42 protein-coding genes, 3 tRNA genes and 1 other RNA gene are annotated in these 41,000 nt (G+C 68.7%); 25 read left to right on the forward strand and 21 right to left on the reverse strand.

The features are described 5' to 3' along the window. Nucleotides 1-97 precede the first annotated feature (97 nt). From recR to ffs, 4 genes are all read right to left on the reverse strand, one after another. On the reverse strand, nt 98-691 hold the full coding sequence (recR, locus tag AB0I21_RS49600) for a recombination mediator RecR (protein WP_344501310.1): 594 nt from the start codon (nt 689-691) through the stop codon (nt 98-100). Nucleotides 692-700: 9 nt separating this feature from the next. Next, on the reverse strand, nt 701-1,021 hold the full coding sequence (locus AB0I21_RS49605) for a YbaB/EbfC family nucleoid-associated protein (protein WP_344501458.1): 321 nt from the start codon (nt 1,019-1,021) through the stop codon (nt 701-703). Between the two features lie 355 nt (nt 1,022-1,376). Continuing rightward, entirely contained in the window at nt 1,377-4,436 is a 3,060-nt protein-coding gene (locus AB0I21_RS49610; protein ID WP_360571818.1) for a DNA polymerase III subunit gamma and tau, read from the reverse strand. 98 nt (nt 4,437-4,534) lie between these two features. Continuing rightward, an RNA gene (gene ffs, locus AB0I21_RS49615) (signal recognition particle sRNA small type) lies at nt 4,535-4,628 on the reverse strand. 55 nt (nt 4,629-4,683) lie between these two features. On the opposite strand from ffs, the gene AB0I21_RS49620 reads away from it, so the two are divergent. From AB0I21_RS49620 to AB0I21_RS49630, 3 genes are all read left to right on the forward strand, one after another. Further along, nucleotides 4,684-4,768: transfer RNA gene (locus AB0I21_RS49620), tRNA-Ser, on the forward strand. A gap of 1,022 nt (nt 4,769-5,790) precedes the next feature. Then, complete coding sequence (locus AB0I21_RS49625) at nt 5,791-6,711, forward strand: helix-turn-helix transcriptional regulator (protein ID WP_360571820.1); 921 nt, start codon at nt 5,791-5,793, stop codon at nt 6,709-6,711. Between the two features lie 63 nt (nt 6,712-6,774). Further along, nucleotides 6,775-6,966: a DUF397 domain-containing protein gene (locus tag AB0I21_RS49630; RefSeq protein ID WP_360571822.1), complete on the forward strand. Its 192-nt coding sequence runs from the start codon at nt 6,775-6,777 to the stop codon at nt 6,964-6,966. Nucleotides 6,967-7,031: 65 nt separating this feature from the next. On the opposite strand, the gene AB0I21_RS49635 is transcribed toward AB0I21_RS49630, so the two are convergent. From AB0I21_RS49635 to AB0I21_RS49645, 3 genes are all read right to left on the reverse strand, one after another. After that, on the reverse strand, nt 7,032-7,226 hold the full coding sequence (locus AB0I21_RS49635; RefSeq protein ID WP_344501306.1) for a DUF397 domain-containing protein: 195 nt from the start codon (nt 7,224-7,226) through the stop codon (nt 7,032-7,034). Between the two features lie 187 nt (nt 7,227-7,413). Beyond that, complete coding sequence (locus tag AB0I21_RS49640; protein WP_360571824.1) at nt 7,414-7,893, reverse strand: DUF6232 family protein; 480 nt, start codon at nt 7,891-7,893, stop codon at nt 7,414-7,416. A gap of 303 nt (nt 7,894-8,196) precedes the next feature. Further along, entirely contained in the window at nt 8,197-9,204 is a 1,008-nt protein-coding gene (locus tag AB0I21_RS49645) for a prephenate dehydrogenase/arogenate dehydrogenase family protein (protein WP_360571826.1), read from the reverse strand. 135 nt (nt 9,205-9,339) lie between these two features. Between AB0I21_RS49645 and AB0I21_RS49650 the strand changes: the two genes are divergently transcribed. From AB0I21_RS49650 to AB0I21_RS49680, 7 genes are all read left to right on the forward strand, one after another. Then, on the forward strand, nt 9,340-10,476 hold the full coding sequence (locus AB0I21_RS49650; RefSeq protein ID WP_360571828.1) for a hypothetical protein: 1,137 nt from the start codon (nt 9,340-9,342) through the stop codon (nt 10,474-10,476). 77 nt (nt 10,477-10,553) lie between these two features. Next, nucleotides 10,554-11,261, forward strand: a complete 708-nt coding sequence (locus tag AB0I21_RS49655; protein ID WP_360571830.1) for a hypothetical protein — start codon at nt 10,554-10,556, stop codon at nt 11,259-11,261. A 65-nt stretch (nt 11,262-11,326) separates the two neighbouring features. Beyond that, nucleotides 11,327-11,536: a hypothetical protein gene (locus tag AB0I21_RS49660; protein WP_360571832.1), complete on the forward strand. Its 210-nt coding sequence runs from the start codon at nt 11,327-11,329 to the stop codon at nt 11,534-11,536. A gap of 68 nt (nt 11,537-11,604) precedes the next feature. Further along, nucleotides 11,605-12,123: a tRNA adenosine deaminase-associated protein gene (locus AB0I21_RS49665; RefSeq protein ID WP_360571834.1), complete on the forward strand. Its 519-nt coding sequence runs from the start codon at nt 11,605-11,607 to the stop codon at nt 12,121-12,123. A 28-nt stretch (nt 12,124-12,151) separates the two neighbouring features. Continuing rightward, complete coding sequence (locus AB0I21_RS49670) at nt 12,152-12,577, forward strand: nucleoside deaminase (protein ID WP_354889755.1); 426 nt, start codon at nt 12,152-12,154, stop codon at nt 12,575-12,577. Nucleotides 12,578-12,738: 161 nt separating this feature from the next. Beyond that, nucleotides 12,739-13,329: a hypothetical protein gene (locus AB0I21_RS49675; RefSeq protein ID WP_360571835.1), complete on the forward strand. Its 591-nt coding sequence runs from the start codon at nt 12,739-12,741 to the stop codon at nt 13,327-13,329. After that, complete coding sequence (locus tag AB0I21_RS49680) at nt 13,302-13,577, forward strand: hypothetical protein (RefSeq protein ID WP_360571884.1); 276 nt, start codon at nt 13,302-13,304, stop codon at nt 13,575-13,577. Before AB0I21_RS49675 ends, AB0I21_RS49680 begins: the two co-directional genes overlap by 28 nt. 13 nt (nt 13,578-13,590) lie before the next feature. Here AB0I21_RS49680 and AB0I21_RS49685 read toward each other — a convergent pair. Next, nucleotides 13,591-13,698: transfer RNA gene (locus AB0I21_RS49685), tRNA-Ser, on the reverse strand. A gap of 81 nt (nt 13,699-13,779) precedes the next feature. After that, complete coding sequence (locus AB0I21_RS49690; RefSeq protein ID WP_360571837.1) at nt 13,780-14,301, reverse strand: hypothetical protein; 522 nt, start codon at nt 14,299-14,301, stop codon at nt 13,780-13,782. Between the two features lie 386 nt (nt 14,302-14,687). On the opposite strand from AB0I21_RS49690, the gene AB0I21_RS49695 reads away from it, so the two are divergent. After that, a complete protein-coding gene (locus tag AB0I21_RS49695) occupies nt 14,688-16,514 on the forward strand; it encodes a TOPRIM nucleotidyl transferase/hydrolase domain-containing protein (RefSeq protein ID WP_360571839.1) in 1,827 nt (608 codons plus the stop codon). Between the two features lie 489 nt (nt 16,515-17,003). Here the strand turns inward: AB0I21_RS49695 and AB0I21_RS49700 are convergent, their stop codons facing one another. The 5 genes from AB0I21_RS49700 to AB0I21_RS49720 form a co-directional block, all read right to left on the reverse strand. After that, nucleotides 17,004-17,294 (reverse strand): hypothetical protein, encoded by a 291-nt coding sequence (locus tag AB0I21_RS49700; protein ID WP_360571840.1) that lies wholly within the window; start codon nt 17,292-17,294, stop codon nt 17,004-17,006. Continuing rightward, on the reverse strand, nt 17,291-17,596 hold the full coding sequence (locus AB0I21_RS49705) for a hypothetical protein (RefSeq protein WP_360571842.1): 306 nt from the start codon (nt 17,594-17,596) through the stop codon (nt 17,291-17,293). The genes AB0I21_RS49700 and AB0I21_RS49705 overlap by 4 nt, the downstream gene beginning before the upstream one ends. Nucleotides 17,597-17,968: 372 nt before the next feature. After that, on the reverse strand, nt 17,969-18,847 hold the full coding sequence (locus tag AB0I21_RS49710) for a UTRA domain-containing protein (protein ID WP_360571844.1): 879 nt from the start codon (nt 18,845-18,847) through the stop codon (nt 17,969-17,971). A gap of 11 nt (nt 18,848-18,858) precedes the next feature. After that, nucleotides 18,859-19,776 (reverse strand): DMT family transporter, encoded by a 918-nt coding sequence (locus tag AB0I21_RS49715; RefSeq protein ID WP_360571846.1) that lies wholly within the window; start codon nt 19,774-19,776, stop codon nt 18,859-18,861. A gap of 12 nt (nt 19,777-19,788) precedes the next feature. Further along, the gene (locus AB0I21_RS49720; protein WP_360571848.1) at nt 19,789-20,559 is read right to left on the reverse strand and encodes a GntR family transcriptional regulator; all 771 of its coding nucleotides are present in this window, start codon (nt 20,557-20,559) and stop codon (nt 19,789-19,791) included. Between the two features lie 188 nt (nt 20,560-20,747). Between AB0I21_RS49720 and AB0I21_RS49725 the strand changes: the two genes are divergently transcribed. The 8 genes from AB0I21_RS49725 (at nt 20,748) to AB0I21_RS49760 (ending at nt 28,264) form a co-directional block, all read left to right on the forward strand. Further along, nucleotides 20,748-20,981: a DUF6284 family protein gene (locus tag AB0I21_RS49725; protein WP_360571882.1), complete on the forward strand. Its 234-nt coding sequence runs from the start codon at nt 20,748-20,750 to the stop codon at nt 20,979-20,981. Continuing rightward, complete coding sequence (locus AB0I21_RS49730) at nt 20,978-21,721, forward strand: hypothetical protein (RefSeq protein WP_360571850.1); 744 nt, start codon at nt 20,978-20,980, stop codon at nt 21,719-21,721. The genes AB0I21_RS49725 and AB0I21_RS49730 overlap by 4 nt, the downstream gene beginning before the upstream one ends. Nucleotides 21,722-22,042: 321 nt before the next feature. Beyond that, complete coding sequence (locus AB0I21_RS49735) at nt 22,043-23,980, forward strand: cell division protein FtsK (RefSeq protein WP_360571852.1); 1,938 nt, start codon at nt 22,043-22,045, stop codon at nt 23,978-23,980. Between the two features lie 135 nt (nt 23,981-24,115). After that, nucleotides 24,116-24,361, forward strand: a complete 246-nt coding sequence (locus tag AB0I21_RS49740) for a hypothetical protein (RefSeq protein WP_360571854.1) — start codon at nt 24,116-24,118, stop codon at nt 24,359-24,361. After that, nucleotides 24,358-24,633: a hypothetical protein gene (locus AB0I21_RS49745; protein WP_360571856.1), complete on the forward strand. Its 276-nt coding sequence runs from the start codon at nt 24,358-24,360 to the stop codon at nt 24,631-24,633. The genes AB0I21_RS49740 and AB0I21_RS49745 overlap by 4 nt, the downstream gene beginning before the upstream one ends. Before the next feature lie 17 nt (nt 24,634-24,650). Further along, on the forward strand, nt 24,651-26,603 hold the full coding sequence (locus AB0I21_RS49750; protein ID WP_360571858.1) for a DUF3987 domain-containing protein: 1,953 nt from the start codon (nt 24,651-24,653) through the stop codon (nt 26,601-26,603). 225 nt (nt 26,604-26,828) lie between these two features. Further along, nucleotides 26,829-27,038, forward strand: a complete 210-nt coding sequence (locus tag AB0I21_RS49755; protein WP_360571860.1) for a helix-turn-helix domain-containing protein — start codon at nt 26,829-26,831, stop codon at nt 27,036-27,038. A gap of 11 nt (nt 27,039-27,049) precedes the next feature. Then, a complete protein-coding gene (locus tag AB0I21_RS49760) occupies nt 27,050-28,264 on the forward strand; it encodes a site-specific integrase (protein WP_360571861.1) in 1,215 nt (404 codons plus the stop codon). On the opposite strand, the gene AB0I21_RS49765 is transcribed toward AB0I21_RS49760, so the two are convergent. Together AB0I21_RS49765 and AB0I21_RS49770 are read right to left on the reverse strand one after the other, a co-directional pair. After that, a complete protein-coding gene (locus tag AB0I21_RS49765; RefSeq protein WP_360571863.1) occupies nt 28,222-31,035 on the reverse strand; it encodes a hypothetical protein in 2,814 nt (937 codons plus the stop codon). The genes AB0I21_RS49760 and AB0I21_RS49765 overlap by 43 nt on opposite strands. Nucleotides 31,036-31,276: 241 nt before the next feature. Continuing rightward, nucleotides 31,277-31,363, reverse strand: a tRNA-Ser gene (locus AB0I21_RS49770). 67 nt (nt 31,364-31,430) lie between these two features. On the opposite strand from AB0I21_RS49770, the gene deoD reads away from it, so the two are divergent. Then, nucleotides 31,431-32,138 carry a purine-nucleoside phosphorylase gene (gene deoD, locus AB0I21_RS49775; RefSeq protein ID WP_344501289.1) on the forward strand — a complete coding sequence of 236 codons (708 nt, stop codon included), beginning with the start codon at nt 31,431-31,433 and terminating at the stop codon, nt 32,136-32,138. Here the strand turns inward: deoD and AB0I21_RS49780 are convergent. Genes AB0I21_RS49780 through AB0I21_RS49795 form a run of 4 tightly spaced genes read right to left on the reverse strand, consistent with a single transcriptional unit; the run spans nt 32,131 to nt 35,433 of the window. Further along, entirely contained in the window at nt 32,131-33,300 is a 1,170-nt protein-coding gene (locus AB0I21_RS49780; RefSeq protein ID WP_360571865.1) for an FtsX-like permease family protein, read from the reverse strand. The two genes, deoD and AB0I21_RS49780, sit on opposite strands and share 8 nt — an antisense overlap. Continuing rightward, the gene (locus tag AB0I21_RS49785) at nt 33,297-33,947 is read right to left on the reverse strand and encodes an ABC transporter ATP-binding protein (RefSeq protein ID WP_360571867.1); all 651 of its coding nucleotides are present in this window, start codon (nt 33,945-33,947) and stop codon (nt 33,297-33,299) included. The genes AB0I21_RS49780 and AB0I21_RS49785 overlap by 4 nt, the downstream gene beginning before the upstream one ends. Further along, complete coding sequence (locus tag AB0I21_RS49790; RefSeq protein ID WP_360571869.1) at nt 33,944-34,972, reverse strand: peptidoglycan-binding domain-containing protein; 1,029 nt, start codon at nt 34,970-34,972, stop codon at nt 33,944-33,946. Before AB0I21_RS49790 ends, AB0I21_RS49785 begins: the two co-directional genes overlap by 4 nt. Continuing rightward, on the reverse strand, nt 34,969-35,433 hold the full coding sequence (locus tag AB0I21_RS49795) for a hypothetical protein (protein ID WP_360571871.1): 465 nt from the start codon (nt 35,431-35,433) through the stop codon (nt 34,969-34,971). Before AB0I21_RS49795 ends, AB0I21_RS49790 begins: the two co-directional genes overlap by 4 nt. Before the next feature lie 88 nt (nt 35,434-35,521). Between AB0I21_RS49795 and AB0I21_RS49800 the strand changes: the two genes are divergently transcribed. Genes AB0I21_RS49800 through AB0I21_RS49820 form a run of 5 tightly spaced genes read left to right on the forward strand, consistent with a single transcriptional unit; the run spans nt 35,522 to nt 40,101 of the window. Further along, nucleotides 35,522-36,178 (forward strand): response regulator transcription factor, encoded by a 657-nt coding sequence (locus AB0I21_RS49800; RefSeq protein WP_344501294.1) that lies wholly within the window; start codon nt 35,522-35,524, stop codon nt 36,176-36,178. Further along, nucleotides 36,175-37,305: an ATP-binding protein gene (locus AB0I21_RS49805; protein ID WP_360571873.1), complete on the forward strand. Its 1,131-nt coding sequence runs from the start codon at nt 36,175-36,177 to the stop codon at nt 37,303-37,305. The genes AB0I21_RS49800 and AB0I21_RS49805 overlap by 4 nt, the downstream gene beginning before the upstream one ends. A 17-nt stretch (nt 37,306-37,322) precedes the next feature. Next, on the forward strand, nt 37,323-37,958 hold the full coding sequence (locus AB0I21_RS49810) for a TetR family transcriptional regulator (protein WP_344501296.1): 636 nt from the start codon (nt 37,323-37,325) through the stop codon (nt 37,956-37,958). Continuing rightward, complete coding sequence (locus AB0I21_RS49815) at nt 37,955-38,389, forward strand: thioesterase family protein (RefSeq protein WP_360571876.1); 435 nt, start codon at nt 37,955-37,957, stop codon at nt 38,387-38,389. The genes AB0I21_RS49810 and AB0I21_RS49815 overlap by 4 nt, the downstream gene beginning before the upstream one ends. 53 nt (nt 38,390-38,442) lie before the next feature. Further along, a complete protein-coding gene (locus tag AB0I21_RS49820; RefSeq protein ID WP_360571878.1) occupies nt 38,443-40,101 on the forward strand; it encodes a methyl-accepting chemotaxis protein in 1,659 nt (552 codons plus the stop codon). Nucleotides 40,102-40,572: 471 nt separating this feature from the next. On the opposite strand, the gene AB0I21_RS49825 is transcribed toward AB0I21_RS49820, so the two are convergent. Continuing rightward, nucleotides 40,573-40,863 carry a hypothetical protein gene (locus AB0I21_RS49825; RefSeq protein WP_360571880.1) on the reverse strand — a complete coding sequence of 97 codons (291 nt, stop codon included), beginning with the start codon at nt 40,861-40,863 and terminating at the stop codon, nt 40,573-40,575. Between the last annotated feature and the right edge of the window lie 137 nt (nt 40,864-41,000).

Consider the following 41,000-nt stretch of genomic DNA (forward strand, 5'->3'; position numbering starts at 1 on the left):
CTTAGAGTGACCACCCTCTATACCGGAGCTCCGCTGCTTCACGTCTCAGACACGCCCTTGACGAACCACCGAACCACCTAACTGAACGGCGTTGGGGCTAGACCGCCCGCCGTCCCTCGAACGCGCGGCCGAGCGTGATCTCGTCCGCGTACTCGAGGTCGCCGCCGACCGGCAGGCCGCTGGCGAGCCGGGTCACGGTGAGACCCATCGGCTTCACCAGCAGCGCCAGGTACGTCGCGGTGGCCTCACCCTCGGTGTTGGGGTCGGTCGCCAGGATCAGCTCCTTGCAGGTGCCGTCCGCCAGCCGCATCATCAGCTCGCGGACCTTCAGGTTGTCCGGCCCCACGCCCTCGAGCGGGTTGATCGCCCCGCCGAGCACGTGATACCTGCCCCTGAACTCGCCGGTGCGCTCGATCGCCACGACATCTTTCGGCTCTTCCACGACGCAGAACACCTCGTCGCTGCGGCGCGGGTCGCGGCAGATCCGGCACAGGTCCGACTCCGCGACGTTGAAGCAGCGGGTGCAGAAGCGCACGAGCTCCTTCACCCGCGTCAGCGCCTGGGCGAGCCGCTTCACGTCCGACGGGTCGGACGACAGCACGTGAAACGCGATCCGCTGCGCGCTCTTCGGACCGACGCCGGGCAGCCTGCCCAGCTCGTCGATCAGGTCCTGGATGGCACCTTCGTACATCTGCGGCGGTTAGAATCCGGGCAGCCCGAGGCCGCCACCCAACCCGCCGAGGCCCGCGGTCAGCGGTCCCATTTTCTGCTCCGTCAGATCCTTCGCGGCCTGCGCGGCGTTGTGCAGCGCCGCGACCACGAGGTCCTCGAGCGTCTCCACGTCCTCCGGGTCGACCGCCTTCGGGTCGATCTTGATGCTGACGACCTCCCCGGACCCGCGCACGACCGCCGTGACGAGACCGCCGCCGGCCGTGCCGGTCAGCTCGGCCTCGGCCAGCTCGGCCTGCGCGGCGACCATCTGCTGCTGCATCTTCTGCGCCTGCTTCATCATCTGCTGCAGGTTGGGCTGTCCACCGGGGCGCACGATCTGCTCCTCTTCGATATTCGGTCAATGCTCAGCTGGTCTTACCCTGGCACGCCCGGCCGGTATACCTCGGCCGCCGCGCCTGTCCTGCCGCCCGGCGGGTGACCCTCGGCCGCCGCACCATCCTGCCGTGCCGCTCGGCCGGTGATTCTCGGCCACCGCGCCGTCCTGCCATCCGGCGGGTGACCCTCGGCCGCCGCGCCGCGCCGTGCCGCGCTGCCGTGCCGCCCTGCCGGGCCGCCGCCGTGCCTGTCCTGCCACCCGGCCGGTGACCCTCGGTCGTGTCGTCCTGCGGGCCGGCCGGTCTCACTCGAAGCCCCCGCCCGCCGGCTCAGCTCGTGGTCTCGCCGATCTTCTCCGCCCCGAGCGCCTCGCTGAGCAGCCGTAACGCGGCTTCTTCGCTCGACTCGCGGACGGAGCTCGCATCGTCGAGCAGCTCATCCCCCGGGTCCAGCCCGGGAAACCGCGGATCGGCGACCGGCCTGTCGTACTCCGGGTCGTACGGCGGCTCGTCGGCCCCCGCACCCTCCCACGCCGACTCGGCCACCGGCGCCGAGGCCGCCCGTCGTGGTGCGTTCGCCGCCCTGCTCGCCGCCTCGCGCGCCTGCTCGATGGCGCTCCGCGGCCGTGCGCCGTTCTGCTGGCGGGAGCCCCCTTGGGTGCGCGCGCCGTTGGCCCCTTGACCGCTGGCTGTCCCGGACGGGCCACCACCGTTCGGCGACGCACCCGCCGCCTGCCCTGCGCCGGGCTGCCTGGTCGCCACCTGCGCCGATCCAGCCGCCGCGGAGCCCCCGGGCGTGGCCGCCGCGGGCCACTCGCTCGCCTGCCCCTGACCCCCCTGGGCCGCACCACCTGGCGTGGCGATCGCGGGCCAACCGCCGCCCTGGCCGCCGCCGCTGACGTGCATCTGGTCGCCGCCCGCCGACCCGCCGGACAGGCCGCGCGGATCTGCCAGCGCCCCACCCGACGGTGTGCGAACCACTCCACCAGGCACAGCCGTCGCCGGCCAGCCGTCCGGCTGCGCGGCCCCACCAGGAACCGCGGGCGTCGGCCAACCCGCCTGCCCACCGTCCTGAGGACCAGACGCACCACCATGCGCCGCCCCGCCGGCCTGTGCCGGGTGGCCGCCCCCGTGACCTGCGTGGGAAGCCTGGACAGTCGTCGTGGCGTGGGTCCCGTGGGAGCCGCCGGCGCCGGGCACGGCCGCCGGAGTGGGCCAGCCGTCGCCCGCCTGGGACGGACCACCCGGAGAGCCGAGCACCCCTGACGGACCACCCCCATGAACGAACGCCCCTGACGGACCACTCGCAGGGGTGAAGCCGCCTGACGGGCCACCCTGAGCGGAGTGCCCGGAGGGGCCACCCGCGTGCGCGTCGACGGGGACCGGGTCGCCCGCGGGGCGGGCGGGCGTCGGCCAAGCCTCCGCGGCCTGCTGCGGGACTGCCGCACCGCCGGAACCGCCGCCCGACGGCCCGCCGTGCCCCGGTGCGCCGCCGGGCGCTTGGCCACCCGGAGGGGCGCCGCCGGGGCCGGACGGCGTCGGGCGGGGTGGGGTGGGACGGGTGCCGCCGCCACCGCCGCCGGGCTGGCCGCCGACCTCGCACCTGACCTGCCACCTGCCGCCGAGCAGCTCGCTCAGCGCGGCGATGAGGACGTCGGGTGAGGCGTTGAGCATGTTGGCGTGGGCCGTGTGCTTGAACCCGAGCACGAGCGTGGTGCCTTCGACGTCCTGCACCGTGGCCTCGCGGACGATCGCGGCGGCCTTCTTCGACTTCCCGCTCACCAGGGACAGCACGTCGGTCCACACCCGCCGGACCGCGCCCGCGTCGAGCGCTCCGACGCCCTGCGAGGCCGGCTGCGGCGGCACAGGAGGCGCGGCGGGAGGTGCCGGGGGCGCGGTCGGATGGGCCGCAGGCTCAAACGCGACCGGAGCCCCACCACCCGCCGACTGCTGTGCCGCCCCGGCAGCGACCTGCTCGGAAGCGTGGGCAACCGGCGCCGGCGCGTGACCGGCCGCCGCGGGGGCGGCACCAGCCGCCGGCGCGGAGCCGTGATCGGCCGCGGAGGGGCGACCCTCCGCCTGAGCGGGAGCGTAACCGGCCGCGGAAGCAGGACCGGACCCGGCGGGAGCACCCGCCGCGGGTGCGTAACCCGCCGCGGCGGCAGGGCCAGGCCCCGGAGCGGGCGCGTATGCAGGCGCCGCCGTTGGACCGGGCACCGGGGCGCCGCCGGCGAGCAGGCGGCGCTCCATGCGCTCCAGCCGCTGCAGCAGCGCGCTGCTGGAGTCGTCGGCGCCGGGCAGCAGCATGCGGGCGGTGATCAGCTCCAGCAGCAGCCGCGGGGCGGTGGTGCCGCGCATCTCGGTCAGCCCGTCGTGGACGATGTCGGCGAACCGCGACAGCGTCGCCTGTCCCAGCTGGGTCGCCTGGGCGCCCATCCGCTCCAGCTGGTCGTGCGGCGCGTCGAGCAGCCCCTTGGCCACGGCGTCGGGCACCTGCTGCAGGACGATGAGGTCGCGGAGCCGCTCGAGGAGGTCGGAGGCGAAGCGCCGCGGGTCGTGGCCGGCCTCGACGACCCGGTCGATCACGCCATAGGCACCACGGCCGTCGTCGGCGGCCAGCGAGTCGCACATCTCGTCGATGAGGGCGACGTCGGTGACGCCGAGCAGCGAGACGGCCCGCTGGTAGGTGACGCCGTCGGGGCCGGCGCCGGAGATCAGCTGGTCGAGGACCGACAGCGAGTCACGGGCGCTGCCCGCGCCGGCGCGGACCACCAGCGGGAAGACGGCGGGCTCGACCTTGACGCCCTCGGATGCGGTCAGCTGCTCCAGGTAGGGCCGGAGCACCCCCGGCGGAATCAGCCGGAAGGGGTAGTGGTGGGTGCGGGACTTGATCGTCCCCAGCACCTTCTCGGGCTCGGTGGTCGCGAAGACGAACTTCACATACTCCGGCGGCTCCTCGACGAGCTTGAGCAGCGCGTTGAAGCCGGCGGACGAGACCATGTGGGCCTCGTCGATGACATAGACCTTGAACCTGCTGGAGACCGGCGCGAAGAAGGCCCGCTCCCGCAGGTCGCGCGCGTCGTCGACACCACCGTGGCTGGCGGCGTCGATCTCGATGACGTCGATCGAGCCGGCGCCGTCGGGCGCGAGCGCGCGGCACGAGTCGCACTCGCCGCACGGGTCGGGCGTCGGACCCTTCTCGCAGTTGAGCGAGCGGGCGAGGATGCGGGCGCTGCTGGTCTTGCCGCAGCCACGAGGGCCGGAGAACAGGTAGGCATGGTTGAGCCGCCCCGAACGCAGCGCCTGCGACAGCGGCTCGGTGACGTGCTCCTGCCCGATCACCTCGGCGAACGTGCGAGGCCGGTACTTGCGGTAGAGCGCGAGCGCCACCAGCGGTCCCTCCGTTCGCCTCGCTCAATCGGGCCGGCACCACGGTACCCCCAGGCACCGACAAAAAGCTGCGCCGCGACCGACCGGGGCCCGGACATGAAGGCGCCACCCGTGCACCCGTCAGAGCTCACTTATCCTTGCTGCCTTCCGGCCCTGGGGAGGTTCGTAAGATGACGCCGCACGAGTGGCTTGAGGAACACAATACCCCGTAGCGCGGAGCCCGTGAGGCATGGGTATCCTGGCGCACGGAGGATTCGCCTAGAGGCCTAGGGCGCACGCTTGGAAAGCGTGTTGGGATAAAACCCTCACGAGTTCGAATCTCGTATCCTCCGCCGGTCTGACCAGGCAAAACGCCGGGACGCCCCACCAGGGCGGCCCGGCGTTCGTCGTTCAGGACCCACCCGGAGGCGTTCAGGCCCCGCCCGGAGGCGTTCGGGACTCACCCCGGAGTCACCCCGGGAGCCCACCGAGAGGCGCCCAGGCTCATCCGAGGACGCTCGAGGACGGAACAGGACCCACCCGAACGGCGGACCATCCGAAGAGCCGACACCCGCGCGACAGGCAGTCTTCACGCTCAATCTGCCATATAGCTGGTTGGGACCTGGCGCCCTGTGACACCACATGCGACCATGAGTGCATGGCCAGCCGGCTAGGGGGCGAGAAAACACAACAGCACCCGGCGGCCACCGGGTGCTGTTTGTGATCGCTTCCACCTCTACGACTACGCGGAGGGTCAGCGGTGATACCCACAGCAATCCTTGCGCATCCTGCACCCCTCCGCAAGACCGAGAGGGAAAGGGAGATGCGCACCTTCTACCGGAGTCCGGACATCCTGGTCACAAGCGACCATTTTTCGGTCCTCCGCCCACGCCCTGTCCGCTTCCGGATCAGGGACCTCAGAGATGCCTACATCGTCCGGCACGGATCGCCCTCACTACGCCCGCAGCTGGAGATTCGCGCGGGTTACGGGGCAAACGACGTCCGGCTCTTCATCACCACCGACTCGCGGACCTTTGGACAGGTCCGCCGCGCACTCATCCGCGCCCTGGAGCAGAGCAAAGCAGCACGTAGTTAGGCCCCAAACGACCGCGCGCGAGCCAACGGACTCGCGCGCGGCATCTTGGGTTCATCAAGATGATGCAGAAGTGCAACTTGCAATATCGCTACCTGGTGGATGGCCTGTCGTTACCATCCCCGGGGCGGTGGACGGTGCGACCCACCCGCAGGCGACCTCCCCAGAGGTCGGTGCGCGGTATAGCCTGTATTTTGGCATTCACCACATCCGCCCAACCGTCTGCGCGTAGCGTCACGAAGTGGCTCCCTACCTGCAATGTCGCTGGTAGGCATACGTCCCTTGGAGGGGCTGGACATGGCACCGGGTGACACTCCCGCCGTGGCCCGCCGCGCCGTCCGCTTGGCTATCAAGGACGCGCGGACGGCGAAGGGGCTCACTCAGTCACAGGTAGCCGAGGCCATGGAATGGTCGCTGTCCAAGGTGATGCGCATCGAAAGCGGCGAGGTCACCATTTCACAGAATGACCTGCGCCCCCTGCTGAGCCACCTCGGAATTCGCGACAAAGCACGGGTCGACGAGCTCGTGCAGGCCGCCAAGGCATCAAAGCAGCGGCAGCAGTGGTGGGACCACAAGCGCTACGCCGGAATGCTGACTCCGGCGATGAAGCAGTGGTTCAGCTACGAGGCCGAAGCCAGCTCCATGAGGCTCTTCTACTCCGCGTATTTTCCGGGGTTCCTGCAGACCCCGGAATTCGCGCGTGTTCTACTTGAGTTCTTCGTCGACGACCTCACACAAGACGAGATCGCGGCGCGCATCGAGACGCGGACCCAGCGTCGACAGGTCCTTGAGCAGCGAAGAGGTCGACCCGCCGTCCATCTGCTGCTCGACGAGTCAGTGCTTCGCCGGACCCTCGGCCTTCCGGAAGTGCTGGGCCGCCAGTTGTCCGCCGTGCTCGACGTCATCAACGAGGGCTGGCTGACGATACGCGTCGCACCATTTACTGTCTTCAATATCGCTATCGGGAACTGGGATCTGTTCTATCTTGGTTCCGAGGATCTCGACCATGCGGTTCTCTACCGAGAGAACGCCACCCGGGACGAAATCATCGACGACGCCGTCAGTCTGCAGCGGCATCTTGTCCAATGGGACAAGATCTGGCACGCGTCGTATGACGAGACCCACAGCAAGGAAATGATCGAGAGTCGCGCCCACGAACTCCTCGCCATTCATAACTCCCCAGGACGCGAACCTGCGGGATAGGGCACCTCAAGCCTGAGGTGTCGACTCCTTTTCCGAGAGGAAAGAAGTATAGTGCAGCCTACTGTGGCGCCACTTGTGTGGCGCAAAAGCCAGGCGTGTGCCAGCTCGGCATGCGTCGAGGTCGCAGAACACTCGAGCTCATTCTTCGTCCGCGATTCGAAGAATGCCGAAGGCTCGGTGCTGACCTTTGACCGGGCGGAGTGGGGCGCTTTCATCACCGGCATCAAGACCGGCGCGCTCACGACGTCCGTTTGACATAACGAATGGTGAGGTTGAGTGCGACGAACGTTCAAGACGCCGCAGCGCCCAACCTCACCGGCTCATTCGATTCGCCCCTCACGCACCGCCCCGATGAACGATGCCCAATCGTCGGCGCCGAATCCCAGGCGAGGGCCTTCAGGATTCTTCGAATCGCGGACCAGAAAGCGGTCCTCGGCCCGCGCCACCTCGACGCAGGCGGCACTTGCGCAGGACCGGCTCTTCCGCCAGGTCAACCCGTTTACACCGTCGGCCACAGGGTCCTCCTCCCTTTGGACCTGCCCTCCAGGATACGGACGGTCACAAGCGGCGCCACCGAGATTTCGTCGATTTGCATGAGTTTGGCATGTGTGAATGCCTCATTCATGTGCAAACCGGGGCCAAAAGGCAACGATCGTGCCGCCTGCGTTTTGCAAATCGCAGGCGGCACGATCGTCCAGGCCACTAGAGGGTCTGGTTGAGCCTCCGGAAGGCCTCGTCATAGCCGGCCAGATCGCGCCGGTCCATGCTGCGGGAACGGGCCTCGAACGCGCGCATCAAGGCTCGCTTGACCTGACCGAACACGAGCATGTCGGAGGAGCTGAACAACGTGACCGGCACGCCCAGGTGGTGACCCACCAGGTGCAGCGTCCGGGGGGTGAGCGCCCGTGACGTCGAGCCGACCATCGGCGGCGCGACGATCGCGGCGAACGCGAACAGAAACTCGCCGGCCGAATCGATCAGCGGCCAGGCGACGAGCACCGCGAGGACGGCAAGACCCCCGAGCACCATGAGAACGATCCGGGCCGGGTGAATCGAACCGCGGACGACGTGCACCCCCTGCACCTCGTCCAGCACGTACACCTGCGGCTTCGGCGACCAGAGGGCGAAGATCTCCTCAGTGATCATCAGGTCGGTACTTCGGTAATACACCGTCGTTGACATTGCTCCCCCTCCCTGTCGGGCAAGTCATCGCGGTCGTCCGTGCTGCGAGGTATTCGACGGGTCCCCATCCGCATGTGAATCACCCCGCGTAGTCAGAGTCGGCTGTCGATCACAATTCCGGCCCCCACCGGAGACTCTGGCCGTCCATCCGCCCAACCAGTATGGATGAGGTGCCTCACAGATCGCCAGGCTTCAACCAGCTATATCGCAGATTGACGTACCACGGGTGGCTGTCACGCAACCAGCCGTGTACGGACGGTTACAGCAAGACGTACCAGAGAACGACGGCGAATGAGAGCACAATCACATAGCCGGACGGACGGCACGCACGGTCTTGCCGTCGTCGGCGACGGCGGAGACCCAGCCGCCGACCCGTCCCAGTCGCAGCAGGACGTCGGCCCGGGCCGGGAGGTCGGCGGTCTCGCCCGGCGTGGGCGGCCACGCCTGCCGGGCCGCGTGGCCGGGCGTCAGCCACGGCACCAGGGTCGTGATCGGGTCCGCGCCGTCGAGGGCGGCCCGCGCGGCGGCCAGGTCGGCGAGCACCGCGTCGAGGGCGTCCAGGACCGCCTCCGCGTTGCCGCCGCACATGGCCGCAGTCAGCTCGGGGCGGGCGGCGGCGACCCGGGTGCCGTCGCGGAACGAGCCCGCGCCGAGCGTGCCCGCCAGGGGGTCGGCGGCGATCCGGGCGGCAACGGCGGCGGCGACGAGGTGCGGTACATGGGAGATCGTCGCGACCGCGCGGTCGTGCTCCTCGGCGGTGGCCGGGACGACCCGGGCGCCGAGCCCGGTGACGAGCGCGGCGAGCTCGATCCAGTCCCGCAGGCCGGCGCCGTCCTCCTCCAGGCACAGCACCCAGGCGCAGCCGTCGAAGAGGCGCGGGTCCGCGGCGGTGAAGCCGGAGGTCTCGCGGCCGGCCATGGGGTGCCCGCCGATGAACGTGGCGAGCGCCTGCCCGCCGGTGCGGAGCCGGTCGAGGGCGAGGTCGCGGACGGGGCCCTTGACGGAGGTGACGTCGGTGACGACGCCGACGTACGCCAGCGACGCCAGCTCGTCGAAGACACTCCCGACGGCCGGGAGCGGCACGGCGACGACCGCGAGATCGGCGTCGCGGACGGCGTCGGCGACCGTGGCGGTGACATGCCAGCGGGCGTCGGCGGGCGCCTGAGCCGCGGCGGTGCGGGCGGTCGCCCTGGTGGCGGGGTCGGCGTCGTAGCCGGTGGCATGGTGCCCACGCGCCGCGAGGGCACGCAGGACCGATCCGCCGATCAGTCCGAGCCCGATCACCGCCACGTTCAACGTCGCATCACGCACTGCGGAACTCTCGCACACCTGCCGATCACCCGTTCGGCTCGGGACAACCACCGAACAGCCTTAAGGAGTCGATTCAGTCCTATTTGGGCGGTTACAACCCGTTAGCGTGCTCACATGCGACTTTTCCGGCAATTCGTGAGGACCGCACTCGTGGCGGCCGCCGCCACGGCGGTCTACGGGCTCTCCGGCGGCGGCCAGGCGCACGCCGCGGTGGTCGAGAAGACACCGCTGCTGTCGCCGTCGTTCGACGGCGCCGTCTGGGCCGTGGCCTACTCCTCCGACGGCGGGACCGTCTACGTCGGTGGATCGTTCAGCAAGGCGATCGTCAATGGCAAGAGCATCGCGCGGAGCCGGCTCGCGGCGATCAACACCCGCACCGGCGCGCTGCTGGACTGGGCCCCCGTCGCCGACAACACGGTCCGGGCACTCGCGGTCGACGGTAACTCTGTGTATGCGGCCGGTGACTTTTCGAAGGTCGCGGGGGTCAAGCGGGACTCGCTCGCCGGGCTCGACGCGACCACCGGCGCGGTGACCACATTCAGCCACGAGGTGTCCGGCTCGCCGGTCACCCTCGGGGTGGGCAGCGGCCGCCTGTACGTCGGCGGCAAGTTCAGCACGATCGACACGGCGAAGCGGACCAACCTCGCCGCGTTCAGCCTCGCGACGGGCGCGCTCGACGCGGACTGGGCGCCGACCACCGACGACAAGGTGGAGGCGCTCGCCGTGACGAGCAGCCGGGTGTACCTCGGCGGCTCCTTCCACAAGACCAACGGGGTCAGCAACGCCTTGCGGCTCACCGCGGTCGACTCGGTGGACGGCAAGCTGGACAAGACCTTCATGCCGCGCCCGTCGGCCATCGTGCTGGCGGTGGCGGTCGGCCCGGACGGCGTCTACGCGGGCATCGGTGGGCAGGGCGGACGTGCGGTCGCCTACACCACCGCCGGCAAGGCCCGGTGGACCCGGGTCTTCGACGGCGACGTCCAGGCGGTCACGGTGCTCGACGGCGTCGCGTACGTCGGCGGGCACTACGACAAGGCATGCACCACGAACAACAACGGCTCGCAGGGCGCGTGCACCGACGGGTCGGTGTCGCGGGTGAAACTCGCCGCGATCGACGACCGCGGCAAGCTGCTCGACTGGGCGCCGCAGGGCAACGGCGTCGCCGGGGTGCGGGCCATGGCCGCCAACCAGGCGCTCGGCCAGGTCGTCGCCGGCGGCGAGTTCACCACCATCGGCGGCGTGACGCAGAAGCGGATCGCCCTGTTCAACTAGAAATTCGGGACCAGACATCGGTAGGTCGCTGCGCAGCCCGGTCGTCCCTCTGGGACGGCCGGGCTAAGCTCTTTTTCGTGGCAGTGAACGAGTCGCCGTGGAGTTCGCCGGACGCGTCGCGCCCCGCGAGCCCGGCACCGGCGTTGCCCGACAACCCCCAGCCGGTCGCGCCGGGGCTGCCCGGCAGCCCTCAACCGGTCGCGCCGGGGCTGCCCGGCGGCCCCAAGCCGGTCATGCCGGGGTTGCCCAGCAGTTCCCATCCCGTCCCGCCGCCCCCGCACGGGGCGCCGAGCCTCACGGCAGGCCGGCCGTGGCCGGGCGCCAGCGGGCCACCCGTCATCGGCCCCCCGCCGCGCCTGAGCGCCGGCGGTCCGCCGGTCGTCGGCCCGCCGCCACGCCTGAGCGCCACCCGCCCGCTCACCCCCGCCGCGTCCTACGGCGCCTGGCAGGGCGTGCTGCGACCGCCGCCGTTCGTGGTCTCCCAGGGACCGCCCCGGCCCACGTACCGTGAGCCGCTGCCGGTCCGCAGCCCGATGGTCACCGCCGGCGCCGCCGCGGGAGCCGCCTGGATGCTGCTGTTCGGCCTGCTCGCCACGGGCGCCCGCGGGTATATCTGGCTGACGATCATCGCCGGGGTGCTCGCCTGGGCCGCGTCGTTCATCCTTGCGAGGTTCGGCGACCGGGGCGTCGCCGTGGGCGTGGCGGTCTCCAGCGGCATCGCCGTGGCGATCGCCGGCATCGTCGTGGCATACCGGCTCGCCGGCGGCGACTGGGTCCTGTGGTGAGGCGCGAGCACCGCTGAAAAGCGTCGGCCGAACACGTTCGGTAGCTGGCACAAGGACTTTCCCGCGTGGGCTTGACGTGGATTGCGGCGAGGATCACTCTCAGCAACATGGCTTTGAGGCTGCAGCGGCTCGATCCTGAGCGGCGTCGTCGGCGGCTCGCGCTGCTGGTCGAGCTCGCGGACGCGAAAGCGCTTCGCGAGCGGCTCCATCCACGCCGTCTCCGCGCCGACCGGATCCGCGAGCTCATCGCGACTCGCCGACGACTCGCCGACTAGCCCTGCGCCAACCGCCGATCTGCTCGAATAGTGTTCTCGGGTAACGACGAACACCGACCGGGGGGACCGTGTCGCACTTCGCTGCCGCTGTCACACGCGGCTCCAAGAGCTGGGCCGCGGCCGAGCTCGACCTCAGTGGCGTCGCCGACGTCGAGGAGGTCACCGAACGCCTACGCGACACCGACCCGGACGCGACAGTGTCACTGCTGTTCGTCGAGTCCGACGACGCGTATCTGGTGATCCTGCGCCTCGACGACGGCGAGGATCTGCGGATCTTCGGCTCCGACTCCGTCTTCGCCGCCGAGTCGCGCCTCGGCGCCATCCTCCTCGGCGACATCGAGGAGCAGCTGCCGGAGATCGTCGACGAGGAGGTCGACACCGACGAGGACGAGGACGAGGAGCGGCCGTCGGCCGAGCCCGACATCGAGCCGGTCGGCGATCCCGAGCTCCTCGCCGACCTTGGGCTGCCCGGTGGGCGGCTGCTGGAGCTGTGCGCCCAGGAGGGCATGCTCCCGGCCGACCTGACCGCGGAGATCTGCCAGGCGATCGGTGCCGGCGACGAGATCGAAGAGCTGCGCGAGGCCTGAGGCGTTGCACCAGCGCTGGGAGCCGGCGATGCGGCGGGCCCTGGCGGTCGCCGCGTCGGCCGGCGCCGACGTGCCGATCGGGGCCGTCGTCCTCGGCCCCGACGGCACGGAGCTCGGCGCCGCCCACAACGAGCGGGAGGCCACCGGCGACCCGACCGCGCACGCCGAGCTCCTGGCGCTGCGCCGCGCCGCCGTGCGCCTCGGCGCCTGGCGGCTGGAGGACTGCACCCTGGTGGTCACCGTCGAGCCGTGCACGATGTGCGCCGGCGCCCTCGTGCTCGCCAGGGTCGGCACCGTGGTCTTCGGCGCGTGGGAGCCCAAGACCGGCGCCGTGGGCTCCCTGTGGGACGTCCTGCGCGACCGCCGGCAGACCCACCGTCCTGAGGTGTTGGCAGGTGTACTGGCGGCAGAGTCCGCGACCCTGCTCCAGACGTTCTTCCACCAGCAACGCTGACAACCCAGCAGCGCCGACACACCAGCAGCCCTGACGCCCAGGCAACGACGCACCAGCGCGCTCGGCGTGGTGGCCTGCTGCTCGCGATCCAGCCTCCCGAACGTGAAGAGCCTGCCGACCGGTGTCTCGGCGAACGTGGGATACGGCACCGCCTGCGGGTCATGGACCAGGTGGAGAACGACGTGGTGCTCGGCGCGTCCAGCTACCGCAACGGCATCCGCGCGACGGTGTTCGCCAAGAAGGACAAGGGCTTCGGCTACCTGGTCGGCGCGACCGACGAAGCGCAGATCGTGCGCACGTTCTACCTCGACGGCTCACCGTCGAGAAGCTCGCCGCCCGCGCACGCCGCACGGCAAGCCGCAGGAAACGCTGACCAGCCAACCGACCGAGGCCACGACGACGGTTCGGCGGGAGGCGATCCAGGAGGACACCCTCGCGTGAACCGCGCCGACGAACCCGAAGGTGTGGATGGAGACCCTCGTCGCAAGACTCGCCGGCCTGCCCCGAGGTCTTCCGCAGAATCCGCACAAAACCCGGTCCGCCGAGCCTTTCTGCGGATTACGCGGTTGTGCGGCGCGGCGGAGCGCCTCGACCCGAGGCCCACCAACCGCCTGATCGACCCTCACCCCGAGCCGGATCGAACCCGAAAGGCGCGCCCACCCTTGCCGCTCAACCGCCCTTCAGAGCAGCCACTGCAACTGCACAACGTCAACAGGAGACCAAGGTGCGCACCGACAAGCGCGGAGTCCTGACGATCGAAGAAGCCGCCGAGCGTCTCACGATTGCCGGCTACCGGGTCGCGGTCAACCGGCACCTCATCCCCGGTCTCGGCGCGCACCGACTCGACCGGTTGGAGCCAGAGCACCTGGAGAAGCTGTGCGCCGCGATACAGCGGAGGAGCAGTGGGCGTTCCGATGGCGACGAACTGAGACGACAACTGGGGCTAGCGACCTTGAACGGCAAGACGCCCGGCTCGTCCGTGCGGACGACCGGGCGCTGACCTGGCCTGACTGCGGTGGCGCGGGGATTCGAACCCCGGGAAGGCTTGCACCTTCACACGCTTTCGAGGCCTGCCCACCTGCGTTCGGGCGTGACCTGCACCGGTCGTGAGCTGCGCAACCGGGTCGCGACAGACGACTGCGGCCGCCGGCGGACGCTGGTGAATGAGACGACAACTGAGACGACTTTCGAGGGCGCTGGGGTCAGCTCAGCCGCACGCAGAGACCCGAGTTGGGGCCGGACGGCAGGCCGAACATTGTTTCTTTGCCAATGTTTGTCCGGAGATCCTCCAGGAGCAGTGCAGGATCGATCAACTGCCCAATCTTCAGCGTGGACTCGGCTCGCGAAGCCCGGACTTCTTTCGCTCGGTAGACCTGGACCTTCACCATCGACTCGACCGCCCGTACGCAGATCGCTCTGATGTAAAAGCGAAGAAATTCGCCTTCGGCCAACGTATCTGCCGCAGTGAAGGGAACTTTTGCTTCGACCGGCTTGCCCGCACGATGGACCGTCTCGCGCTCAACGAGCAGTCCCTCGGCACGGATCGAATCGGCAAGGGTCTCCGGATGGCCGTCGTGGAGCGCTGCCTCAAGCACATCTGGCCAGCGCCGTTGCCCTCTGGCGTTAAGGCGTTGCCCGAGGTAGAGCCGTCCCTGTTCGACGTCTCGCTTGAACTCGGTAAGCATGATCGTCCGGGTTGTCTCATCCAGCTCTTGAAGATCCACCCTGCAGTCCTCCGTGACTGATGCGGGAAGGTCGGTGCCTGTCGGTGCCAGCAAACGAAGCTACTCCCACGACAAAGGGACTCGCGAATTGTTAAACAAACTCACTTATCGATCGGCGTCGCAATAACCGCACGTTACGGATCTAGCGCCTTACGTGACTCCAGCCGCTGTCGGTAAATTGGTGGCGGGTCGAAGTATCATGCCGCGTCACGGATCGCGGCATGTCACCCATACGTGCGGGCGTGGAACCTTGCGGCGTGGCGATTCGTCGTCCGTCAGGATGGTGTGCTAGACCAAGTGTTCGCCGATCGTGGATGCTTGCTGCGCCTACTCGTCGGTAGAGCGGGCGGGTCGTGGCGTGGGAGGGCTTGATGCAGATAGTGTCGATGACGATCGCTGGGTTCCGTAGCCTGGAGGCGGTCGGTCCGATCCCGATCAGGCGTCCGACGATCTTGACCGGGCACAACGACAGTGGTAAGTCGGCAACCCTCGACGCTCTCGCTTTTCTGCTCGGCGCCTACACGCTGATTGACGAAGACCGTACCTTCGTGACGCCTGCCAAATCAGAAGAGGTATCTGCGCAAGAAAGCAGCAGGGAGCGAATCGACACCACGTCCGTCGAGGGCGAGTTTGTCTTGTCAGCTAAGGAGCAATCGGAGTTCGGCCTGCCGGCTGTTGTTAAAATCCGCCGGATTCGCGACGGTGATGGTGGCGCGAAACTTGAGGTTCTGAATGCAGTGCCCGAAGACGAAGATCTGCGGAATCTAGATTCAAAATCGGTTCCGCAACTGAAGGCGATTGCCGAAAGGCTTGCGATTTCTCCGATGGGTGATGCGCGCGCCAAGGCGAGCTGGACTGAGCCGCTTCGGAAATTCGCGGCTATGCAGCCAGAGGTGGAGGCATGGTCGATCGCGTCAAGCGCGGTTAAGGCTGGTCTACCTCGATTTCTGCGCTTCGGAGACGCCGAGTCGGCAGAACAGGTGGTCCTGTCTGTTCTGAGAAATCGGTACAAGGCACATCTGGAGGACGACGACCTCAAGCAGACCGTCAGCTTCCTTGAGACGGAGCTGGAAAAGCGTGTCCGAGAGGATGCACAGGGGTTAGTAGAACACGTCAAGCAGCGGTGCTCAGACCTAGTGCTGGTCGACGTGGAGCCCACCGTCTCATTCACCTCAGGGCTTCGATCCACGAGACTGATGCTCGCCCGAACGGACGGAGAGCCGGTCAGTCTTAACGCGGTCGGCGCCGGCCGTGCGCGCCGAATCAGTCTGGCCATCTGGGAGTGGAATAGCGACCTTCTCCGGCAGGAAGCGGAAAGTCAAACTGAGGAGGAGATCAGCCACGTCGTTTTGGTTTACGACGAGCCAGACACGCACCTTGACTACTATCAGCAGCGGCGAGTCATGAGACTGATTCGCGAGCAGTGTGAGGTGGCCGGCGTGTCAATGGTGATCGCCACTCATTCGATGAACCTGATTGACGGTGCGGCGATCGAAGATATCGTGCATCTGACTCTAGACGAGGATCGCACTCGCACGGAGTCACTCCTCTCTGATCTCGATGATGCCGAAAATCATCGGTATCTAGCGGATATTGCGGCGGCACTTGGTCTTCGCAACACCGTCCTGCTTCACGAACGCTGCTTCGTGGGGGTTGAAGGTGCTACGGAGCAACAGTCCTTCCCGCTTTTGTTCCGACTCAGCACGGGTCGCCCTATCCATGCGGCCGGAATTGTCATTGTGGGTTGCAACAATAACGAAGGTGCGCTGAAGTTCATCGGATATCTGGCGAGGTCGAACCGTCAGGTCATGCTTATTGTCGACGCGGATAGCCGCAGCACCAACAAGCTTTTCAGGGATGAGAACCTGGCCAAGGAAGGTCTCAATGTCGTACAACATGTGCGACTGTTGGGAAATCCAGACAAAGAGCTTGAGTCAATTTTTACTGACGACCAGTGGTGTGCTGTTGCCAACTCGGTTTGGCCCCGGTCCGACTCCAAAGCCTGGGATCCAGCCGAGATCGCTGCCCTGCGGGACAAGAAGTTCAGCACCCAGCTACTGGATCTGTTTAAGACTGGGAGCGACGTCGGTCCAGGGTCCAAAACGACGATGATGTACGAAATGGCGCGCAGCCTAAGGAACGCGGCTGAAGTTCCCGCAGAGCTTCGTGATGCCTTCCTGGAACTGGAGAAGCTAGCCGCCTTGGACGCGTAGCGCTCGACGCGAGATCATCCGAGCGCGGCGCTGGGCCGGAGTTGGGACTTCCCAGACATGCCAGCGCTTGGATGGGGCCCAACGTTGCCCGTGTTCGTGCTCAGGAACGCCGCACCAGCGGCATGCGTTCGGCTGCGGCGGTGTGGCGTGGCGCACTCGGTGCTGGGTAGGTGTCACGACGTACCTCCCTCGTCCGGGTCACCCATACCATCGCATGGGGGTACGACACTTTCCACGCGTTCGTTTCGGACAAATGACCTGAAATATTCTATGTCGGCTTGACGACGTAACGTTGCGGTGCAAGAAAAATCACTCCTCGCATCGCCTGTCCTGTCGCTCGCAGGGCCTTTTCCACCGCGGCGATGTTCTCTACCGCTGCCTGGTTCGCGATGTCAGCCAACGGCGTGGTCCAGGCCGACACGGATCAGGTTGGGACTTCGACGATCGCGAACCGGGCATCGCCCGGGCGGGCTGTCGACGACAGGACGCTCACCTCCGACGGCCTCCGAGCTTTGACAGGTCCAGCAGTGCGGTGCCGAACTCTTCGCCCTGCTCCAGCGTAAGTTCGAGACCGTCGTGCAGGCTGCCAGGGAACTCCAGCTGCATGTAGACGTAGATGCCGTCGTAGGACCAGAGGTGCACGCGGGCTTCGTTACCTGAGTGGCGGTCGTATTGGGTGGTGAGGACGACTGAGCGATGCATGCCCTTTAGCTGCACTCGGTCACTGCCAACGCTGCATCGAGTTGGCTCACACCAGATGGGGTGCTCGATGTCCCTCACGCCTCATCACCCCACGTCTTGCGGTGCTCAGCCTCTTGGAGGTATTCGAGGCGTTGAGCGAGCTTGACGGCGTACTGGCCGGCGAGCGAGGCGAGTCGTAGGGCGCCTCGGATGGCCTCTCGTGGGTTGGAGCCGTCGCCCAGATGGAGCGTCAGTGTGTTGGTGGCGTCGCCGAGGACAAGGTGGACGTCTTCGATTGCGTCGGTGCCGTGTGGGTCGGCGTGGTCTTCGATCGCGGCGTGCAGCTGGCGGAGGTCGAGGTCGGGCAGTGCGTTCGCCGCACCGGGTGCTGTAGTTGTCATGCGAGGCGCCCGGCGCGGATGTCGCGGATGGTGGCGCGCTTCAACCGTTCTGCGCTGCACGGCCAGCTTTGGCGGCATGCGCCGCAGTGACGGCCTGGTCGCCAGCGTCGCCAGTGCCACCGAGACGTGTGCGGGTGCCAGTCTTGGTCGAGCATGTGTTCCTCCCGCTGCTGGAGTTGGTGCGGCGCCGGCCTGAGTGGTCGTGTGGCCGGCGCCGCACAGGTTGGAGCGGTCGAGGCCAGTCGACGTGCTCCTTGGCTGCCCGGTGAGCGCGTGCGATTGCGGTGCGTTCTCTTCCGGTGCTTCGTCAGCTTGCCCAGCGGGTCAGGGACCTGGGTAGATGTCTGGCGTCAGCCGTGGACTGGCTGACGTTCAGTCGTCTACGGCGAGTTCGTAGTCGAGGGTCGCGACGTCGGCGCGGATCACGAACCGGGTGACCTCGAATGGGCGGCCGTCGCTGCTGAGGCTGGTGTGCAGGACGTCAAGCACAGGAACGCCGCCTGGCGCCTTGAGGACTGCGGCCTCCTCCGTCGTTGGCAGGCGAGTGGTCACCTGTTCCTGCACGTGGGCGAGGTGATGGCCCAGTTCCTCAAGACGGCCGTAGAGCGCGCCAGTTCCCAGGCTTGCCGCCGTTGCGAGCACCGAGCCGCCGGCCACGTCGAGCGGGATGTACGTGTGCGCGAGCTGCACCGGCTCGTCGTCGGCTGCGTACCAGATCTCCCGGCGAATGACCGTAGTTCCGGTGGGCAGGCCGAGGCGCCGGGCGACGTCGGCTGGCGCCGGCACATGGGTGATCGAGCGGCATTCGGTGGTCGGTGTGCGGCCTTGTCTGCTGACTTCGATCCGGAACGGCGATAGGCCGGTCTCGTCACGCAGTCGGCGGGAGTACCGCTCGACGCCGAGCCGCATCAGCGGCGGCCGGCCTCGGACGTACGTGTCGTATAGCCAGGTCGCGAGTTGTGCCATCACGCCGGCCGGCGCGGTGCGGGCCAGTGCTTCGACCTGGCGTCTGTAGCCGCCGAGCGGTGCATCCGGTGCCGAGGCGGGCACCAGCGCTGACAGTGATCCGTCTGCGCCGAGTGCCTTGTCGAGGTGGCCGGCGACGAGCGGTGAGGGTTGCTTGCGGCCGGTTTCCAGTTCCCAGAGGTAGGTGTGTGAGTAGTTGACCTGGGCGGCGAACGCACGTAGCGACAGGCGGCGGGCGTGCCGCAGCGTCTGGAGCTGTTGCGCGAATGAGGCCATCGGCACCATCCGGCGGGGTGTCAGTCGCTGACGGCGACCGGTTTCGGTTCCGGTTCGGGGTTCCGGGTGGAGGCGGTGCGCTGCACGAGGAAGACGCCGCCGAGGACGATCAGCATTCCGGCGACCATGGACACGGTGACGGGTTCGTTGACGACCAGGGCGCCGAGCACGACGGCGACGACGGGCAGGAGGTAGTTCGTGGTTGAGGCGATGGTCGGTCCCTCGTCGGCGATGAGGCGGTAGTTCAGTACGTACGCGACGCCGGTCCCCAGGACGCCGAGGATGACCAGCGACGCGACGGCATCCCAGCGCCAGTGCGGGGCGACCAGTCCTCCGAACGGCATCGCCAGCAGCATGAGCATTGCGCCGGCCGCGAGCTGCGACGCGGACAGCATGATCGAGGGGATGCCTCGGTTGGTGAGGTGCTTGCCCATGTAGACGTACGAGATGCCGTAGCTCGCCGACGCTGCGAGGGTCGCCAGGCCGCCCCAGCTCGCGATTTCGTTCGCCGACTTCCAGGGGCTGAAGATCAGGACCGTTCCGGCGAAGCCGAGCGCCAGGCCGACGCCGCGCCACGCGGAGACCTTCCGGTCGGTGCCGGCGAGGAACGCGACGAGCACGGTCCACAGGGGTGTGGTGGCGTTGATGACGCCGGCGACGTTGGAGCCGACGGTCTTCTCGCCGATGCCGAAGAGGGTGTACGGGATCGAGTTGGCGACCAAGGCGGCAACGAAGAGGTGCCCCCAGATCCGTTTGTCGGTTGGGAAGCGCATGCCGCGGGCGAGGGCGATCGGGGCGAGGACCAGGGCGCCGAGCGTGAGGCGTACCAGCACGATCTGGACCGGGGTGAAGCCTCGGAGGGAGAGTTTGATCCAGAGGAACCCGGAGCCCCAGAGTAGGGCGAGGCCGGCGAGGCGGAGCATGCTGCTGCGGCGCACGGAGAGGTCCTCTCAGTCTTCGATGGGCATGTTGTAGTCCAGGCCGTTGAGGTCGCCTCGCATGACGAACCTGGTGACCTCGAACGGCTGGCGGTCGGCGTCGAAGCTGGTGTGCAGGACCTCGATCACTGGGACGCCGGGCGGCATCGCGAGGCCGGTCACCTCGTCCGGGCTGGGCATCCGGGCGGAGATCTCTTCGCGGATGCGGGTGATGACGTACCCGACGTCTTCGAAGCGGGCGTAGATGCTGCCCTTGCCGAGCACCTTCGCGGTGGCGAGTGGCGAGTCGCCGGCCACGCCGAGCGGGATGTACGTGACGCCGACCTGGACCGGTTCGTCGTCGGCGAAGTACCAGTTCTCCCGCCGAATGACCGGCTCGCCGCCCTCAAGCCCCAGCCGATCGGCGACATCGGCTGGCGCTGGCGCCGGCTCAACTGAGCGGCACTCCGTCTTCGGTGTGCGGCCCTGCTTGGTGACCTCGATCCGGAACGGTGACAGCCCCGTTTCACCGCGCAGCCGGCGTGAGTACCGGTTGGAACCGAGCCGCATCAGCGGCGTACGTGGGCGCACGAACACGCCCCGTCCGTGCTGCGCCACGACCAGGCCCTCGGTCTGCAGGATGCTGATTGCTTCGCGGGCGGTGTTGCGGGCGGTGCCGTAGCGGGCGGCGAGGTCGCGTTCGGACGGGAGTTTGGCGCCAGACGCCAGCTCGCCGCTCTCGATCGAGGCGCGCAGGTCGTCGGCTATGCGGCGGCTGGGGAGTCGCTTGTCGGGGTCGGTCATGGGGAGCCTGCCTGTCTGTGTCTCTTCCCCGTGTGGGAGGTCTGGGTTGTTCCTCCCGCCGATGGGAGCCTACCGCAACTGGCTCAAGCCAGTCGCTTGACGTTCGTCGCATTGATGTCTCAAACTGGCTCAAGCCAGTAACTGGCTCAAGCCAGTTGCCAAATTTGAGGCAGGAGTTTGCCGTGCGAATCCGTCCATTCGACGACGAACCAACACCGACAGACCTCGCCGAGATTGAGCGGGAGTGGCCGCTGATCGAGGCCGAGATGGCGCTCCTTGACGCGGAGATCCTGTGCATGCGGGACGCGACCGGCACCAGCGACCTGGACTGGCACCGCCTCCGCCGCGCGCAGGCTCACGTGCTGCGTGAGCTGCGCAAGTTCCGCGCCGCGAACGACGCCCCGACGGCGGTGGCGGTATGAGCACCTTCTTCAAGGGCCGTGTCTGGGCCTATGCGGGAGCGTTCCTCGGCGGCGCCGTGTCGATCGCCGCGAACGTCGCCCACTCGTACGTGCCGCCCAACGGCCTGTCAGCAAACTGGACACCGCAGGCCGGCGCCGTGGTCGGCGCGATCTTCTGGCCCGTCGCCCTGTTCGTGGCGATCGAGATCCTCGCCCGGACGTCGTGGCCGACCGGCAAGCGATGGGCCGCGCTGCGGTTCCTCGGACTGCTGCCGGTCGCGGCGGTCGCGGCGCTGGTGTCGTACCGGCACCTGTCCGGGCTGCTCACCTTCTACGGCGAAGACGACCTGACCGCCGCCATCGGGCCGCTCGCCGTTGACGGGCTGATGGTGATGGCGACCGGCGCGCTGCTCGCGACCGGCGCACGGCGTACCGCCGTGGAGCCGGCGCCGCGCGTTGAGCGGACGCCGATCGTCGAGGTCGAACCGGTCCCGCAGATCCAGCCGGCGCCGGAAGTTGCGCCAGAGCTGGTCGCCGAGCCGGCGCCACCCGCACCTGTCCAGGCGGTGCGGAAGTCGGCGCCGAAGCGTCAGCCGTCCGCCGCCGCGCGGGTCGCCTCGGCGGTCGCCCGGAGCCCTCGGGCGAGTGACGCGACGATCGCAGCGCGGCTGGGGCTGAGTGAGGCGACCGTGAAGCGGCACCGTCGACAGGCTGTCGACAGCGTGTCGACACCCACCGCGCCGACCCTCCACGCCGCATGACCGCCAGCGGCTGCACGCGAACAGCGATCCACGCAACGAGTCGTCACCTGTAGCTCTGCCCGGAGCGCGGCCCCTTGGCCTAGGAACCTGCGGCCGCGCTCCGGCCCCTCACATGGAGGAAGCCTCATCATGCACAGCGAAGACCCCCAACACCCCCCGATCGACTGGCAACGACACGAAGAAGAACTCGCAGACGTCATACAGCTTCCGCTCGGTGAGGACCAGGGCGACGAGCACGACGCACCGGTCCTGGTCGACTCGGCGAAGGCGCAACAAGGTCCGCGCCTCGGCGCGACGATCCGTCGTGGCGAGCGTCGGCCGGTGCTGCCGGCTTGGCTGCGGTCCGGCGCGGAACTGGCGTACACGCTGCGCTGGTTCACCGGCTACGTCGGTCACGTCCTGGCCTACCACGCGGTCCGTCTGCCGAAGTACGCCGGCAAGCTCGTCCTCCGCGCGCCGCGCGGACTGTTCAAGGTGATCGGCGGGTTCTTCCGGTGGCTGTTCGACCTGGAAGGCGAAGCCGTCCGACAGGCCACCGTCCGCACTGAAGACGCCGAGGCATACCTCAAGCTGTCCCGGCAACGGGACCGGCGCGTGCGGTGGCGGGGGATCGTGGCCCTGTTCCTGTTCGCCGCGCTGGTTACCGGCGCCGTGACCCTCGCGGTCGGCCCGCACTGGTGGCGGTGGGCGGCACTCACAGTCGCGGTGGCAGTGTTCGGCGCGGTCGGCGCGCCGGCCGATCGGCCGCTGCTCGACACCGCCGTGGTCCGGCCACGCGTCGCGGCGCTCACCTCCGATGTCGTGGTCCGGGCGCTGTCCGTCCTCGGCGTCGCCGGGATCAACCAGGCCATCGCCAAGCACCCGAAGGCGATCGGGTTCCCGGCGCCGATCACCCGCGACGGCCCCGGCTGGCGAGCCGACGTCGACCTGCCGCCCGGCGTCACCGTGGGCGAAGTCATGGACCGACGAGACAAGCTCGCGTCCGGTCTCGGCCGCCCGCTCGGCTGCGTCTGGCCCGAGGGCAACGCAGACGTGAGCCCGTCGCGGCTGGTGCTGTGGGTCGGTGACGAGCCGATGGCCGCATCGCGTCAACCGTCCTGGCCGCTGCTGAAGGCGTCCACGGTGGATGTGGCGAAGCCGTTCCCGTTCGGCACCGACCCGCGCGGCCGGCTGGTGCACATGGAGCTGCCGTACACCAACGTCCTGATCGGCTCGATTCCCGGCTACGGCAAGACGGCCGCGGTGCAACTGCCGATGCTGGTCGCCGCACTCGACCCGCACGCCGAGGTGTGGGGGTACGACTTCAAGGGCACCGGCGGCCTCGACCCCCTCGCGAAGGTCTGCACCCGGTACGCGTCCGGGATGGACGACGACACCGCCGAAGCCGGCCTCATCGCGTTGCGGGAGCTGCGCGCGGAGTGCCAGCGCCGCGCGGCGATCATCAAGCGACTGCCGAAGGACGTCTGCCCGGACAACAAAGTCACGCCCGAACTGGCGCGGCGGATCAAGGACCTGCACTGGCTGGTCGCGGTATTCGACGAGTGCCAAGACCTGTTCGCCCACGCCGAATTCGGCAAGGAAGCCGGCGAACTTGCCGAGAAGATCATCAAACTCGCCCGAGCGCTCGGCATCATCCTCATCCTCGCCACCCAACGACCGGACGCCCGGAGCCTGCCGACCGGGGTGTCGGCGAACGTCGGCACGCGGTACTGCCTGCGAGTCATGGGCCAACTAGAGAACGACATGGTCCTCGGCACGTCCAGCTACCGCAACGGGCTGCGCGCAACCATGTTCACCAAGAAGGACAAGGGCGTCGGCTACCTCGTCGGCGCGGCCGACGAAGCCCAGATCGTGCGGACGTTCTACCTCGACGGCCCCACCGTCGAAAAGCTCGTCGCCCGCGCTGTCGCCGCTCGACAGGCAGCCGGAACGCTCACCGACCGACCGGCCGAGACCACGCCAACAGTCCGGCGGGAAACGCTGCTGGAGGACACCCTCGCCGTAATCCGCGCCGACGAACCCAAGGTATGGATGGAGACCCTCGTCGCAAGGCTCGCCGGGCTGCGGCCCGAGCTGTATGGCGACCTCACGCGGGAGCAACTCGGCGCGGCAATGAAGCCGTACGGCATCAGCACGACGCAGGTGTGGGGCACCGACCCGGACACCGGCAAGAGCGCCAACCGGCGCGGCGTGGAACGGTCCGCGGTCGCCGATGCGGTCGCTGAGCGTAACCGGCGGCGAGGGGATCAAGCCGCCTGAAATGCCGCTAGGTCTAGCAGCCGGCGCTGCTAGACCTAGCACCCCCACTAGCACCCCAAACAAAACCTGATCAGCGCGCTAGTTCCTAGCAGCGCCGACCCCTCACGCCCTCAAACCGCCCCATGGAGGCGTCTCGTGGACTCCCTCGCCCTGCTAGCCACCCTCGCACTCGCCGGTTACGCAACGTTGTACATCCTGGCCTGCGCCGCGTTCCCGTTCGGCAACTGCCGCCGCTGCAAAGGCACCGGCAAACTCCGCAACCCGCTCTTCCGCCGCATGTTCCGACTCTGCCCCCGCTGCGACGGCACCGGCCGCCGCGTCCGCATCGGCCGCCGCATCTACGAGTACCTCCGCAGCGAACACCGGAACGGCACCCGATGAGCCGCGACCGGCATCCGGACTGGTGTGCACGCGGGCACCTCTGCGGACTCGGCGAGCACCGCGCTCGGCCGATCGCCCTGGAACACCCCGGCCTCGGCCGCGTGGTCCTGACGCGGATTCGTGCTCGCGACGGCCGCGAACACGCCGAGGTCCGCCTCACCGTTGCCCTCGCTGGCACGGAACTCGTTGCCAGGCACCAGCTCCTGACCCTCACGAACGACCTCGACACGGTGCTCACCCGCGCCGTCTACGCCAGCCAACGACCAGCCTGACGAAGGGAACCGTCACCGTGACGCGTGTACCACCGCACGACATCGGCGCCGAACAAGCGGTCATCGGGGCTGTCCTGCTCGCGCCTGACGTCCTAGCCGACGTCGCCGATGTCCTTGTACCGGCTGACTTCTACCGACCGGCGCACGCGCTGCTGTGGCAGACGCTCACCAACCTGCACGCTTCCGGCCACCCGACGGACGCCGTGGCGGTCGCCGCCTACCTCGCCGAGTCGGGTGACCTCGGCAAGGTGGGCGGCGCCCCGTACCTGCACACCCTGATGGCGTCCGTCCCGACGACGGCGAACGCCGGCCACTACGCCCGGATCGTGGCCGAGCGGGCACAACGCCGCGCCGTCGTTGACCTGGGTGGCCGACTGGCGCGCCTCGCCGATGCGGATGGCGATGCGGCCGAGCTGCTCGCCGCCGGACGCGCCATGCTCAACGCCGTCCATGAGCCGGCGTGGCCGGCGCCGATCCCGCTGACCGCTCGGCACATACCGTCGCCGTACCCGGTCGACGCGCTGCCTGGCTGGGTTGCGGACATGGTCGGCGCGGTCGCCGAGTTCACGCAGACGCCGACCGACCTTGCCGGGTGCATCGCGCTCGCGGCGCTGTCCAGCGCTGCGGGTGGTCGCGCGGAGGTCGAGATCCGCGGCGGCTGGCGGGAGCCGTGCAACCTGTTCACGGTCGTCGTACTGCCGCCCGGCTCGCGGAAGTCGGCCGTGTTCGCCACGATGACCGGTCCGCTGCTCGCGGCCGAGCGAGTGCTGATCGAGCGGGCGAAGCCGGCCATCGTGGAGGCGGAGCTCGCGCACCGGGTCGCCAGCAAGGCCGCCGAGCGGGCCGCGAACAGCGCTGCCAACACCGACCCGGCCGCCCGGAACACGCTGCTCGCCGACGCTACGGCCGCCGCCATGAACGCGGACTCGATCGCCATCCCGGTCATGCCCCGGCTGGTCGCCGATGACGTCACCAGCGAACAGGCAGCATCGCTGCTCGCCGAGCAAGGCGGACGGCTGGCCGTGCTGTCGCCCGAGGGCGGCATCTTCGCGACGCTTGCTGGCCGGTACAGCGGTGCGCCGAACCTGGAGGTGTTCCTCAAGGGCCACGCGGGCGACATGCTGCGGGTCGACCGCCGTTCTCGCCCCGCCGAACACGTCGACCGGCCGGCGCTCACCCTCGGCCTCGCCGTGCAGCCCGAGGTGTTGCGGGACATCTCGCAGATGCCCGGCTTCCGAGGCAAGGGTCTGCTCGCCCGGATCCTGTTCGCCGTCCCGGAGAACACCGTCGGCCGGCGGCGCATCGGCACCGACCCCGTGCCGGCCGCCATCGCCGAGGCATACGCCGAGAACCTCGGCGCCCTGGTCGTCGCGCTCGACGGTTGGACCGATCCGGCCGTCATGCCGCTGAACGCCGAGGCCAACGCGAGGGTGCTCGACATCGAGCGGGAGACGGAACCGCTCCTCGGCCCGGCCGGCGCATGGGCGCACATCGTGGACTGGGGGAGCAAGTACACGGGCGCGGTGGTCCGCATCGCCGGCCTGCTGCACCTCGCGACCCACCTCGACGGCGGCTGGCTCAAGCCCATCACTGCCGAGACCATCGACCAGGCCACGAGGATCGGCCGGTACTTCGCCGATCACGCGCTCGCAGCGTTCGACGACATGGGCGCCGACCCGACTGTCGACGACGCGAGACACGTGCTCGCGTGGATCGAGCGCACCGCAAGCCGGCGCTTCACGAAGCGCGAGCTGTTCAGCGCGCTGTCTCGCGGTCGGTTCCGGAAGGCCGCCGACCTCGACCCGGCACTCAACCTGCTGCAAGCGCATGGCTACCTGCACGTCGAGCCGCAGCCCGAGCGGTCCGGCGCCGGCCGTCCGCCGTCGCCGGCCTGGCTGACGCACCCCGATCTGACGCGCCCGACGGGCACTGTCCACCCGATCTCCACACGGTCGGCGGTGGCCGGATGAACGCGCCGCACTATCCGCAGAATCCGCACAACCCCGGTCCGCCGCGCCTTTCTGCGGATTACGCGGATTGTGCGGCGCGGCGGAGCGCCTCGACCCGAGGCCCACCAACCGGCTGATCAACCCCTCACCCCGAGCCGGATCGAGCCCGAGAGGCGCCCACCCTTGCCGCTCAACCGCCCTTCAGAGCAGCCGCCGCACCAGCACAACGTCAACGGGGAGGCACACGTGCACAGCACCGACAAGCGCGTAGTCCTGACGATCGAAGAAGCCGCCGAGCGTCTCGGCATCGGCCGGACCACCATGTACGCCCTCGTCATGAGCGGCGAAGTCCGCTCCGTCACCATCGGCCGCCTCCGCCGCGTGCCGGTCCAGTGCCTCGACGAGTACGTAGACGCCCTGCTCACCAACGTCCCGACCATCGCCCCGGCAGCCTGAGGAGACAACCAGTGGGACGCAAGCCAAACGGCGCATCGAGCATCTACAAGGGCGACGACGGCTACTGGCACGGCCGTGTGACGGTTGGCCTGAGAGATAACGGCTCGCCCGACCGTCGACACGTACAGGCGAAGACCGAGAGGGACGTCATCGCCAAGGTCCGCAAGCTGGAACGCGACCGCGACAGCGGGACCGTCCGCAAGACCGGCCAGCGTTGGACGGTCGAGAAGTGGCTCACGCACTGGGTTGAGAACATCGCCGCGCCGAACGTCCGGGAGAACACCATCGCCGGGTACCGCGTGGCGGTGAACCGGCACCTCATACCCGGCCTCGGCGCTCACCGTCTCGACCGGTTGGAGCCGGAGCACTTGGAGAAGCTGTACGCCGCGATGCAGCGGAGGGGCAGCAAGCCGGCGACGGCCCACCAGGCGCACCGTACGCTGCGCACGGCACTCAACGAGGCGATGCGGCGAGGACACATCACGAGGAACCCGGCTTCACTGGCAAAGTCGCCCCGGCTGAGTGACGAAGAGATCGAGCCCTACTCGGTCGAAGAGGTGCGCAAGCTTCTCGACCAGGCCGCTGAGCGCCGTAACAGCGCGCGATGGGCAATCGCACTTGCCCTCGGGTTGCGACAGAGCGAAGCGCTCGGTCTCAAGTGGACCGACGTCAACCTCAACGACGGCACCCTCACCGTTCGACGCGGCCGGTTGAGGCCAAGATGGGCACACGGATGCGCCGACAACTGCGGCAAGAAGTACGGCGGACACTGCCCAGCCCGGAAGCCGCTGCGCACCGACACGACCGAAACGAAGTCACGCGCCGGCCGGCGCAGCATCGGTCTGCCTGACGAACTGGTTAGTCTGCTGCATAAGCACCAAGACGAACAAAGCATCGAGCGCGAGCATGCTGCGCAACTCTGGCAAGAAGGCGGTTGGCTGTTCACCACTCCGACGGGACTTCCGGTGAACCCTCGAACGGACTATGCGGAGTGGAAACGGTTGCTCAAGCTGGCTGGGCTGCGGGATGGGCGGTTGCACGACGCTCGCCATACGGCAGCGACGGTGCTGCTAGTCCTAGGCGTGGCCGAGCGTGCCGTGATGGGCGTTATGGGCTGGTCCGACTCGTCCATGGCGACGCGTTATCAGCACATAACACGTCAGGTCCGACGCGATGTTGCCGCTCAGGTCGGTGGCCTACTCTGGCGCACAGATGGTGCGGGCTGAGTCTGCAACGCTTTCCTAACAACGCGTCGGCTGTCATTCTGCAAAATCGAACGAACTTCCTGAAAATCATCAGATGTACCGAGATATGCCGCCAGCGCGTACCTAACGCTTGCCTCCGCGTCAGTCGCAAGCCTCGCGCCTAACGTATGAGACTGGTCGGGCTTGCGAGTCCATACGATTGCTGCGAGCGCCCGCACCCATCGATTGGGATGGGCGGCAAAAAGGTTTATGTCCAGGTCGAAGTGCTCGGGGGGAATATCTCGCAAGGTCGACGACAACCGAAACAGCTCCGAGTCGTACGCACTCGCCAAGAGGCCGACAGCAATGTCCCGCACCTGGCGGAACTGCTCAGGACTATCAGCCAGCTTGCCAGCTACCTGCACTGATACCACGGCAAGAGACAGGTCCAAGGGCAGGACTTTAAATCGACTGAACGGGTCATTGCCGAAGCCAAAGGAGACCTGACTCTCGGTCGGCGCCTGCGCAAAGGAGATTATCTCGTGAAAAACCGTAGCTCGCTCAACACTCGGAAGGCTCGGTCCAACGATTGAAATCGCTACCAAGGCATCTACTCGGTTCGCAACCACGTCGCGAGTCTCGCGAAGTCTAACTATCATAGCGCGTACGAATCGTGCCTGCTTTTCCGAGTCTAGGACGGTAACCAACGAAGCAGCTTGTCTGAGGCCGGTTCCCGTGCTAACTACCCCTGGGATGATTTGCGGAGGATCGATGTGGCGATCAAACCACTGCTGTGCAATGTCGACAACACAAGATGTGTCGGCCTTTACAGCGATCAACGCTAGGACCGCCTGCAAATTTCCGTTTGACGCCGCGCCGGAAACGCGTGCATGCACTAGATCCGGATCTCGGGTGAGCAGCTGTATACCCTCGTGGATAGCAGCTTTGCCCACCTCGTCGCCTACGAGAATCGCGTTGCACAGTTCCTCAAATACGCGATCGTGGAGGTCTTCATGGGACTCCGCGATCTGCACGAGTGATTTTATATGTTCTTTGTCGGCAAAATAGTGCGTACCAGGCTCACGTTGAAGCCTGTCGACTGTAAGACGCAGAAAAGCATCAGCTACGTCTCGCGCCACTGCATCAGATACCGACGAAAAAGCTTCGAATGCCGGGATCCAAGTATCACTCCACGGATGCGCTTGATGGGCCTGCTCCAGCTCGCGACATGCGGTCTCGCCCCACTCGGAAGCCAACTCTGTTGAAAAGTAGTCTCCGGCTGCCGCAGCGAAATTGAACGAGGCCTGACGCTCCCAGTGGGGAGCGTCGGATGGAGGAGGACGAAAATCAAGAATCACATCAGGGAGCTTCTTAGCTAGCTCTTTCAGCTTCTTCGAACGTCCGCCCCGAACGTAATGCTCAGCCGCTTCGAGCCACTTTCCTGTTGCCGCATACAGGTCACCAAAGCGCTCGTTCGTGATCATCTCGTCGCCGTAATTCGCGCTCACTACAGAATGGCTCAGATGTTGATGCAGAGAGTGGAATGCGTCTGGCCACTTCTCTGCAAGCATGGCAGAGAGTGACTTTTCGGCCAATCTTGAGGATTGAGGAAAAACGGAACCACTCCCGGCCCCCCGGAGCGCTTGAGCGAGCCGATGCAGATCGTCAATTCCTTCATCGATCCGGAGGTACTGGAGGCGTGCAGCTCTAACTGCATATATCCAAACTGCTGCCGAGTCATTGAGCTCCGACCGAGTCGCGCTGTCGATGGATCCCATCCAACTAGCAATGGCGAGATCGGGTTTTCCTGTTATGGTTAAATATCGGGCATGGCGAGCTGAAATCCATGCCGCTATAGGCAGCGGATAGCTGTGAATTTCGCCTACCAGGGTATCCCAGTCACCAGCCGCCTCCGCCAAGCACATGGCTAAGCGCGCCCGGCGCGATGCCTCGTCGCCAATGTTCGGAAGTCGCGACGCTATGGTACGGAATCTAGGCAGGCGACTTCTAATGACATCTAGATCACGCCAAACCACGGCTTGCTCTGCCACATTGAGTGCACAGTCAGTGAGATATCCGTCGCCATCTTCCATGTCGTCGAAAGCGCGGGCTACATCGTGCAGCGACACGCCACGTTCGTAACCGAAGGCTGCAACATAGGAAAGCGCCACAACGGAGCGGCGGATCGGCTGACCCACGCGCGTTTCATACTTCGCAAACTCGGTTACGTTCCGTTTTGCACCGAAGGCATCACCAACCCGCACGCTCTGCCACCCAAGATCCATACGGAGTTGGCCTGCACGCTCGAATTCCTCGGCCGCCTCAAGTGCTGCGGCCTGCCGTGATCGAATGAATGATGCATGATGCATGAAGGGCGAATCTTCGAGGGCGCACGCAACTTGATCCAGAAGGTCCGCCGCCTCCAGGGGCGCCTCCGGCAAGCGATCTTCGGCCTGCTGGAGCCTTTCAGCCTGACCTAGATGCACAATCGGACCGCGCAATATTGCGTCTGACGGTACGGGCTGCCTTTGATTGACGGAGCGCTCGATTGCGGCGAGGTCAGCTGTCGTGACCGCTAGATCCCCCTGCCGAGACTGCCGGGACTTCCAGGTCAGAAGTTCCGTAGTGGAGTAGGTAGAGGAATGACGATCAACAGGCTTGTGATGTCGTTCGCACAGCAACAGTAAATTCTCGAAGCTATTAATTTTACTTTTGGGATAGGAGGCTTCGTAACGGGGGCCAGTCGACTTTTCGGACCGAATATGCGCGATCTCAACTGTTGTGGTCAGCAAGCCTCGGTCCTTGAAGATCAAGGCGGTAAGGCACCCCGGATACGCACAGTGAGTTGCCGTTCCGAAGAGTAGTTTGATGGTCTCCGGTGTGTAGATCCGAGGCACGCTATGAGACTAGCCAACCCACCGCCCGTCGTGACGGTGGATGTCTCCCCTCGCCCTGCTGAGCGTAACTGAGACGACAACTGAGACTAGCGATCTTGAAACGGCGAACGCCCGGTCGGTCCGTGGGGACCGCCGGGCGTCTGACCTGGCCTTGCTGCGGTGGCGCGGGGATTCGAACCCCGGGAAGGCTTGCACCTTCACACGCTTTCGAGGCGTGCTCCTTAGGCCACTCGGACACGCCACCGCCGAGAAGGCTACCGGATGCCCATCCGCGTCTGCGCGGGGGATGGCCATTTGGCAGGATCGGGGGCATGAGCACGCACATTGGCGCTGAGCCGGGCGAGATCGCCGAACTTGTCCTGATGCCGGGGGACCCCCTGCGGGCCAAGTGGATCGCCGAGACGTTCCTGGAGGGGGCGTCGTGTTACTCGACGGTGCGGAACATGTTCGGGTACACGGGGACGTTCCGCGGGACGCGGGTCAGCGTTCAGGGGTCCGGGATGGGGATGCCGTCGGCCAGCATCTACGCGCATGAGCTGATCAACGACTACGGGGTGAAGTCGCTGGTCAGGGTCGGGAGCTGTGGGGCGCTGGTCGAGTCGCTGCAGCTGCGGGACGTGGTGGCGGCGATCGGGTCGAGCACCGACTCGAACATGAACCGGGCCAGGTTCGACGGGCTGATCGACTACGCGCCGGTCGCGGACTTCGGGCTGCTCCGCGCGGCGGTCGATGTGGCCGAGGCCAAGGGCATCACCATGCGGGTCGGGCCGATCCTGGCCGCGGACGCGTTCTACACGGACCGGCCCGACCTGTACGACAAGCTCGCCGACTACGGTGTGCTCGCCGTCGAGATGGAGTCGGCGGCGCTGTACACGATCGCCGCGCGGTTCCAGGCGAAGGCGCTGACGCTGCTGACGGTCAGCGACCACATCAAGACGGGCGAGCGGACCTCCGCGCAGGAGCGGGAGCAGACGTTCAGCCAGATGGTCGAGATCGCCCTCGAGGCGATCGTCAAGTAGCCGACACCAGGGCGAGCGTGGGCGAGAGCCGGGCGGCCCGCACCGCGGGCGCCAGCCCGGCCAGGACGCCGACGACCAGCGTGGCGACCAGCGAAGCGCCCACCGCCCACAAGGGCACCACAGCGGGCCAGGACCGCAGCAGCGCGTAGACGACGGTCACGGCGGCGCCGAGCAGTGCGCCGCCGAGGCCGCCGAGCAGGGACAGCAGCAGCGACTCGGCGAGGAACTGCAGCCGGATCTGGGACCGCCGGGCGCCCAGGGCCCGGCGCAGGCCGATCTCGGCGCGGCGCTCCAGCACGGAGATGACCATCGTGTTGGCGACGCCGACCCCGCCGACCAGCAGCGCCACCGCGCCGAGGCCGAGCAGCAGGCCGGTGAACGCCCGGTCCACGGCGGCGCGGGCGGCCAGGGCGTCCGACGGGCGGGAGACCTGCACCTCGTTAGGAGCCGAAGGGTTCGCGGTGGCGGCGAGGACCGCCGCCACCGCGGTCACGGCGTCCGGGCGGGTGCGGGCGTAGATCGTCGTCGGGTAGCCGTCGAAGTCGAGCTCGGCGGCCGCCGACCAGCTGATGAGCGCCGCCGTGTCCAGTGCGGGCGCCAGCGGTACCGGCGAAAGAACCCCCACGACGGTGAACCACCGCTCTGCCAGCCATACGCGCAGCCCAGGGGACGAGACGCCGAGCAGGGACGCCGCCCGCGAGCCCAGCACCACCACGGGCGCGGCGCCGGAGCCGAGCCACGAGCCCGACGCCACCGCGGCGCCCACGGTGGGCAGCAGCGAAGGTAACGCCGCCAGGACGGCGATGCCGCCCGTCGACGAGGCGGGGATGCGGTCCGTGCGATACACCCGCGCGGACGCGACCCGCCCGGTCGAGGACACCGAGGTCACCGGCCCGATCCGGGACACCATCGCCGGCGCCGACGGCGGCAGGTGCGACTCCTCGCCGAAGAACGACTTCCCGGGGCCGACGGTCAGGAGGTTGGTGCCCAGGGCGTCCAGCGACCGGTCCAGCGACGCCCGGCTCGACGTGGAGATCCCCACGACGGCCACCATCGCCGCGATCCCGATCGCGACGCCCAGCGCCGACAGCACCACCCGCAGCGGCCGCGTCCGCAGGCCCGCGGTGCCCACACGGACGACATCCAGAAACGAGAGCCTCACAGGATCCTCCCGTCGCGCATCCGCACCCGGCGGGGCAGGGCGGCCGCGATGTCCAGGTCGTGCGTGATCACCACGACGGTCGTCCCGGTGGCGTGCAGCTCGCGCAACAGCGACAGCACGCCGGCACCCGCCGCGGTGTCGAGGTTGCCGGTCGGCTCGTCGGCCAGCAGCAGCGCCGGCGAGCCCACGACGGCCCGGGCGACCGCCACCCGTTGCCGCTCGCCCCCGGACAGCTCGTGCGGCCGATGCGTGGCCCGGTGCCCGAGCCCGACCCGGTCCAGCGCGGCCAGGGCGAGCCGTCGCCGGTCGGCGAGCCGCACCCCCGCGTAGAGCAGCCCGTCGGCGACGTTGTCGACCGCGCGCACGCCGGCCGCCAGGTGGAACTGCTGGAAGACGAAGCCGATCGTCGTCGCCCGCAGCCGGGACAGCCGGTCGTCGGGGAGCGTCCCGACGTCGAGGCCGTCGATCGAGACCGAGCCGCTGGTGGGCCGGTCCAGCGTGCCGACGAGGTTGAGCATCGTCGACTTCCCGGAGCCGGAGGGGCCTACGATCGCGAGCATCTCGCCGGCCTCGACCGACAGCGACACGCCGTCCAGTGCCGTGATGCCGCCGGTGTACGACTTCCGCACGTCCTCCAGGCGGATCATCCGGCGGTCCCGACGGTGAGCCCCTCGCGGACGTCGGGGCCCGAGACCTCGACCCGGCCCGCGGCGAACAGCCCGGTGGTGACGGCGACCGTGCGCATCGCGTGGCCGTCGACGAGCTGCAGCCCGTAGCCGCCCTCGGCGAGCGCGACCAGCGCCCCGACCGGCACGATGAGCACGCCGTCGCGCCGCTGCGAGACCAGCGTGACGTCGACGGGTGCCGACGAGTAGGCGCCGAGGGCGTCCTGGGACGGCAACGTCACGGTCACGTCGACGGTCACGATCGACGGCGGCCCGGGCTGCACGGTGGCGACGGCGCCGATCGCGGTGATGGTCCCCGGCACGGTGGCGCCGTCGGGGAGCTTCACGGTGGCCTGGTCGCCGACCGAGGCGAGGCGCTGCTTGGTGACGTCGAGCCTGACCGTGACCTGCCGGGTCCGCCCGGTCCACTCCAGCAACGGGCCGGTGGCGTTGTCGCCGAGGTGGGCCTTGACGGCGCCGACCCGGACCGGCCCGGGCGCCATGACGACCCGGCCCAGCTCGACGACGCCGGTCTCCGGCAGGCCGAGCCGCTCCTGCCAGTCCCGCACCGCCGACGCCGTCGAGGACGTGAACGAGTCGTCGGCCGTGAACCCCTTGTAGCCGAGCGCCGAGAGGTTGCGCTCGAACGCCGCGACGTCCGCGCCCGAGTCGCCCGCGCGGAGCGACCGGTGCAGCGGCGCCGCGTCGTACATGAGCAGCACCGGCAGGCCGTCGACGTGCAGCAGCGGCTGGCCGCGCTCGACGGTGGCCCCCTCGGCGGGCAGGCCGGTGACCATGCCGGGCAGCCGGCCGGTCACGGTGGTCGCGGGGCCGAAGTCGAGGGTCCCGTCGACGTCCTCGGTCTCGGTGAGCGTCCCGCGGGTGATCTTCGTCGTGGCGACAGGGGGACGGTCCGCGGCCGGCGCCGGGTCGCGGTCGAGCAGCACCCACCCGCCGGCACCGGCGAGCGCGAGGACGGGCAGGGCGATCAGCAGGGTGCGCCTCACCGGCCCACGACCCCCTTGCAGGCGTTCGCCGCCTCCTGGAAGCCGGGCTTGCCGACGAGCTTGACCATGTCGCCGACGCCCGTCGCGGGGTCGGGGTCGGGCATGTCGATGCCGTGCTCGCGCATGCACCTGGCGAACTGGCGGGCCTGCTCGAGCTGCTCGGGGGTGAGGTTGCTCAGGGTGCCGCCGTTGGGCAGCAGCCGCTGGCAGGCCGGCATCGCCTCGGCGACCTTGTCGCGGTTGACGTCGGGGCCGAACTCCAGCCTGCCGTCGGGGCCCGGGTCGGGCACCTCGACGCCGTGCTCCCGCATGCACTGCGCGAACTGCCGGTTGGCCTCGGCCTGGCTGATGGACGGCGACGCGGACGCGGCGGCGCCGCCGCCCGCCGTGGCCACGGACGGGCCGGTGGTGGACGAGCAGGCGGCCAGCAGCAGCGCCGTCGTCAGCAGGATGCGTCTCATGCGGGCAGCAGACGCCTCCGGCGATAAACGGGCCGTGAGCGTGCGGGCTTATCCCCGGCTTACGCGGCGGGCGGGCACCATGGATCGCGTGCGGGTACTGGTGGTCGAGGACGAGCAGCTGCTGGCCGACGCGGTCGCCGAGGGGCTGCGCCGGGAGTCGTTCGCGGTCGACGTCGCCTACGACGGCGACGGCGCGCTGGAGCGGCTCGGGGTCAACGAGTACGACGTGCTGGTCCTCGACCGGGACCTGCCGTCGGTCGGCGGCGACGACGTCTGCCGGTGGGTGAGCGCCGAGCTGCCGGAGACCCGGATCCTGATGCTGACGGCCGCCTCCGCGGTCCTCGACCGGGTCGAAGGGCTGTCCCTCGGCGCCGACGACTACCTCGGCAAGCCGTTCGCGTTCGCCGAGCTGGTCGCGCGGGTCCGGGCGCTCGGCCGGCGGGCCAGGGCGGCGACCCCGCCGGTGCTGGAGCGTGGCGACCTGCGCCTGGACCCCAACCGGCGCGAGGTGTTCCGGGCCGGGCGTTACGTGGCGCTGACCCGCAAGGAGTTCGCGGTCCTGGAGGAGCTGCTGCGGGCCGGCGGCGCCGTGCTCAGCGCCGAGCAGCTCCTCGAACGCGCCTGGGACGAGCACATCGACCCGTTCACCAACGTGCTGCGGGTGACGGTGATGACGCTGCGCCGCAAGCTCGGCGACCCACCGGTGATCGAGACCGTGGCCGGCGTCGGGTACCAGATCCGATGAACAGACTGGGGATCCGGACGCGGTTGACCGTCCTGTACGGCGTGCTCTTCCTCCTCGGCGGGACGATCCTGCTCGGCGTCACCTACTTCCTGGTGCGGGAGAACATCCACCAGCGCGGCGCCGGCACGACCGCGGACCTGCCGGCCGAGATCAGGATCGGCAACGTGGCGGTCAACGAGTTCGTCCAGCAGCTGGCGGCGCGCCAGGCGCGGATCGAGCAGGACACCCTCGACGCGCTGATCACCCAGGGCGCGATCGCGCTCGGCGCGGTGACGGTGATCGGCGTCGGGTTCGGCTGGCTGATGGCGGAGCGGGCGCTGCGGCCGGTCGGGCGGATCACCGAGACGGCGCGCCGGGTCGCGGGCGGCAGCCTGCACGAGCGGATCGCGCTGCAGGGGCCGGCCGACGAGATCAAGGAGCTGGCGGACACGTTCGACTCGATGCTGGAGCGCCTCGACGGCGCGTTCGACGGGCAGCGCCGGTTCGTGGCCAGCGCCTCGCACGAGCTGCGCACGCCGCTGACCATCAACCGCACGCTGATCGAGGTCGCGCTGGGCCGGCCGTCGCCGCCGCCGGAGCTCGTGCACCTCGGGGAGACGCTGCTCGCGGTCAACGCGCGGCACGAGCGGCTGATCGACGGGCTGCTCACCCTGGTGGCCTCGGAGCAGGCGCTGACCGTGCACGAGACGGTGGACCTCGCGGAGATCGCGCGGCACGTCACGGCCGGTGCCGCCGCCGACGTGTCGCCGGGGGCGGCGCCGACCGTCGGCGACCCCGTGCTGCTCGAGCGGGTGGTGCAGAACCTCGTCGACAACGCGCTCGCGTACAACGTGGAGGGCGGCGACGTGTGGGTGCGCACCCGCACGGCCGGCGCCTCGGCGGAGCTCGTCGTGGAGAACACCGGCCCGGTGATCCCGGCCTACGAGGTGCCGCGGCTGTTCGAGCCGTTCCGCCGGCTGCGCGGGCGCACCGGGTCGGCGCAGGGCACGGGGCTGGGCCTGTCGATCGTGCGCTCGGTCGCGGTCGCGCACGGCGGGCGGGTCGACGCGCGGCCCCGCGACGGCGGCGGGCTCATCGTCACGGTGACCCTGCCCACACACAAACTAACCGATCGGTCGGTCGTTTAGTTGGTACTGTCGGGGGCGTGCCCACCGTCGACGGCCGCCTGGCGCGCGGCGAACGTGCCCGCACCGCGACCCTCGACGTCGCGGTGGCGCTCGCGACCGAGTCCGGCCTCGACGGGCTGTCGTTCAGCCAGCTCGCGGAGCGGGCCGGGGTCAGCAAGTCGGGCCTGTTCGCGCACTGGTCGACCAAGGAGGAGCTGCAGCTCGCCGCCGTCGCCCACGCCTCGCAGCGCTTCACCGAGGTGGTCGTGCGGCCCGCGCTGCGGGCGCCGCGCGGCATCCGCCGGCTGTGGGCGCTGCAGGAGAGCCGGCTCGCCGACATGGCCAGCGGCGCCCTGCCCGGCGGCTGCTTCTTCACCAACGCGCAGTTCGAGTTCACGGTCCGGCCCGGCAGCGTCCGCGACGCGCTGAGCGCCGCCCTCGCCGACTGGCACACCCTGCTGGAGCGGCTGATCACCGAGGCGGTCGAGCTCGGCGAGCTGCCCGCCGACGTCCATCCTCCGCGGCTCGCGTTCGAGCTCAACGCGCTGGGCACCGCGGCGGTCTACGAGTCGCGGCTGCTGCGGGCGGAGGAGATCTACACGTATGCGCGGACGGCCGCCCTGGAGCGGCTGCGCGCCCTGGCCCTGGTCCCGTATCTGGAGGCGCTGACATGACCACCACCGTCCTGCCCGGCCACGTCGCCCCGTTCGTCGTGCACTTCGACGACCTCGACGCGATGGGCATCGTGCACAACGCCCGCTACGCGGTGTTCCTGGAGCGGGCCCTGTCGCAGTGGTGGGCCGATCGCGGCCACTCCTACGCCGGCGGCCGGCCGACCACGCCGGACGTGATGCACGCCGTCGCGGAGTACTCGATCTCCTACAAGGCGCCCGTCCGCGGCACCGGCGAGATCGGCGTCCACTTCTGGATCGAGACGCTCGGCGAGACGAGCGCCGTCTACCGCTTCCGCATCCTGTCCGCCGACGGCCTGACCGTCCACGCGGAGGGCCGGCGCGTCAACGTGAAGCTCGACCCGCGCACGCTGCGCCCCGCGCCGTGGAGCGAGGACGCCCGCACCCACGCGAGCACTTTGCTCAGTTCCTGAAGGCCGTCGCCGATGCGTCCGGTATCGATCGCCGGGACGGAAGGTGCCTCACCATGCAGCGTCGGTCCGACATCCACGTGACCGTGCCGCGGGGGCGGCTCACCGGCCTGCTGGCGGACCTCGGCCTCAACGCGCGCAACGCCCTCGTCGTCGGCGTCGTCGCCCTGGCGGCGCTGGTCATCGGCACCGCGTCGCTGACCACGATGCTCGGCATGCGCAGCGACGTACGCACGATCAAGGCGCACCACGTGGACAGCCTCAGCACCTTCTCCGAGCTGCGCGGCGACATCGGTCTGCTCTACCGCACCGTGCTGGTCTACATCCTGACCAAGTCCGCACCGGCGCCGGACGCGCAGCGGCTCGCGGCGGCGCGGGAGGAGATCACCAAGGCCGACGCCGACACGGACCGGAACCTGGCCGAATACCGGAAGGCGGCCGAGGCCTCACCGGCCCGCCTCGCCGCGGCCGACGAGCTCGAGAAGACCATCCTCGCCTACCGGCAGCTGCGCAACGCCGCGTTCCTGGGCGAGGGCGCGGCCGCCTCCGGCTCGCCCGTGCCGGCCGCGCAGCAGCAACAGCAGGCGGAGCGGATCGAGTCGGCGTTGCTTGCGGCGGTACAGCAGGTGCAGGATCTCGAACTGTCCGAGGCGGAGGCGCGGTCGGCGCAGGTCGAGGCCCGGTTCTCCGATGCCCGCACCACGATGATCGTGGCCTACGCCGTGGGCATCCTGCTCGCGCTGACCCTGGCCGTCTGGGCCGCGCGGCTGACGAGACGCCAGCTGTCGAGCGTGTCGGCGGCCCTCGGTGCCGTCGCCGCGGGTGACCTGACGACGTCCGCGGAGGTGCGCGGGCGGGACGAGCTGGGCCAGATGGCCGCCGCGGTCAACGCGGCCCGCACCGGGCTGCGCGACACCGTCTCCTCGCTGACCGCCGGCTCCCGGACGCTCGGCCAGAACACCTCCCGGCTGACGTCCGTCACCAAGCTCCTGGCCGGCAGCGCGTCGGCGGCGGCCCGGCAGGCGGGCCTGGTCGCGTCGTCCGCGGGCAGCGTCTCCACCAACACCCAGGCCGCCGCGGCCGGCGCCGACGAGATGGACGCCTCGATCCGCGAGATCGCCCGCAACGCCAACGAGGCCGTCACCGTCGCCGCCGAGGCGGTCAGCGTCGCGGCCACCACCACCAACACCGTGTCGCAGCTCGGCGCGTCGTCCGCGGAGATCGGCAACATCGTCGCGACGATCACCGCCATCGCGACGCAGACCAACCTGCTCGCCCTCAACGCGACGATCGAGGCGGCCCGCGCCGGCGCGGCGGGCAAGGGCTTCGCCGTGGTGGCCAGCGAGGTGAAGGACCTGGCGCAGGAGACCGCCCGCGCGACCGGCCAGATCTCCGAGCAGGTCAGCGCCATCCAGGTCGACACCGCCGAGGCCGTCGAGGCGATCAGCCGCATCAGCGAGATCATCGCGCGGATCAACGAGTATCAGCTGACGATCGCCGCGGCCGTCGAGCAGCAGAGCGCCACCACGAAGGAGATGAGCCGCAGCGTCGCCGACACCGCCGACTCCTCGACCGACATCGCCACCAACATCACCGGCGTGGCCGACGCGACCCAGCAGACCACGACCAACCTCGCCGAGGCCGACGCGGCCGTCGCCGACCTGACCCGCCTCAGCGACGAGCTCCAGCAACTGGCCGGCCGCTTCCGCACCTGACGATCGGACGAGCACGGCAAGCTACGGCATCTCACGCCCGCGGCCTGTCGCTGCGCGCTCGCCGCCCAGGTCAACTACTCACACACCTACCTCTGGGAACTGGAAACCGGCCGCAAGCAACCCCCACCGCCTGTCGCCGACTACCTCGACAAGGCCTTCCTCGAAGCTGGATTCGCCGATCGCCACGGCGACAGGTCGAGGCACTCGCCCGCACGGCACCGACCGGCGTGATTGCACAGCTCGCAACATGGCTGTACGACACGTACGTCAGGCCAGCCGCCGCTGATGCGACCCGGCGCCGAGCGGTACTCCCGCCGGCTGCGCAACGAGACCCGCCTCTCGTTGTTCCGGATCGAAGTCAGCCGACAAGGCCGCACACCGACCACGGAGTGCCGCTCGATCGCCCACGTGCCGACGCCGGCCGACGTCGCCCGGAGGAGCGTCGCCTGGCCTGTCGTCTCAGTTGTCGTCTCATTGGAACTGGGCACGTACCGCCTGCTCGACCGCATAGTGCCCGCCCTTGCTCGTCGGCCGCAGGCCCTGTTGCGCGAGCAACGCAGTGCATGCAAATCGCGCCGCGTCATAGGCAAGCGTGTAGCTGCTGCCGGGATCTTTCTCGCAGAGTACGACGGCCGAGATCAGCGTGCGCTCGGCTTTGTCGAGCAATGGTTGGCCGTTGGCGTCCGCGCCTTGAATCTTCTGCAGGTCACCGAGGTCGAGAAGCTTGCGAATCGTGTCGGCACCCTGCGCCCACTGGGGCATGCTTGAGTCCTTCCCGGTTCGTGCGCCGCCGTGGGCTAGTCGCAACGCCGTTCAGTTAGGTGGTTCGGTGGTTCGTCAAGGGCGTGTCTGAGACGTGAAGCAGCGGAGCTCCGGTATAGAGGGTGGTCACTCTAAGA

The sequence above is a fragment of the Dactylosporangium sp. NPDC050588 genome (genome assembly GCF_040654975.1).
GTDB lineage: Bacteria > Actinomycetota > Actinomycetes > Mycobacteriales > Micromonosporaceae > Dactylosporangium > Dactylosporangium maewongense.

Bases quoted from the DNA above. Each gene is read 5' to 3' on its own strand.
- AB0I21_RS49825 (WP_360571880.1), bottom strand. From the start codon at position 40,863: ATGCCCCAGTGGGCGCAGGGTGCCGACACGATTCGCAAGCTTCTCGAC.
- AB0I21_RS49640 (WP_360571824.1), bottom strand. From the start codon at position 7,893: ATGTCAACGACGGTGTATTACCGAAGTACCGACCTGATGATCACTGAG.
- AB0I21_RS49720 (WP_360571848.1), bottom strand. From the start codon at position 20,559: ATGACCGACCCCGACAAGCGACTCCCCAGCCGCCGCATAGCCGACGAC.
- AB0I21_RS49785 (WP_360571867.1), bottom strand. From the start codon at position 33,947: ATGATCCGCCTGGAGGACGTGCGGAAGTCGTACACCGGCGGCATCACG.
- AB0I21_RS49820 (WP_360571878.1), top strand. From the start codon at position 38,443: ATGCAGCGTCGGTCCGACATCCACGTGACCGTGCCGCGGGGGCGGCTC.
- AB0I21_RS49795 (WP_360571871.1), bottom strand. From the start codon at position 35,433: ATGAGACGCATCCTGCTGACGACGGCGCTGCTGCTGGCCGCCTGCTCG.
- AB0I21_RS49710 (WP_360571844.1), bottom strand. From the start codon at position 18,847: ATGGTGCCGATGGCCTCATTCGCGCAACAGCTCCAGACGCTGCGGCAC.
- AB0I21_RS49815 (WP_360571876.1), top strand. From the start codon at position 37,955: ATGACCACCACCGTCCTGCCCGGCCACGTCGCCCCGTTCGTCGTGCAC.
- AB0I21_RS49805 (WP_360571873.1), top strand. From the start codon at position 36,175: ATGAACAGACTGGGGATCCGGACGCGGTTGACCGTCCTGTACGGCGTG.
- AB0I21_RS49730 (WP_360571850.1), top strand. From the start codon at position 20,978: ATGAGCACCTTCTTCAAGGGCCGTGTCTGGGCCTATGCGGGAGCGTTC.
- deoD (WP_344501289.1), top strand. From the start codon at position 31,431: ATGAGCACGCACATTGGCGCTGAGCCGGGCGAGATCGCCGAACTTGTC.
- AB0I21_RS49705 (WP_360571842.1), bottom strand. From the start codon at position 17,596: ATGACAACTACAGCACCCGGTGCGGCGAACGCACTGCCCGACCTCGAC.
- recR (WP_344501310.1), bottom strand. From the start codon at position 691: ATGTACGAAGGTGCCATCCAGGACCTGATCGACGAGCTGGGCAGGCTG.
- AB0I21_RS49675 (WP_360571835.1), top strand. From the start codon at position 12,739: ATGGACCAGGTGGAGAACGACGTGGTGCTCGGCGCGTCCAGCTACCGC.
- AB0I21_RS49745 (WP_360571856.1), top strand. From the start codon at position 24,358: ATGAGCCGCGACCGGCATCCGGACTGGTGTGCACGCGGGCACCTCTGC.
- AB0I21_RS49670 (WP_354889755.1), top strand. From the start codon at position 12,152: ATGCGGCGGGCCCTGGCGGTCGCCGCGTCGGCCGGCGCCGACGTGCCG.
- AB0I21_RS49695 (WP_360571839.1), top strand. From the start codon at position 14,688: ATGACGATCGCTGGGTTCCGTAGCCTGGAGGCGGTCGGTCCGATCCCG.